At 56.7% G+C, this 56837-nt stretch carries 56 protein-coding genes; 38 read left to right on the top strand and 18 right to left on the bottom strand.

Features of this window, described 5'->3' with window-relative positions:
* Positions 1-8: 8 nt before the first annotated feature.
* From AC5S16_RS14415 to AC5S16_RS14325, 19 genes are all read left to right on the top strand, one after another.
* Positions 9-371 (top strand): hypothetical protein, encoded by a 363-nt coding sequence (locus AC5S16_RS14415; RefSeq protein WP_493930778.1) that lies wholly within the window; start codon positions 9-11, stop codon positions 369-371.
* Positions 372-375: 4 nt separating this feature from the next.
* On the top strand, positions 376-831 hold the full coding sequence (locus tag AC5S16_RS14410) for a hypothetical protein (protein WP_493930777.1): 456 nt from the start codon (positions 376-378) through the stop codon (positions 829-831).
* 175 nt (positions 832-1006) lie between these two features.
* On the top strand, positions 1007-1534 hold the full coding sequence (locus AC5S16_RS14405) for a hypothetical protein (RefSeq protein WP_493930776.1): 528 nt from the start codon (positions 1007-1009) through the stop codon (positions 1532-1534).
* 165 nt (positions 1535-1699) lie between these two features.
* Entirely contained in the window at positions 1700-2242 is a 543-nt protein-coding gene (locus AC5S16_RS14400) for a hypothetical protein (protein ID WP_493930775.1), read from the top strand.
* Positions 2243-2354: 112 nt separating this feature from the next.
* A complete protein-coding gene (locus AC5S16_RS14395; RefSeq protein WP_493930774.1) occupies positions 2355-2654 on the top strand; it encodes a hypothetical protein in 300 nt (99 codons plus the stop codon).
* 19 nt (positions 2655-2673) lie between these two features.
* Positions 2674-2928: a hypothetical protein gene (locus AC5S16_RS14390; protein WP_493930773.1), complete on the top strand. Its 255-nt coding sequence runs from the start codon at positions 2674-2676 to the stop codon at positions 2926-2928.
* Between the two features lie 88 nt (positions 2929-3016).
* Positions 3017-3439, top strand: a complete 423-nt coding sequence (locus tag AC5S16_RS14385; protein ID WP_493930772.1) for a hypothetical protein — start codon at positions 3017-3019, stop codon at positions 3437-3439.
* Positions 3440-3808: 369 nt separating this feature from the next.
* Positions 3809-4165 (top strand): DUF6876 family protein, encoded by a 357-nt coding sequence (locus tag AC5S16_RS14380; RefSeq protein ID WP_493930771.1) that lies wholly within the window; start codon positions 3809-3811, stop codon positions 4163-4165.
* A gap of 158 nt (positions 4166-4323) precedes the next feature.
* Entirely contained in the window at positions 4324-5076 is a 753-nt protein-coding gene (locus tag AC5S16_RS14375) for a hypothetical protein (protein ID WP_493930770.1), read from the top strand.
* Between the two features lie 274 nt (positions 5077-5350).
* On the top strand, positions 5351-6262 hold the full coding sequence (locus tag AC5S16_RS14370) for a hypothetical protein (RefSeq protein ID WP_493930769.1): 912 nt from the start codon (positions 5351-5353) through the stop codon (positions 6260-6262).
* Between the two features lie 127 nt (positions 6263-6389).
* Positions 6390-6824 carry a hypothetical protein gene (locus AC5S16_RS14365; RefSeq protein ID WP_493930768.1) on the top strand — a complete coding sequence of 145 codons (435 nt, stop codon included), beginning with the start codon at positions 6390-6392 and terminating at the stop codon, positions 6822-6824.
* Positions 6825-7058: 234 nt separating this feature from the next.
* Entirely contained in the window at positions 7059-7373 is a 315-nt protein-coding gene (locus tag AC5S16_RS14360) for a hypothetical protein (RefSeq protein WP_493930767.1), read from the top strand.
* Positions 7374-7491: 118 nt separating this feature from the next.
* On the top strand, positions 7492-7731 hold the full coding sequence (locus AC5S16_RS14355) for a hypothetical protein (RefSeq protein WP_493930766.1): 240 nt from the start codon (positions 7492-7494) through the stop codon (positions 7729-7731).
* Positions 7732-7808: 77 nt separating this feature from the next.
* On the top strand, positions 7809-8723 hold the full coding sequence (locus AC5S16_RS14350; protein ID WP_493930765.1) for a hypothetical protein: 915 nt from the start codon (positions 7809-7811) through the stop codon (positions 8721-8723).
* Positions 8720-9265 (top strand): hypothetical protein, encoded by a 546-nt coding sequence (locus AC5S16_RS14345; protein WP_493930764.1) that lies wholly within the window; start codon positions 8720-8722, stop codon positions 9263-9265. The genes AC5S16_RS14350 and AC5S16_RS14345 overlap by 4 nt, the downstream gene beginning before the upstream one ends.
* A 434-nt stretch (positions 9266-9699) precedes the next feature.
* Positions 9700-10038, top strand: coding sequence for a hypothetical protein (locus AC5S16_RS14340; RefSeq protein ID WP_493930763.1), 339 nt, complete (start codon positions 9700-9702; stop codon positions 10036-10038).
* On the top strand, positions 10035-10946 hold the full coding sequence (locus tag AC5S16_RS14335; protein WP_493930762.1) for a hypothetical protein: 912 nt from the start codon (positions 10035-10037) through the stop codon (positions 10944-10946). Before AC5S16_RS14340 ends, AC5S16_RS14335 begins: the two co-directional genes overlap by 4 nt.
* A gap of 233 nt (positions 10947-11179) precedes the next feature.
* A complete protein-coding gene (locus tag AC5S16_RS14330) occupies positions 11180-12067 on the top strand; it encodes a hypothetical protein (RefSeq protein WP_493930761.1) in 888 nt (295 codons plus the stop codon).
* A 115-nt stretch (positions 12068-12182) separates the two neighbouring features.
* Complete coding sequence (locus tag AC5S16_RS14325) at positions 12183-12626, top strand: hypothetical protein (RefSeq protein WP_493930760.1); 444 nt, start codon at positions 12183-12185, stop codon at positions 12624-12626.
* 73 nt (positions 12627-12699) lie between these two features.
* Here AC5S16_RS14325 and AC5S16_RS14320 read toward each other — a convergent pair whose 3' ends face one another.
* Both AC5S16_RS14320 and AC5S16_RS14315 read right to left on the bottom strand, forming a co-directional pair.
* A complete protein-coding gene (locus AC5S16_RS14320; protein ID WP_493930759.1) occupies positions 12700-13023 on the bottom strand; it encodes a helix-turn-helix domain-containing protein in 324 nt (107 codons plus the stop codon).
* 215 nt (positions 13024-13238) lie between these two features.
* Positions 13239-13670 (bottom strand): hypothetical protein, encoded by a 432-nt coding sequence (locus AC5S16_RS14315; RefSeq protein ID WP_493930949.1) that lies wholly within the window; start codon positions 13668-13670, stop codon positions 13239-13241.
* On the opposite strand from AC5S16_RS14315, the gene AC5S16_RS14310 reads away from it, so the two are divergent.
* The 7 genes from AC5S16_RS14310 to AC5S16_RS14280 all read left to right on the top strand — a co-directional run bounded on the left by AC5S16_RS14310 (position 13640) and on the right by AC5S16_RS14280 (position 18656).
* Positions 13640-14044: a nucleotidyltransferase domain-containing protein gene (locus tag AC5S16_RS14310; RefSeq protein WP_493930758.1), complete on the top strand. Its 405-nt coding sequence runs from the start codon at positions 13640-13642 to the stop codon at positions 14042-14044. The genes AC5S16_RS14315 and AC5S16_RS14310 overlap by 31 nt on opposite strands.
* Positions 14045-14301: 257 nt before the next feature.
* Positions 14302-15372 (top strand): AAA family ATPase, encoded by a 1071-nt coding sequence (locus AC5S16_RS14305; RefSeq protein WP_493930757.1) that lies wholly within the window; start codon positions 14302-14304, stop codon positions 15370-15372.
* Between the two features lie 11 nt (positions 15373-15383).
* On the top strand, positions 15384-16580 hold the full coding sequence (locus AC5S16_RS14300) for a vWA domain-containing protein (protein ID WP_493930756.1): 1197 nt from the start codon (positions 15384-15386) through the stop codon (positions 16578-16580).
* Complete coding sequence (locus AC5S16_RS14295; protein WP_493930755.1) at positions 16577-17332, top strand: hypothetical protein; 756 nt, start codon at positions 16577-16579, stop codon at positions 17330-17332. Before AC5S16_RS14300 ends, AC5S16_RS14295 begins: the two co-directional genes overlap by 4 nt.
* A gap of 123 nt (positions 17333-17455) precedes the next feature.
* Positions 17456-17746, top strand: a complete 291-nt coding sequence (locus AC5S16_RS14290) for a nucleotidyltransferase family protein (RefSeq protein WP_493930754.1) — start codon at positions 17456-17458, stop codon at positions 17744-17746.
* Entirely contained in the window at positions 17743-18102 is a 360-nt protein-coding gene (locus AC5S16_RS14285) for a HepT-like ribonuclease domain-containing protein (protein WP_493930753.1), read from the top strand. Before AC5S16_RS14290 ends, AC5S16_RS14285 begins: the two co-directional genes overlap by 4 nt.
* Before the next feature lie 134 nt (positions 18103-18236).
* On the top strand, positions 18237-18656 hold the full coding sequence (locus AC5S16_RS14280; RefSeq protein WP_493930752.1) for a DUF6915 family protein: 420 nt from the start codon (positions 18237-18239) through the stop codon (positions 18654-18656).
* A gap of 706 nt (positions 18657-19362) precedes the next feature.
* Here AC5S16_RS14280 and AC5S16_RS14275 read toward each other — a convergent pair.
* Genes AC5S16_RS14275 through AC5S16_RS14250 form a run of 6 tightly spaced genes read right to left on the bottom strand, consistent with a single transcriptional unit; the run spans position 19363 to position 32651 of the window.
* Positions 19363-21369, bottom strand: a complete 2007-nt coding sequence (locus AC5S16_RS14275; RefSeq protein WP_493930751.1) for a Druantia anti-phage system protein DruA — start codon at positions 21367-21369, stop codon at positions 19363-19365.
* 12 nt (positions 21370-21381) lie between these two features.
* The gene (locus tag AC5S16_RS14270) at positions 21382-22881 is read right to left on the bottom strand and encodes an ATP-binding protein (protein ID WP_493930750.1); all 1500 of its coding nucleotides are present in this window, start codon (positions 22879-22881) and stop codon (positions 21382-21384) included.
* Positions 22868-28330, bottom strand: a complete 5463-nt coding sequence (locus tag AC5S16_RS14265; RefSeq protein ID WP_493930749.1) for a DEAD/DEAH box helicase — start codon at positions 28328-28330, stop codon at positions 22868-22870. The genes AC5S16_RS14270 and AC5S16_RS14265 overlap by 14 nt, the downstream gene beginning before the upstream one ends.
* Positions 28327-29343 (bottom strand): hypothetical protein, encoded by a 1017-nt coding sequence (locus tag AC5S16_RS14260; protein WP_493930748.1) that lies wholly within the window; start codon positions 29341-29343, stop codon positions 28327-28329. The genes AC5S16_RS14265 and AC5S16_RS14260 overlap by 4 nt, the downstream gene beginning before the upstream one ends.
* Positions 29340-31424, bottom strand: a complete 2085-nt coding sequence (locus AC5S16_RS14255) for a hypothetical protein (protein ID WP_493930747.1) — start codon at positions 31422-31424, stop codon at positions 29340-29342. Before AC5S16_RS14255 ends, AC5S16_RS14260 begins: the two co-directional genes overlap by 4 nt.
* Before the next feature lie 24 nt (positions 31425-31448).
* Complete coding sequence (locus AC5S16_RS14250; protein WP_493930746.1) at positions 31449-32651, bottom strand: hypothetical protein; 1203 nt, start codon at positions 32649-32651, stop codon at positions 31449-31451.
* 812 nt (positions 32652-33463) lie between these two features.
* Here AC5S16_RS14250 and AC5S16_RS14245 point away from each other — a divergent pair.
* Complete coding sequence (locus tag AC5S16_RS14245; RefSeq protein WP_493930745.1) at positions 33464-33688, top strand: hypothetical protein; 225 nt, start codon at positions 33464-33466, stop codon at positions 33686-33688.
* 297 nt (positions 33689-33985) lie between these two features.
* Here the strand turns inward: AC5S16_RS14245 and AC5S16_RS14240 are convergent, their stop codons facing one another.
* Together AC5S16_RS14240 and AC5S16_RS14235 are read right to left on the bottom strand one after the other, a co-directional pair.
* Positions 33986-34405: a type II toxin-antitoxin system VapC family toxin gene (locus AC5S16_RS14240; protein WP_493930744.1), complete on the bottom strand. Its 420-nt coding sequence runs from the start codon at positions 34403-34405 to the stop codon at positions 33986-33988.
* Complete coding sequence (locus AC5S16_RS14235; protein WP_493930743.1) at positions 34405-34662, bottom strand: type II toxin-antitoxin system Phd/YefM family antitoxin; 258 nt, start codon at positions 34660-34662, stop codon at positions 34405-34407. The genes AC5S16_RS14240 and AC5S16_RS14235 overlap by 1 nt, the downstream gene beginning before the upstream one ends.
* A gap of 98 nt (positions 34663-34760) precedes the next feature.
* Between AC5S16_RS14235 and AC5S16_RS14230 the strand changes: the two genes are divergently transcribed.
* The 7 genes from AC5S16_RS14230 (at position 34761) to AC5S16_RS14200 (ending at position 41662) form a co-directional block, all read left to right on the top strand.
* The gene (locus AC5S16_RS14230; protein ID WP_493930742.1) at positions 34761-35273 is read left to right on the top strand and encodes a hypothetical protein; all 513 of its coding nucleotides are present in this window, start codon (positions 34761-34763) and stop codon (positions 35271-35273) included.
* 39 nt (positions 35274-35312) lie between these two features.
* Positions 35313-37034: a histidine kinase gene (locus AC5S16_RS14225; RefSeq protein ID WP_493930741.1), complete on the top strand. Its 1722-nt coding sequence runs from the start codon at positions 35313-35315 to the stop codon at positions 37032-37034.
* A 69-nt stretch (positions 37035-37103) separates the two neighbouring features.
* Positions 37104-37259 carry a hypothetical protein gene (locus tag AC5S16_RS14220; RefSeq protein ID WP_493930740.1) on the top strand — a complete coding sequence of 52 codons (156 nt, stop codon included), beginning with the start codon at positions 37104-37106 and terminating at the stop codon, positions 37257-37259.
* A gap of 211 nt (positions 37260-37470) precedes the next feature.
* Positions 37471-37734 carry a hypothetical protein gene (locus tag AC5S16_RS14215; protein WP_493930739.1) on the top strand — a complete coding sequence of 88 codons (264 nt, stop codon included), beginning with the start codon at positions 37471-37473 and terminating at the stop codon, positions 37732-37734.
* A gap of 28 nt (positions 37735-37762) precedes the next feature.
* Entirely contained in the window at positions 37763-38503 is a 741-nt protein-coding gene (locus tag AC5S16_RS14210; protein ID WP_493930738.1) for a hypothetical protein, read from the top strand.
* 162 nt (positions 38504-38665) lie between these two features.
* A complete protein-coding gene (locus AC5S16_RS14205) occupies positions 38666-40312 on the top strand; it encodes a ParB/RepB/Spo0J family partition protein (RefSeq protein ID WP_493930737.1) in 1647 nt (548 codons plus the stop codon).
* A 384-nt stretch (positions 40313-40696) separates the two neighbouring features.
* Positions 40697-41662 carry a tetratricopeptide repeat protein gene (locus tag AC5S16_RS14200; RefSeq protein ID WP_493930736.1) on the top strand — a complete coding sequence of 322 codons (966 nt, stop codon included), beginning with the start codon at positions 40697-40699 and terminating at the stop codon, positions 41660-41662.
* Positions 41663-41696: 34 nt separating this feature from the next.
* On the opposite strand, the gene AC5S16_RS14195 is transcribed toward AC5S16_RS14200, so the two are convergent.
* The 6 genes from AC5S16_RS14195 to AC5S16_RS14170 all read right to left on the bottom strand — a co-directional run bounded on the left by AC5S16_RS14195 (position 41697) and on the right by AC5S16_RS14170 (position 51446).
* Entirely contained in the window at positions 41697-42470 is a 774-nt protein-coding gene (locus AC5S16_RS14195) for a LytR/AlgR family response regulator transcription factor (protein WP_493930735.1), read from the bottom strand.
* Positions 42467-43582 carry a sensor histidine kinase gene (locus AC5S16_RS14190; protein ID WP_493930734.1) on the bottom strand — a complete coding sequence of 372 codons (1116 nt, stop codon included), beginning with the start codon at positions 43580-43582 and terminating at the stop codon, positions 42467-42469. The genes AC5S16_RS14195 and AC5S16_RS14190 overlap by 4 nt, the downstream gene beginning before the upstream one ends.
* Positions 43583-43637: 55 nt before the next feature.
* Positions 43638-46373 (bottom strand): TonB-dependent receptor, encoded by a 2736-nt coding sequence (locus tag AC5S16_RS14185; protein WP_493930733.1) that lies wholly within the window; start codon positions 46371-46373, stop codon positions 43638-43640.
* Between the two features lie 320 nt (positions 46374-46693).
* Positions 46694-47467: a LytR/AlgR family response regulator transcription factor gene (locus tag AC5S16_RS14180; RefSeq protein ID WP_493930732.1), complete on the bottom strand. Its 774-nt coding sequence runs from the start codon at positions 47465-47467 to the stop codon at positions 46694-46696.
* Positions 47464-48603, bottom strand: a complete 1140-nt coding sequence (locus tag AC5S16_RS14175) for a sensor histidine kinase (protein WP_493930731.1) — start codon at positions 48601-48603, stop codon at positions 47464-47466. The genes AC5S16_RS14180 and AC5S16_RS14175 overlap by 4 nt, the downstream gene beginning before the upstream one ends.
* An 80-nt stretch (positions 48604-48683) precedes the next feature.
* Positions 48684-51446, bottom strand: coding sequence for a TonB-dependent receptor (locus AC5S16_RS14170; RefSeq protein WP_493930730.1), 2763 nt, complete (start codon positions 51444-51446; stop codon positions 48684-48686).
* A gap of 710 nt (positions 51447-52156) precedes the next feature.
* On the opposite strand from AC5S16_RS14170, the gene AC5S16_RS14165 reads away from it, so the two are divergent.
* Both AC5S16_RS14165 and AC5S16_RS14160 read left to right on the top strand, forming a co-directional pair.
* On the top strand, positions 52157-53152 hold the full coding sequence (locus AC5S16_RS14165) for a hypothetical protein (RefSeq protein ID WP_493930729.1): 996 nt from the start codon (positions 52157-52159) through the stop codon (positions 53150-53152).
* A 442-nt stretch (positions 53153-53594) separates the two neighbouring features.
* The gene (locus AC5S16_RS14160) at positions 53595-53825 is read left to right on the top strand and encodes a hypothetical protein (RefSeq protein ID WP_493930728.1); all 231 of its coding nucleotides are present in this window, start codon (positions 53595-53597) and stop codon (positions 53823-53825) included.
* Between the two features lie 214 nt (positions 53826-54039).
* Here the strand turns inward: AC5S16_RS14160 and AC5S16_RS14155 are convergent, their stop codons facing one another.
* A complete protein-coding gene (locus AC5S16_RS14155) occupies positions 54040-54252 on the bottom strand; it encodes a hypothetical protein (RefSeq protein ID WP_493930727.1) in 213 nt (70 codons plus the stop codon).
* Between the two features lie 109 nt (positions 54253-54361).
* Between AC5S16_RS14155 and AC5S16_RS14150 the strand changes: the two genes are divergently transcribed.
* Positions 54362-55141, top strand: a complete 780-nt coding sequence (locus tag AC5S16_RS14150) for a hypothetical protein (protein WP_493930726.1) — start codon at positions 54362-54364, stop codon at positions 55139-55141.
* Positions 55138-55695 carry a hypothetical protein gene (locus AC5S16_RS14145; RefSeq protein ID WP_493930725.1) on the top strand — a complete coding sequence of 186 codons (558 nt, stop codon included), beginning with the start codon at positions 55138-55140 and terminating at the stop codon, positions 55693-55695. Before AC5S16_RS14150 ends, AC5S16_RS14145 begins: the two co-directional genes overlap by 4 nt.
* 16 nt (positions 55696-55711) lie before the next feature.
* Here the strand turns inward: AC5S16_RS14145 and AC5S16_RS14140 are convergent, their stop codons facing one another.
* Entirely contained in the window at positions 55712-56464 is a 753-nt protein-coding gene (locus AC5S16_RS14140; protein WP_493930724.1) for a helix-turn-helix domain-containing protein, read from the bottom strand.
* Between the last annotated feature and the right edge of the window lie 373 nt (positions 56465-56837).

The following is a 56837-nucleotide window of genomic DNA, read 5'->3' as shown; positions in this document are numbered from 1 at the left end:
GAAAGCAAATGAAGCAGCAACTCCGTGCAGTTTTACAGACACCAGGATCATCCACGGAATCCCGAGTCAGCAACCTCGTCGGCCTGTTTCGCGGCATGGCGATGCTGGCCGGTTGTCGTGCATGTCTGGACTTGCACTACGGATCGATGACCATCCTGTGGATCGATTCCGGAGGCCAGTTCCTTGATCTCATTGCTTCGGGCGACTTCCCGGCCCGAGGTCCGAAGGATAGCCATAATCGCGAATTTCAGAAGGTCTTCTCCCTCTGCCAGAATATGCGGTTACTCGCACAGCAATGGCGTGAATGCATTGCCGAGGATGGATCGCTCCTCTTTTCGATTCGCGACGGCGGAGACAAGAGGAAGCGATAGACAGATGAGCTACTACGACGAATACATCTCTTGTCCCCAATGCGCAGGCGCGACCACGGCGACCTTTGATAGTCACGGTCATTCCCGTGAGATTTACTGCGCTCACTGCGGGTATTCGGAATATCGCGGTCCCAGCTATGACGAGCACGGCTTCCCTGAGCCAGGATCGCGCGTGCTGGAAACGCATCCCGGATACGGAGCCTTCTGCTTCACCAGTGAACAAACCAAGGGCGTCACGACTATCCGTCAGTTCAAGACCGGGCGGGACATCGAAGACGCGCGGCGTCTTATCGAAGAGCGGCGACGCGATTTCATCTGGCATCGCCTCACAGTTTGGGACAGTGCCCAGTCCAAGGTAGTCGTGCTTGATGAGTCTCTTGTCGATGGCGCGACGATTCCGCGAGAATTCCGCGGGTTGTCCGTTCAAGAGTTGGAAGATGGCGCAGAAACGAAGGACTGATGCCTGTCCGGGTTGCTATAGGGAGGTCCACTCGAAAGGTCATACTTAGGGGATGAACTGCGGCCCGTCGCGTTCTAAGATGGTTGTGTCGAGTCATTCACTCAGCGCCAGATTCACCGTTTATGGTTCAACCGGGCCCACTGAGGGTTGGGTAACGACAGGAGATGGTTCCTCCATGCGATGGAGCTTGCTGACTGCAATTTACTTTGTCCTGGCACTGGCGATCGCAGGCTGCAGCGGGGCAACGCTCGCCACTCTCGGGTACTTTCATCAGTTGATGCGCACAACCGACATTCCCTTGCCGGGTCTGCAGTGGCCGGTCGTGTTTCTGGCAGGATTTGGAATGATCGCCGTCGGTGTTGGTCTTCTCTTGTTGTTCGATACAACGTTGAGATCACACTCGCACTCTTTCGCGCGTCTGGCTATCGCGCTCGTCTTGAGCCTGGCTCTGGCCTACCTGGCTGGCAGGATGATGGCTTTCGTACATGGGCCGGCGAGCAGACTCGCGATCGTTCACGTTAAGCTCGACCCAGAGCTAGACGTGGTGCTCTTCTACCAGACTTCCTTCGGAGACTATGTTGGGATCGGGTTAGATCCGACCACCCATCGGCTCGGACGCATGATGTATGAATTTCCTGGCCCGCTCAAAAACATTCCATATCAGGGAAAGGTTCGCTACATCACCTACGCCCAGGTCAGGTAGTGGCATAGCGAGCCTTTGATCGCGAGCTTATTCAAGCGACTGAGCATCACCAGACGCAAAAGGCTTTTCCCGCAATTTTATTTTCTCCCGCCCAACCAGCAGACATCCATCCCGTCTGCTCTCAGCTCATCCTTCCCCCGAATTCTCAGAGGAGGTTTATGGCTCGTGAATCCGATCCAACGCAATCCCGGATGGTACTGGAATACGAACGATGCTGCCGATCTTGATTTCAATGAGCACGGTCCCGACCGGCCGACGAGTATCCGTTGCTATAACATGCAGGACCATCTCAACCGGGGCGAAACGCGCGACGTACCTGTGGAGGCGCTTACGTTGCTGGCTCCCGGCTTCTTTGGAGAAGCCAGACCGGGCCGTCCGAACGCCCCGATCCGCTGGACCGGAGACAGCCATCGTTATGCGATCTACCGTAACCGTTCCGGCCTGTACAAGAACGGAATCGTCGTGCTCGAAAGGCACGGTGGAGGAATGTTCGGTTATGCCTTTGACAATCTCGTCGCTGGCGAGACCTGGGAGCGCATAACGACAACCTTCACCTCCGAGATGATCTGGAATCTCTGCTACCAGATTGCCACTGCGTACCGTACAGCAAGAGATGTCGAACGACATACCCTCTATCGCGCCTTCCTCGAAGGCCGCATGAAGAAGCGCCGCCGCAACCACACGTTCATCGTCGACCTGATTGCCTGAACGGATTCTTCATCAGGAGACAGGCTCTATCACCATCGTTAAAGTTTCCCGCCGCACCCATGAGTTTGCGAGCGTCGGCCGTAGCGTGGAGACAGGAAGGAACGCTCTCCGAATGGTATATCTGGAACTCTTTCATGGGCGGAGATCTCCCACCGAGAATATGGAAGATTGGGGAGAAGAGGGACCTATCTTCGGCCCTTACCCTTACTTCCACACCACTTATGGTATCGAGATCAAGTTTGCTGACCCAGGACAGGTCCTGTCGATCGACCCAGAGGGTCTCGTGTATTACGACGGAATGTATTACGGGGACTGGAGTGTCTTCTCTGCACACATTCTTGATGGCCGAGATGATCTCAAACGGCGCGTCGTAGGTTTCGACGAAGAGAAAGCCCTTCCGCCTCGCACTTAACTCGTGACACGGAGGTCTGATGGCTTCGAAAGTGCTTTACTGGGGAAACAACGACGCGCATGAATTCTGGGAAAGTGAAGATCACGAACTCCTGATCTTGCGCTGCCATCATGAAAGCTGGTGGAGCGCTCATCGCTCCCAACGTTTCCTCTTCGCCACCTCGTCCGCAGAAGGAGCAGCCAAGCGTTTGAAGGCCGTTCTTTCTTCCGAGAAGGTATGGAAGCAAGCGGGTAGAAACCGATCGTGTTCGTTGTTCGCTCGTAAGGACAAATGATCGCGTCGATAACCTGCATGCTGTGGCATCCTCTGCGTTCCTCCCTGAATTGCTCTTCGACCCCTCCTCAGACTGGAGATGACCTGTCATGCAGAAATCGGAAGCGATTGCGGCGAGCCCACATCCCATCGACTGCTGGCCTCGCAAAATCAGGAACTGGGTATCGAATCGATTTGGCCGAAACTCGCTCTTCGATCAACGGGAGCGTGCGGTCCGCGTTCTCGAAGAGGCCTGCGAGCTTGCGCAGGCGGCAGGGTTGCATCGGAGGGACATCTCGCGGATTGCGACGTATGTCTACCGACGTCCTCCGGGCGAGCTCCGCCAAGAGGCGGCGGGCATCGTGGTCACGCTCTTTGCTTTGGCAACAGCGTATAAGTTTGACCTGATCGCTGAAACCCAGATGGAAATTGACCGTATCCTGCGCGTTCCTGCCACAGTCTCCCGACGGAAGCAGACTCTCAAGGCAATTGCCGGAATCGCACGCATGCCGGACGCTTCATTCCGGCGCTAATAAAAGAATCGGCAACTCGCAGCCTATAACCGGCACGAACGATCTAAGTGAGACTCAGCCCACTACCCCACCTATATGCGTTTCGCTCCCTGTATGCGCATCCTCATAAGATTGTCTGCTCGCCCCCATCCAACGTACCGTCATGCTCGCCTGACCGCGGTGACATCCACTCTGAGTGCGGGCGCAATCCTCTTGTCGCGCTTGTCCACATGCTGACTCAGGCTTTTCTGGACCGCCGCGTCGATTAGGAATTCCTGACAAACGTCCGCATCCTTCGTTCTCTCGCACCGCTCCCACGCGTTCTCGGCCTCAGCCGCGAGTGGAGATGGATTCTTGTGTCCAACGAACTGCCCCTCACAGGAGTTTGTTATGCCTCTCACAGAGTCAGATCTGCGCCAGTTCACCGGCACCGATCACTACTACCGCCATGGCTTCTTTCAAAAGTTCCTCTATAGCGACGGCGTTCGTTACCTGGCGGAAGAGGGAGCTGCGTATTGGCTCCTTGATGCGATTGCGGCAGCACAACTCGGAGAACCGCAGGTGCAACGCGAAGAGTTCCAGACGTGGACGCTGACAGTAGAACCGAACCACCGAGGCCGTCTGACCTGCGATGATGGCAACGGCCGCGTCGTCTATGTCCAGGAACTGAACTTTACGACCTTTCCTCTTCCTACGGTCACGCTCTTCTTCGAGCACGGTGTCCTCTATCTGCCCAGCGAATACTAGCTCACTTCAGGTGCGGCCGGACGTCGGCCTTCTCTGGAATTCGCCCTTTCGTGGCCTGTGCTCATCGTGAAAGCTGCGCCCGCCTGTTTTCTGCTCGGCAGTCTCATGCGAGCATTGCGCGGTCGAATCAGACCTGCGCGCAGAAAGGAACCTGAATCATGCCCTGGATACGAGTGACGGAAGTTGAGAGTTTTCTAAGGGAGAAGGGATTGCTGCGTTCGGCGCAAGCCTGCCCGGATTGCGGGGTCGAGCCCGGACAGATTCACAAGACAGGCTGCGACGTGGAACGCTGCAGCGCTTGTGGCTATCAGCGTCTCATCTGCTCCTGCTCAAACAGCCATCGCCACGATCCCGCGTTTGCGCGTTGGACGGGATACTGGCCTGGTGAGCTTGAAGCAATCTCGCTTGGGGCTGTCGTCCGTTTCGTTCCGGATCCGGCGAACCCCATTCCAGTGGATGCCCTCGGTGAGAGTGTTCCGATGGCGTCGCCTGACCTCATCCCGCACTGCCGGGAGATGTTCTTCATCAAGCCCGGTTCAGAAAGCCAGACTGGAGAAACTGCATCCGTCACCTCCGTAATGCGGCGGACGCGATCAGAGCCGCTTACTTTAGTCGAGCTTCTGCAGATGGCTAATGAAGGATATCCGGAAGGCTTTCTCAGGGCGTATTACAACGGCAAGACCGGGGCGCCAAGACGCGGTCGCGGCGACACGCTTGCCGAATTCATTGTGACGGAACTGCGGGAGACATTTGATGAGGAGGCAAGCTGCGAGGACCAAATTGCAGAAGCGAAGCATGTGCTCAGCAATGCCATCGGATACATCGAGAGTGTCATTGCCGTGCTCGACTTGCATCCGGCAGAGAGGAATAGTCAGGCGGCAACTCCTGAGGATCTTCCGAGCAATTCCTGAGACGGCCAGCATACACCGCGTGAAGACATGCGTAGGCCGGAACGAGCGAGAAGCCGGACACTCCGGCGAAGGTTTAGTGCTGACTCACCAGAGACGGCGTGAGAGTATCCCGCGACCGATTGAACCCAGCTGATAGTTCCTAAAGCAGCCAGCCCCAATTGCTGTTCAGGCCGACAGCGGCAGTCACCGCCCTAACTCCGAAGTTTTCAAGCAGCACATATCTACATCTCACGATGCCGCCCGGAACGGGCGGTTCTCTGTTTTGAGGTCGCTCATGAGTTCCAAGTCTCAGCTATCCCTCTTCGGAGGGGATGAAGACGGTGTTGAGCCGTCTTCCGCGCAGCCCGCCATGCATAGTGCTGTTGCGCCGCCCCTGCGCATTTCGCCCCTGCCTCCTCCGGGGAACTGGATGAAATGCAAAATGGCAGATGATTGCGAATGGGTAGCGTTCCTCAAGAAGCACGGCCGCGTTCCGCAAGTGTCAGACGAAAAGAAGCCTTGGGATTATCCAGGATGGCTCATGTACTATCGCATCCTGCTCGAGGAAAACCTCGAAATTCCTGCGCGCTGGGATTACTGGTTTCGCACGATGATCGCAGGACAACTTCTGGACGAACCAATACCAAAATTGGACTTCACCTGCGGAGGAGAACGCTCGGAAGGATACAAGCAGATCGAGAGCTGGATTCGTCTGATCGATCGCTTCGGTGGTGGTTGGTCCTCGCCAATGACAGTGCTTCTCGATTGGCTTCTCTGGGGATTTGGCCTCAACCCGGAGCAACCTTCTCTCTCCCCGGAACTGCACGAACATCTCTACCGGTCTGTCAATCTGGCGCCGCTGCTCTTAGAGCCTCATGATTACTGGGGAGAATGGATCGCAAACCAGAAAGGCAAATGGAATATTCATGCATTCTTTCCTACGCCCGAGCATGCCGTGGAACTGATGGTACAGATAAATTTCGCGGGCATTGGCTGGAGAGAGGCACGATCATTGACGGTCTGCGATCCATGCATGGGCACCGGAAGAATGCTTCTGTCGAGTGCAGGATATTCGCTGCGACTGTTCGGAATGGACATAGACGCCGAGGTGATCCGCGCGGCCAAGGTCAATGGAATTCTCTACGCACCTTGGCTGGTCAGGCCATTCCCGGAGCATTTTTTCGCCGACCGCGAGACGCCGGAGTAAAGAACGAGCGATGGTTCTCGCTCAGAGTCTATACCCAGTCGTCCTCCCCAGTCAGGCGAATCTCCTCCGCCGCCCAGCGATCCGACAAACACTTGCAGAACACTTCGTCCTCAATAAAGGAGATACTATGCCGTCCAGACCGCCGTCGGGTGTATCCAGCTACGACAATCCTCGGCTCGCCCCTGATTACTTTGATCCCGTCCCGATCTATATTCCCACCAAGCCTTGGATTGATCATCCCTTCCGCATCCTTCCGGGGAGCGCTATCGTCGGTTGTCCGAGACCGGACGACGTACCGCTTACGATGATCTTCTACTATGAGGGAAACCTCTACGGCGACGCTTATTTTTCGCGCTTTGCCCGTCGCTGCCTTCACGCGCATGGCCGGATGGCGCAGAAGTATCCGACCGTTGCTTGCGGCCGGATCGGCATCCGCCACATGATACCCGTCGGCATCTGGCACCCTCGCGAACAGACCGTCGAGGTCACCGACCCCGCTCTGCTTGCCGAGTGGTGTGGCTGGACACTCCCCCTGGATCCGGAGCAACTTACCGCAGAGTAGCGGTTGCCCGTCACCAGGACGTCCCTCCGACGGATTGCGGTCAGCGAGGCCTATGACTTCCTGATTCCTACCGCATTCTTCTGGCCAGTGACAGCTGACGGACGAGAGTACCGCACATCGGTGTGGCAGCTGGCAAGACGAATAGATATCCGTGTTCGCACTATTTCTTGACTGCCGCAACGAAGCAGGCATCCCTTGCCCACCGGCACCACAGTTTTACGGAGGTTGCTTGACATGGATTCTCCTGTCTACCGTCGTGTCTACATCGAGGTTGTCACCCGCGAGGACCTCGCGACCCGCCAGAGCATCGACAATCTCATGTTCGAGTTGTGCGAGGGGTTGGTGGCCCGCACCGCAATTGTTCAGATCCACGTCGTCGACCGCTCCGACGCATTGACGACGATCGCCGCAGGCCGAGATATGATTCCGCCCACTCAAAAGCTGGAATCTCCTTCTCTGCATCCTGCCGGCGATCTTGGCCATAAAGCCAGCCTGCATCTCGCCTGCGCCGCTCTCGACCCCTCAGGGCAATTTCTTGAACCCAGCTGAGACCAGACCAATCGGGCCTGGACTTCTGACACACCTCGTTCCGGAATGCGAAACATCGTCTGGCACGCCACAAAAAGAAGGTTATCTCCAACACTTTTTCGACCGCGGAGGCTCAGCCATGTGCGGACCGAAGCTTTGCCCGGAAGATATTGAGTATTTCAAGGGAAAGATGGTTCCCAACGGCACGCCCGTGCGGTTTCTCTACCACGGGCAATGTCTCAACATACTTACCGGTGAACTGCAGAAAAAGGGTATCAACGTCATCCACCAGAGGCACTACTGGCGCTTCACGAAGGACACTGCGAACGAGATCGTTCAGCATCTCGGAGCGGAAGTGCGCGCGGTCTTCAGCGTGTGATTTCCATCCATCCCTGGAGCGCTCACTCATTCGGAGATGCCATGTCAAGAGCTTTCAAAGAATCCGCGTCCACGGGGATGAAACCGCCTTCCAGAAAGCGCCGCAGCCTGCCAGTACGGCCCCTCTTAACCGATCGTGAAGCGGTACGCGCGGTAATGTCGACAGCGGGATTCGAGAAGATTGAAAAATTGCGCCAGACCTTTGCCTCCGGCGATCAGAATGATGCTTTTTTCTGGCAAGCAGCCCGCGAGCGGATGGTGCAATCCGCGCTTCGGCGCCCGGACAGCGCTGCGCTGCTCATGAAAGCCAAACTCGGAGCGGTGGGAGCCATGCTCGGACTCACGGTCAGACGGATCGACGCATTGCTCGAACAAGTCGACGTTCCTGGTTTCGTGGCTGCTGCTCTCGCGAATCAATCTATTCAGGGATTCCAAGGCGATCCCCGCTTCAGCTCTTTGTGGACGGAGGAGTCGATCCGCGCGAATCCCCAGCTGCGCGTTGAATTCGAGCATGCGATTGTGTTCGGTACGATCAGCGAGGCTGGGGACATTGCCAAAAGCAAATCCTGGGGCGAGCTGATCGCCCTCCGGCCGTTACAGCCGGAGGACGACCTCTATCCGCGAAACATTACCTATCAGCTGAAAGCGACGAGCAAGCTGCGACAGAGATGGGAGTTTCGCGACAATTTTAAGCAGATCCTCGGACCGGAGCGCCGCCTGGTCACCGAAGCGATGCGCTCAACCAAAAGCCGGTTTCTACGTTCCTTGGACAAAAAGGATCTGCGGACGCTCACGCAGCGGCTTGATCTCACGCCGGAGGAATTCTGGCGTACGGTCCGACACGGGGACCGATTGGGCCCGAATGCGATCGACTCGTTTCTTCAGCGATTAGAGGAGCGTACAAAAGGTTATCGACTGCCCTTTCCTCCTTCCGAAGACTCTCTGATGCAGATCCAGCCAGCCCCACCCATCGGAGGAAAGGAAATCGCATGACCATGAAATCGAGCGCTGTCCCTTCCATGAAAACTCACTCGGACCTCGGGGACGCCGAGTGGCATGCCGACCCGGCGCGCCTGAGCTTTCTCGAATTCCGCAGCCGCTGCATCAACGGACGCCGTTCCGTGGACGGCCGCTATCCCGATCTCAACCGGCGTCTCCTGTTGCAGCCATTTTCTTACCAAGTCCGCGAGGAGACGAATCCTTATACGAATGGCGAAGACGCCGATTACGGTCTGTGGTCGAAGGCGCTCGAGACAGGACGCTCTTACCTCGTCGGCGACCAGGTCTCGATGGCGAAGTTCGTGCGGGAGCACACGTCATCCATGACGGACTGGCAGCAAATGGCCTATCGCTGGTGCATGGCCAATCCTTCGCGCGCGCTTGAATTCGAGTCCCAATCCCGGCGCTGGCTCCTTTACAAGATCCGGAAGCGCGGGGAGTACGTCGAAATTGGTTTGCCCTACCACGACTGGGGCGGCGAACGGTACTGGATCACGCGCGACGGGAAGCGCAAGGTCCTTGTCAACGTTGATTGATCTCCGCACGCAGCAAGGGAGGACAGGCAGATCGCCCCGCGTCTGTCGCATGCAGCCATGGTTAGAAAGAAATCCTTTATGAATTACGCATATGGGAATATCTACGTCGCAACTCCAGCACAGTTCTTTGTCGGAGACGAAAATCCTCCAGAGAACTGGCAGGAGTGCAAATGCTGCGGTGCCTATCACCCAGCGAATTATTTCGGCGAATGTCGTGACGACCGTTATCGCTGGCCTTCACGGTTCACTGGAGGCATATAACCAGGCCGTTTGTTTTTACCGTCCCCGATGACGATACCCACGGTCCTGCGCGCAGCGACGGTCTCCATCTGCCTTACCTGTTCTTCCGCGCGCCGCAGCGCGCCAGTTCCGATTTTCTCCAAACAGACGGGTAGTGCCGCCGGACTGCCCTCATAAGAACGAAAGGACTCTGTATGGAAACACCTCTCATTGTTTCCGAGGCCGCGGTGTGCGATTTCTGCAGCGCCGCGCCTGGCGTCAAGAGTTACGAAGCCGCTCCCGTCCGGGTCGAGCTGTCGAAAGCCATCATCCATGTCTTCGATTCGCAGTGGACAGCCTGCTCCGAATGTGCACACTTCATTGAGGAGGGCCTCTGGGACGAACTCACGGAGCGCGCCCTCCATATCTGGCGCGCTAGTGCGGAGAGCACAGGAGCTAAGATCGGAGCAGACGATCTCAGGAACATCCGCGAAGAGATGACTCGCATGCACGGAGGCTTCCGCGAAGCCCATGCGAAGGTGACGCAGCCATGAGCACCCGAGGAGCCGTCGCCGTCGGCACACTTGATCGCTGGCGCGGCGTCTATAACCACTCCGATTCCTGCCCCACGGGCTTGGGTCGGGAGTTATATGAGTATCTGGGCCGGACAATGCTTTTGGGCAAGACGCTGGAAGAGATCGGACGCGACATCCTTCTCTTCGATGATTGGCGAAACTATCTCAAGGGCGGCATCTGCGAGTACTGCGGCAGGATGACCGGACAACCACACTCGATCAGCGGTGCAATGATGATGGGCCGGCGCCGCCGCCGCAAATATCCCGATCCAAAAGCGAAGTATCACAGCCATAACTTGCTCGAGGAACTCGATGCGTTGCAGTATACGCACCGTACTGTTGTCGGCTCCGATCTCGAATGGGTCTATGTCATCGATCCAGCAGCAATGGCTGTTCATGTTCTCCAACTGCGCAGCCTAGAGCAGCATGTCGGGGACCTTCGCTTCGATGTTGTTCCCAACTTTATGGTGCTGGAGTGCGGCGAGCACTTTGAACGCTGCAGCCACTATGCCTGGCACCATTTTCCGGAGATCGATCAGTCTGGACCACAGGCGAGGCTGAGCACGAAGCACTATCTCGGTCTGCTCCCCCTGTGGAACCTGGAAGAAGCTTACGCCTTCGAATGGATGGGCAGGCGTTATCGCCGGGGCGGTTCTGGCGTCGACGGGGCCTACGCCCGAAACTTCGGCATCTTCGTTTCTGACCCGAATGCCTGGTACGAACAGGTGATCGACGAGGAAGGTCGTAAACAGTATATGGCCGTGGCCCGGTACGGCAAGCGCGTGCGCGTCCCGTACAACGGCGTCAGCTGGGTCTTTCCTCCTACCCTGGTCGAACCCAAGGAGACATTTCGTCGAAGCCGGCAGCGAAAGTCTCAGTCCACCTGAGCGCTTTCCCGCAGCTCATTGACCGGCAACTTAGCGCAAACTCGCCGAGATCATCGGTCTGACCACGGTGTCGGAGATCGTCTGGGTTCTGCGCGGTCCGCTTTTCGCCTGATCAACGGACGACTTTTCGCGTCCAATAGCCCCCTTCGATGATGGCCCGGCAATCCGGGCCTTTTCTATTGCGGGACACTTCACTTGGAGGCGCGCCTGACGCAAAAGCTGGAGGGCAAGCGATGGTGAAACAAAAAGCATCCGACGAGACATTGTTATCCGGTCTATTTGCGGCACAAGTGGCCTCCGAAATGGAGGCAGAGGCGGAGGCACGGAGGATTGCTGCAGAAGCAGCGCGGGATCACCTTGCGGAACGGTTAGTGACTGACGGTATTTTCCCGAATCTTTACCAGGTGGAACATGACGGCGCGATCGCCGCATGGAGAACCGACCAGCCATACCCGGCCCCATGGAACCTTCCATCGCGTCTCTTCCGCTTTCCGGCATATACCGAGCGCGGTCCCGATGGAATACGCCGCATTGCAGTCTTGCATCCGCTGCTTTTGGACCATCCGCTCATCGTGAGTATGCTCGCGCGGGGCTATGAACTTTCGAGCGCCGATGCCTGTGTCAATGAGCATGGTGTCTCGATCGCCCGCATCCATCCGGGAACGTGGTGGCATGCCGTCGATCTCATCCACTCCCATCCACGGCAACTGCTTGAGACGCGCCGCTTCACGACCGATGCCGATCTGGCCGCAGCTGTCAGCTATCGCTGCTCCTATCCGCACGAAAAGGGGCCATTGACGAGCCTGCTTCGCGAAGTGCGAGAGGTCATGTCGGCACTCGATGCACCCGAGCCACACGATGATGCGGCCAACGTCCTCGCGCTCTTTGATAAGCCTGTGGCATGTCAGAGCGACGGAAGCGGGAAGAGGACGAGGGAGCGATGGCCCATCAATGCCTCGCGTTGCCATGCCAACCGTGCGCATCTCGCCTGGGGGTACATCCATGGGATCGAGAATGGTTGGTTCGAGAACGAGAATGGTTATCTCCACTGGAGCAAGAAGGGACGAACGTGCTGGACACAAGTGCGTCCTTGCCCAGGTCCGGACGCGTGGCAGGAATGAGGCGCAGGTCCTTCCACCTCGCCGGCTTCCTTCATAAGCGGTCTCTCTTCAATGCCAATTTGGACTCCGCGCTTCGCGGCCAACTTCCCGAAAGCTTCGGGCAAGGAGATAAGCCATGCAATTCATATTTGACGACGGTGGGAGAGCTGTCGCCGGATATCGCGGGCGTGCCGGGGATTGTGTAACCCGCGCGATCGCCATCGCGACGGCGAAGCCCTACCAGGAAGTTCATGATGCCCTGAACCGCCTCACTGTGAAGGAGCGTCTGGGAAGACGCAAACGAACCAAGTCCAACAGCGAATCCGGCGTCTATCGCCGAACATACCAGCGATACCTTGCCATGCTTGGCTGGCAATGGGTTCCAACCATGAAAGTCGGATCGGGCTGCCAAGTGCATCTGCGGGCCTCTGAGCTGCCTCCGGGCCGTCTGATCGTCAAGGTCTCCCGCCACCTCACAGTTGTGATCGATGGCGTCCTGCACGACACCCATGACTGCTCACGCGCCGGAAGTCGATGTGTCTACGGATATTTCCGCAAATTCCCGACTATCGCTCAATAGCCTCACAGACGCGCTGCTCGCGGCCATGCCGCGCCACGAGAACACCGGGCGAACAACATTCGAGTGCATGGTCTCATGACTGGATGTTCATCCGTGTGCGCTTGTCTCCTTCCAATAGCCGCAACGCGCCCTCCAGAGCAGACATCAGGATTTTGTCCGACCGCTGCTGCTCCTCAATCTTTCGGACGGCATGCATGACCGTCGTATGATGCCTTCCGCCAAAATAGCGTCCCAGCTGCGGAAAGGATGCTCCGGTGAGCTGACGCGCGAGATACATGGCAGCCTGCCGGGAGCGCACCACCGGATCCGATCTTCCGTGTCTTCTGAGCTGTTCCACCGTCACGCCGAACTGAAGCGCAACCGCGCGCTGCACGGCTTCGATGGTGGTTCTACCCATGGAGCTCTTCAAAGCGTATATCAGCTGACTCCTCGATCGAACTGCTTCTTCCTCTCCGATGATTCTGCCAGAAGTTACTCGATGTCTGAAAATGACGCGGCTGCGCATCGGAAAGCCGCACACCTCGAAAGATTCCCGTCTCAGTCCATCAGACCGGGGCTCACTGCCCCGCGACATCCGGAGGAGATACTATGAACACTCCTGCATTCAAGCATCTAGGTTCCCTGATTACAGTCGAGCAAGACGGGCAGGAGACCCTGCTTGGCTATCTCTTCGATGCCCCCGGTCATGGCATCTACGATGCCCAATTCGGGAGGATCGACATTACCTCCCAGCATGCGAAAACCCATAATCAGCTTCTGGATCGGGCTCTCATCCGAGGCCTGGAAGAGAACTGCCCTGTCGGTTTCGGTGGCATCTTCTATTGTTCCAGGAATGCCGGCAAGACGGAAGTCAGGACCTGGCTTGGAACCGTCGTCTCCGAGCGTGCCGTGCTCCGCGGAAATGTTCTGACATTTCACCGCAACGGCATGACGTTTCGCGGCAGGATCCGAAAGAACGATGACTGTTTTCGCTTCCGGCGCGTAGCGTGAGAATCGGCGGGCGAGGAAAACGAATGTACTCGTGTGATCATCCGGATCTGGCATGGATAAGGAGTGAACTCCGCAACAACCTCAGTGCGCGATATCGAGGTCCCATCCTGGACGCCTTCATTGTGGGTTCTGAGGCGAGAGGCAATGCCCATGCGGGCTCTGATCTCGACATCGCTGTCGTTATTCCCAAACGACGACGATTCACTTCGCTTCAGTTTTCGGAACGCTGGCACGCGCTACAAACATGGCCGATTCGGTGGAATGGCCGTACCGTCGACGTTCAATTCTTCTACGCCGACGACCCAGAATTAGAGACCTACGCGAAGATCGAAGTTTCTAAAGATCGCAAGCGTGTTCGACGCACAACTGCATCTGAGGAAACCGCAGAAACGAAACGACCCGGACCTTCGGAACCGCGCATTCGCTAAAACGCGGCATTCCTTGCAGCCGCTGCTCAAACGGATTCCCACAGCTCCAGCACCGTCTCCTCGCCGAACGACCGCGCGGTCTAAAACGCTTTTTGTTCTCAGTCTGCCCTCTCGGCAAGCACATCTGCGACAACGTCTCCTTGCGGAGATGGAGCAGGTCTCTTCGGGGATCCGCCATAACCGCTTGCTTGAGCGAGGTACGGCGTATACCGCCAGTTACTCCAATCCCATCCAGAACCGACCCTAAGGAAAATCGAATGCTCAATATCCTTCCCAGCAGTCCACGGGAGATCGCCAGCTTTCTGCCTATGGCGTACAAACTGCGCCTTCCTGTCTTTCTCTGGGGCAAGCCCGGCGTGGGCAAATCTGAAGTCATTCGTGATTTTGCCCGCGGCGCCGGAATGGACTTGATCGACCTTCGCCTCACGACTCTTGAATCGTGCGATCTTCGCGGACTTCCGCGCATCAACCACCGCACGGGCCAGGTGGAGTGGGTACGTCCTGAATTCCTGCCGGAGATCGATGCCCCGGTGGTCATCTTTCTTGACGAGCTCACCGCGTCCGAGCCACGTCTGCAGGCCTCGGCCTACCAACTCATCCAGGATCGTTGCGTGGGCAAGCACCGTTTACCGCCGAAGGCATGGGTGGCGGGAGCGGGCAATGCGCCCGAGGACGGCGCAATCAGTTATGGGATGGGCTCGGCCCTCTCGGACCGATTCCTTCACCTCAATGCCGTCGCCAGCCTCGAAGACTGGATTGCCTGGGCTCTGACCCATGACATCGCGCCCGAAGTCATCACTTTTCTCCGCATACGACCGGACATGCTGGACAGCTGTGGCGGACAGGAAGGTACTGACCAGTTGGTCCGGCCTTCGCCCCGCTCCTGGGCCAGGGTTTCCAGCATCCTCCGTTGCACGAAGGAACTTCGGCAGCGCACGATGGGCGTGAACGGATATGTGGGAGAAGCAGTCGCGGTGCAGTTCTTCCATACGCTCGAGGAGCTGAGTCATTTACCACCGATCGACCAACTGTTGAGGCAAACTCCGAAACATGCCGCTGGCCTGATCCCTGCGACGCTCCCCAGTCTCTATGGCCTGACCTATTCGCTGGTCCGCTATGCGGAGAAGAGCAAACACTTCGAACAATCGATTGAGCTGCTCGATGCAGTGGCTGGTATTGGCGATGCGTTGCCACGCCGCGAGATTCAGACGCTGGGCATGGAACTGCTGCTCGCAAAAGCGCATCAGACGGGTCTCTTTGCAACTGTCATCAAATCGGAGGCCTACTCCCGTCTTTACAGCGGAAAAGCCCGCGAGCTGGCGCAGTGAGGAAGGCGACGATGACAGCGGATGAAATCCTCTCACGCAACCTGCGCCGCGCGGTCAGCAAGGATATCGGTCTGGCCAGCATTCTTCTCTACGTCCCCGCGGTCGTCGTCCACGCCCCCAATCGCGTGGCCTGGACGGACGGTAGCCAAATGTATTTTGCCGACCCCTACTTCGCCTACGAGCCGGAACATCAGGTAGCGATCACCATTCACGAGGCGCTGCATGTCGCCCTGCGCCATGTTCCGCGCGGGCAGGCCCTCGCTGTCGAAGAGGGCCCTCGGTTCGATGCGTTGGTGTGGAACCGTGCTTGCGATGCGGTGGTCAACCAGGCGATCCGCTCTTGCAAGTGGTGCCGTCTTCCGCAGGACACCTGGATGCCGGAGGACTTGCTCACGGAATCAGAACTCACGGCACGTCCGGCGCAGCTATGGACGGCGGAAGAAATCTATCGCGCAATGCGAAGGCGCGTCGCCCAGGAAGCAAACTCGCCTGTACTTCGCGCCGATGCTTTGGAGGGCGATCTCGATCCTGCGACTTCTCCAGTCCGTCCGCTTTCAGGCACAGGAATGGAACAGCTCGACTCAGGCATCTGGCGGGCACGTCTCATCCGGGCGCAGGCCGGCTCTGCGCCCGGATCGGTCCTGCGGCGACTCTCGGCCGACCTTCCCCGGCAGCACGTGCGCTGGGAAGCGGTGCTGCGGGAGTTTCTCACCGCGCGGCTCATGCCTCGAACAGAGACTTCCTGGAGCCGTGTGAGCCGGCGAACCCTCGCGCTTGGGAGCAAGGCTTGCTGGATCGAACCTGGTATCGACCGTCAGCGCGGGCTGCGGAGAGCAGGTGTCGTGATCGACACGTCGGGATCGATCAGTAGCCAGTTGCTTCATACCTTTCTTTCGGAGATCAATGGATTGCTGGTGCGCACGGGATGCGAAGCGGTACTGGTTGACTGTGACGCTGAGGTCCAGCAAGTCAGTCTGCATCGCCAGCCCATCCGTGACTATACGGCCCGCGGCGGCGGGGGCACAGACTTTCGGCCAGCGATCGATCTGTTGCGGCGGATGGAGATCGATGTTGCTGTTTACTTCACGGATCTGGCAGGTACTTTCCCGGAAAAGAACCCAGGCTTTCCTCTTCTCTGGGCAGTCACACAGGATCTTCCCGTTCCTTTCGGCCAGAAACTTCTATTGCCATGGCAAGGAGGCGCATGAATTCTCTTCGCGGAAAAATGCCCACGGGGATCGCATCGTACCGAATCACTATTGATACCGGCGAATACAATTCCGATCCTTTTGTCTTTTGTTTCTCAACGAACGGGACCGGAACCTGTATCGACCAAGACAATCCGGAGGATCCGATCGCATTCACCTGGGACCCTTCTCTCATTGAGGATCTGAACGACGACGCGCGCGAAAGCGTCCTCGAGGAGCATGCACACTCTCTCTTCTGGGATGAGATCAACGATCAGCTTGGAGACGAACGCGTGCTGCGAGCCGAGGACTTTCTCGGCGCAGAGCTGTCCTTTGAAAGCGGCAGCCAGGAAGAACTCGAGGCGCACATTCGCAGAGTGCTGTATCTCTTCCCGGCGATCTGGGATGAGGAACGCGAGGACCTCGACGTCATCATCCATGCTGGCACCGAAAGCGACGAACCTGAAGTCTCCGAATACTGCGAGTTGATGCAAGACGGAGACATCAATGAACAGGACCAGCAGAAGATCGTTTCCCTGATCCGTCTTGGTTTCGAATGGAACGATCCTGTGGGATGGACCCTCGAATACAATGACGGCGCTTCAGGCCGGGCGTCGGGCTATTACGAAGAACCATACTCGATCGACTACTCCATTCCGCGGCCGAGCTTTCATGAGCTGGCCTCAGCGAGGGAGGCGTTGCTGCGCGCCCTCAGCGAACACAACACAGGCCTCGAAGTCCGGGCCTTGGAAATCCTCGGGGATGGGTCCTGACGGGCGGCGCTCCTGCGCAACAAACTCCAGACTCAGTGTCTTGTCTGTTCCCTCAGGAGATCCTGTTCGACCCGTCTTGGGTTTGGGTCTATAGTTGGGCATAATAACGAAAGGGAGGATTCCATGAAGCCGTCGGAGGCACTACGCCAACACCGGGTCGAAATTCACCGCATCATCGAATCCGCTCACGGCCGCAATCCCCGTGTCTTCGGCTCGGTCCTTCACGGCAAGGATACGGAAAGCAGCGACCTCGATATTCTCATCGATCCCACGTCCGAAACTACCCTGTTCGATATCGGGACCATTCGCTACCAGCTGAGAGATCTGCTGGGCATTCCCGTGGATGTACTCACTCCGAAGGCGCTGGATGAGAGGATGCGGGACGCGGTTCTGTCCGAGGCACAGCCTATATGACAAGCCGCACGCCGGTACCTGACCTTCGCGATTATCTCAAACACATCCTCGAAGCCATCGACCGTATCCAACGGTACACGGAGGGATTGACCTACCCTGCGTTCGTTCAGAATACGCTGGCGCAGGATGCTGTCATCCGAAACCTTGAGGTGATTGGCGAAGCGAGCCGCAACCTGGAACGGCGGTTCCCAGACTTCGTGGCCGCACATCCGCAACTGCCCGTGCGCGCGGCCTCTGACATGCGGAACGCGCTCTCCCATGGATATTTCGGCGTGGACCTTGAAATCGTTTGGCGGACCATCCAAACGAATCTGCCGCCTTTGAAGCAGGCTGTCCTGCCGCTGCTGACCACCTAACCTCTTTCGATCAGAATTCTCTGCGCCTCAAGCAGCCGCACCTGCAGCCCTTCTGCCTCCTGCACAAAATACCGGTTCGCGCTCCATCCTCCCCTTCCCCATCCATCCATCGATTCTTCAGGAGGGTCTTCGTCATGGGAAATGTACAGTTTCACAGCGAATCCTCGGCACGCCGCTTTGGCGGAGTGGCCGAGGATTACGTTTCTCTTCATAAGTTTCTGGACCAGTCGAAGCTTTACCTGGCTGACTGGCGCCATCGCGCTCTGCTGCACACCACGTTTGGTGTCGCCCTGTGCGAGCAGTTCTTCGGCGACCTCTATCGGCGCCCATCTGACGGCAAGCAGGTGGCGACGCGCACCCTTGCCGAAGTCCACATCCTCGAAGACATGAAGGCCATCCTGACGCCGGCGGATTTCCTTCGCGAGATGCCGATCCGGAGTTGGATGAATGGCCTGACAACGGCGCAGCGCCGCTCCGTTCAAAGCTTTTGCATTCCCGAAGGCGCAACAACTTCGCAGGATGAACCTCTCGCACAGGAGGAGAAATGTATGTGATCTAAAGCATATTTTGGCAGGGCATAAAGCATATTTTGGCCGCGCCAGAATGAAGCGTCGGTCGAATCGCCTGCGAGCCTCTGGATTTCCACGTGGGCAGAGGCGGAATTAGTCTTGCTGAGCGATTTGGCGATTTATCACGCATCGAGAAGACGAGCATAAAGCTTGCTCATCTACAGTGAAGATATCGAGCACATCGCGCTTATAGGGAGTAGCGTGGTTAGCGCCGCCGGTCGCTAGCTGCGGCAAGTTGAGTGATCGCGTAATGCGGACCGCTGCCCGACCGCGATGTCCGCCGGGTTGTTTACCCACTTAACGAGGCATCGGATTTGTTGTTCGTAGCGAGTTATCTCCTCCGGATGGTTGCGTACGGTTAGGGAACTCCGCGCTGACATCCGGCCGATATGAGAATGGATAACGAAGAGCCTGAAAGGAAGGTCGAAGATATGGAAAAAAGAGAACTAAAGCGGTTCTACCTGTGCGTTGTGGACTCCGACAATAAGGTGTTCTCCGTTGAGGGCCCAATGACGGACGACGAAAGCTGGAACGAAGCGGCATGCGAAGCACAATCTGCGGGGCGATCCGTTCATTGTTTCAGCGTGCATGATCAACCTGATCGAAAAGCAATCGAGAAATCCTATGCAACTCAGACGTCTTTCACTGTAAAGCACCCTGGGAGCGTGATAGCCCTTCATCATCTCCTGGATTAGCTGTTCCCGACTTCCGGCAATGTCACTTGGGCTCCGTGCCTAATGGGATAGACGGTCGTGTGCTTCGTGACTTCATCGAGGATGCCAGGCTTCTCCAAGCGATTGACGAGCCAGCGTTGGCGCCAGAAGTCGGCGAGCAATTCCGTTCTCTGTTTGTCTCGCGTTCGGGGTATGTTGTACTGTGCAGAGTCGGTAAAGCCGAGCAGGACATCATGAAAGTTTCTGGCAAGTGCAACACCGTACACGACGCGTTTGTTTCCGTGGTTCATTAACACGTCGGAGGGAAGGCCCAGCAGTTCCATGCCCTCGCGAATCTTCCTCATCAGCGGGTTGACTCCTTCGCCGAAGATGGAGTTCACCTTGCGTGCTTCCTTCGAGCGGCCGATGAGTGTCCCCATCAGGCCGAGTGTCTCCTGGCTGATGTGAAACGAGCCGAAGCCCTCGCTGAGACCGATGGGGCGATATTCAAGTTTCTCGTGCGGCTTGCCGCCAACCGCTTCGGTAGGTACTTTGACCCGGCTGTACTGGCTCAGAGCAGAACCGTACAAACTCGTTGTGCAGAGCAAGACGAGTTGTGCTTTCCTGTGGACCGGGGCGCCACGCATGCTGGAGGCAATGAGACTTGTTTGATTTTCATAGCGGTGCTGGTATCCGTTGACGATCTCGGGACTGCATAGGAGAAGGCAGACGAGTTTGCCGCCAAGCAAGAGGTTGTAAGGCGCGACCGCGCCGCAGACGGTGATGTCCATCATGTTGACGCCTACCCGCTCGCCCTTCAGCATTCGAACAATCTGGCCGACTGCTTGCCGAAACCGGGCGTTTTCGAACGCTTGAATCCAAGCCGCCTTCGTTACGTCGTTGCCGATCTTCTGCTCCTGGAATGCCGATCGCACAGAGAGCAGAGCTGCAAGTTGTTTGGACCGCTTGCTGCGGAAAAGACTCGTCTCCGCCCGCTCGCGCCACTCCGCGACAGACCCCGTGGTGACGTGCTTGTGCCGCGCGGCGTTGGGATAGCGCCGGTGATGTTTGATGGCGCGCTCGGAATCCTTCAGGAGTTTCTCGATGATCTGGGGCGTCGGCTTCCGCAAGTCGGGCCGAGCGACGAGACTGCTATCGAGCAGGTCCTTGAGGTAGATGCTCTTGATGAAGCGGTCAACCTCCCCGAGAAGCCATGCGGCGTCCCGCTTCGGATTCGTCGAAGTCCGGAAGTGCTCGATGGCGCTTTCCGAGTCCCAACCTATCCACTTGTCCCGCGAGGACTGCTGGACTACAGAGCTGGCAAGGCAGGCAATTCCGACCACTGGATGGTTCGCCACCGCCGCATCGCGGATCAGGATCATCATGGAACGGCCTGGAACACTCTTGTAAGAGTTCACCCAGGTATGCCGGAAGTAACGCCAGATGTCCATCAGGCGTAGTCCGGTATGCTCGCAATAGGCGTCCCGCTCGACGAACTGAATGTACGGCTTGATTGCGCTGCGAAGTTGGTCGAGCTTCGATTGCAAGTCAGGCGCGCTCCGAACCGCGGACAGGTCTCGGGCAAGGCTTTCGCCATCCCGCATGACCGAATAGATGGAGTGCCACCCCTTCTTGGTCAGGCGCTTCTTTTCCATCCCTTTGATGAAGGCCCGCGTGGCCGGCTGACGCAGTTGGTCGTCTCGGTCGATCAAATGAACGTGCCGAATGCGTTCCTTCTCCGCCTCCGGCGAGAATCCGTTCGTGAATTCGATCACCACGGCCGGGGAGGTGGTGATAATGCGCCATCCCTGGGCAATGAGGTCGATGGCGACGCTCAACGACGCAAGCAATTCTAGCTGTTCCTCGGCCTGCGCCTTGGTTGGCTTGGTCAGGGGCGCAAGGACGCTGGATCGAAGTTGTTGGATCAGTTCTGCGGAGACGGCTTCACGGCAGTTGCGAACCATCCTGCGCATGCACGCGCATCTCTCGCGAAAGAGCGGCATGAGCACAGTGAGATTCGGATTGAGGGTGACTGTTTGGCCCATCGTGATTGCGTCCTAATCCAGGAAAGCCGTAAGAGCATTACTCCACGTCTCCCTCAACCGTCGGACAGCAATCTTCTCCTCCACCGATCTCAGCGCGCATTCGGCGCGTCCCACAGCAAGGAGCATGAGTTGTAGCTGGTTCAAGACTCTTGCAGATTCGACCTGCCGAGTTGCCGCCAAGGGCTGATAAATCTTTTGATAGAAGTTGTGATCCCGATTCAGTGTTAGCGTGAGTCGCTCCTGCGCCAGCGACGGACGATAAAAACTGACCTCTTCCAATACCTGTTCATCGATTCTGTAGCCCAGTTGAGTAATCCTTCCCCGAGTGCGCGGGGCGTTCTGCGCGCTCCGGCCGCGGGAGACGACCGGAACCATCAGGGAATCCCTATGCTCTGCGACAACCGTACTCTTCAATTCTACTGACTCTTCACGGACGGCAAGGTAGCGGCGCCTAACAAGGCTGTTCAGTTCTCTCGCAATGCGTTCCAGGTCCGGAGTCAGGATGCTTTCGAGCATCTCGGTTGGATAGACCTTCTGCTTCGTGTGGGTAACACCGAACAACTCGTCGAGTTCCGGGGAGAAGGAGATTTCGCAGCGCCACCAGTCGTCATAGTTCTCCTTCCTCTTGGAACCCATGAAGTACCAGCCACAGTCAATCTCACGGCCACCACGCACAATGGAGACACCGGCGCCCTTCGAGATCCCGTGCGCATTCTTCTCCTCGTTGGAGAGAGAGCACCACTGTTCGATCGGCAGCACGGCAAACCGTACCGAGATTCTCGAAGCTTTGCCACCCGGTGAGGCTACGTCGTAGTAGAGGGTTGGCCCATAGGGCTCCGCTCCGGTCAGGTTGTTGCCGTTGCGGTGAAACAGGGGATCGATCGGTTTGACCCACTCTCCATTGATCAACAGCTTCTTGCCACTGTATAGCTGGTGGCGAAAGGTGCGGCCGAATTCCAGATGGAGGTACTTTGCCTGGGTCTTCTGCGTGCGAAAATCGAGCCGGTCGCACTTGGTCAGTGCGACCACGGTCCCTGTAGGCGATGACGGAGCGTCATCAGGAGTTCCCGGTCTAATCCGGCTTGGCGCCGGAACGGCAGAGATCCCGCCAGAGGCGATTTCATCGACATCGAGATAGCTGGCCCAGATTTTTCCCGGGTCTGTCCAACTGTACACATCCACGCGGCGGGCCTGACTCAAGGAACCGTTCGGCAGACCCATACCATAGCGCCCCGTGCCCATCCGGGAGTTGAACCGCGTGCTGCCGCCGAACTGCAACGCCAGTTGCATGGTCTGGGGAGACATCCCGGTTCCATCATCCGTCACAGTAATGCACTTGCCGTCCGAATCTTCGGACAAGCAGACCGACACTGTGCTCGCCTCGGCTTCGAAGGAGTTATCGACGAGTTCGGAAAGAGCTGCGGCTGTGCTCTTGTAGCCGGAATCCCGTGTGGCTTCAATGAAGGTTTGGATCGCGACTAGGGGATATTCTCCAGTCCTATACTTTGACATGCTTCACTACCTCCTGATAGGCGGATGGCAGGTCCCGCTCCACCAGGTAGTCGGGCAGCAGAATGCAAGTTCCTCCCGGGCCGTGCGTCAGGGGGTGACGTTTTTCTGCTTCTGCCTTGGAAAGAAGAGCGGAATAGGTGCCGATCGCAACAGATTTGGTTCCGCCAACAGGGGTAGCGAGCAGGGCCGCATCGGCCCACGCAAGCGTCCACCCCTCCAGTTGGAGAAATCTCGCCAGCGGTTCCAGAGTGGCCCGCTGCTCCCCAGCGGACGGGATTGCCGGCAGTTCGCTCAGTCTCGCGTATCGAAGGAGTTGCAGGCCCAGCCGACGATCCAGCCGCGGGTGGAGGAAGCGGTTCCCGTAATGTCGCAGACACTTTGTGCAGGAACGCTCACAGTGTGCGGGGCAGACTGTCAGCAGGTCCTCAATGCGAGGCAACATCGCCTGCAGGTTCCTCCCCACTTCGTATGCGTAACCGGCGCCGCCCGACGCGGTATCAAATAGGTATATCTCGGCGGTTCCGATGCCTCCATGTGTCGCAGGGACGAAGCGATAGCCGGAACTGAGTTCACCAGGATCGATAGAGAGTCCAAGACTCGCCCCCAGCGCTACAGCCTCCGAGCAGGTTGCGAGTGCGTCGTTGACCCACGGTCGCTCAGGATTGAAGTCCATCGTGGCGTCGAATTCGAACCGCAGAAGAAGAATATCCGTGCGGAACTGGTGTCCGAGGTAAAGGCCCTTCCGGACGTGACCGCTGCAATGCTTGGGCGGCTGCTCCCTCTTACGGACATACTCGGGCAGCAGAAAGGGCCGCGAGTGCTCTTTCTCAGACTCGGGGTCGTCAGAGAGCCAGGCAGCGCCGCAGGTTTCGCACACGCCAAAGCCTGTACCGTTCTTGCCTTTGTTGGTAACGATCAGCTTAACCCCTTCCCGATAGGCAAAGGAGATCTGCGACCCGGTGAGGCTATCCCATTGAAAATCCCGATCAACCAATTCGGGAAGCTGGGCGCTGGAAGCGTAGGTAATGTCCTGATCTCTGTCCTCGTCCCTCAGGCGCCTGCCTGCCTCCGGAGAAAACGCGGGCGGATCCAGCAATTCGTTCGCCTGCAGTTCTCCGTGGCAGACGGGGCATTCCTGCTGGGAGGGCGGACTCGCGACGTCGGCGGTCTGTTCCAGTCGCACGAAGGAGCATCGCGGACACCCGATGTAGCGTTCCCGAGGTCCATCAAACCGTCCTTCCGCTGGACTAGCGGTTGCCAAACCATCGAAGAAGATTCCTCCTACGCGATAGGTCTGTTTATTGACGACGAGGATTCTTCCTGGCGCGTATTCACTGAGAGCCTGCGTCTTTCCGAGTTGCGGACGCTCCCGTTCGATGACCTTGCCAAAGTCCGCGTACTCCTGGATCACAAAACTGCAAAGATCGGTTGGAAACGCATAAGAAGGCAGCAAGCCTTTATCGAACAGAAGATCGAGTAAGGTGAGCGGTTCAGCTGTTTCCTCAGGAGCAGTTGGTTCTTCGGCACCGCGGGCTTCATTTGCTTCGAGTTCCTCTTGAATCGCCTTGAGTTCCTCGGTCAGTTCGGCAGTGATCGCCTTAACAAAGGCGGATTTCTTGGCTTCACGATTGCTCGGATCAGGAAACAACTCATCGGGAAGCCATGACACGATACGGTCGTGGACTCGCTTTGAGTCCGGTCCCTTCGCCCACTGCTCGAAAGCTGCGAAAGTGAACTGGTCGTCGCCGTGGAAGAATGCCGTGGCGAGTCCGAAGGCACTCATTAGGTCGGGCTTGGATGCGGCGAGGGTGCTCTGCTGAGCCTCCGGTAACTGGTCCATCTGTTCATGAAAGAAAGTCTGGAGAAGGAATGAGTAGATGTGCCGCTTGGCGAGGCGCTGGTTGTCCGACTTGATGCGCGGCTCGCGCGCCTGGCCACTGATCATCACCTCAGGATGTTCGAAGTGAAAGGCATCGTGCGGTCCTCCCTGAGCGAAGGTGAGTACACTCGACACCGATGTTCCTCTGCGCCCTGCGCGACCGGCTCGCTGCTGATAGTTCTCCCTCAGCGGCGGAACAGTCCGGAGACCAACTGCGGTCAACGATCCGATGTCGATGCCCACTTCCATCGTGGTGGTACAACTCAGGACGTCGACGGCGGGTTTGTCTTTCCCCAAAGGCACGTCCTGGAAGCGCAGTTCAAACTCCTCGGTTGTCGCATAAACGACTCCAGTGTCTCGCTGGGATAGCTGCGCTGTGTGTTCTTCCGCGGTGATATGGACAGGGCGCTGTCCCTTCAGCACCGCGCGCAGGGGTTCGCGGAAGAAGTCCTTCCTCGCCCGCATGTAGGGGTGGTCTGGAGGGCGCGGCTCCAATTGCTTTTGCCCACACTCGGCGCATGAGCCGAGGAACGGCTTGAGTTGCACATAGCCACAGAAGAGGCACTGAGACCAAACTTCGTCAATCGCTGTCTTGATCGTGAGCGCGTCGCTTATCAGCAAACGTCCTGAATCGTCCGTGCTGACCGCCGTACGCGTGAATAGGTCGAAAAGCTCGGTACGCAACTGATCGACCGAGTCCGCGTCCAGTTGTGCTCGTTTTGCAACTTTTGCAAAGAAGGTCTTGAGACCGTCTGCACGAATCGGCTCGAAGTATGGGAACTCCTGATAGCGCGCCGTCAAAGAGAGGTTCGGATCGAAGGCGTCGTGATACAGCATCTCGTGAATCCACGCCTCTGCAATCTCGGTCAGTGTCTCCGCGGGGATGGCCGTCACGCGGCGTTCGAGTAATTTGAGTTTCGTCTGGCGTGGTTGCACCACAACGGCGCAAGCGGCGATCAACGAGTAGTAGGGGTCGCTGATCTGACGTAACAGAGCTTGCCGAAAGCGTATTGGCGGCGCCGCTTTCCATCCATCCTGAAGGGCGAGGTCAAGATCGAGGTCGTAGTCCTTTTCCAGCCGATGGCAGTCCTCGAGTAGCGCCTTCTGGTCCTGCCCATCAAAGAAGTGCAGGTGGTGGCGCGCGCAGACCAGGACAAATGCGGCATAGAGGGTTTCGTCCGGGACAGGTGGCTTTCCGATGTCGGCGAGTTCCTTGAGTGCAGCAATGAGCGCCTCACGGAGAGAATCGCGCTCCACTTCGCGCGGAAGGTCACGCGCTAGCCGAGCTGCCTTCTGCCGCCCGTCGCTGAAGAGCAGAGCTTTACGACCCTCATTCGGGTGGCGCTCGTCGAGGGGTTTGGTCGCGACCTGATTAACGAACTGCTCGCGGATGAGGTTCGCGAATGGCTGCTCACCCTTCGTCGCCAGATCCATGATCTTGAGTGATCCGCCAGTGTTGGTTCGGCGCGTGCAGACCGGACAATTTGTGAATGTGGATAGGCCTTCTTCCTCGTCTGCTTCCGTTGGCCGATATACCAGCCTGAATCCGGCCGTTTCGGACGGTTGCCGTTCCTGCAGTCGGCCAGTGGCAATGTCAAGCCATACCGGCTCCACGCTGCGAATCTGGTCCGGGTGGGGCTCCTCAAGGAGAAAGTGGATTTCGTGGAGAGGGGCGCCAAACTGCGACAGCGTTCCGCCATGCTCGTTCCATAGAAAATCTGCCCTGCGCCCGACACCGAACGCGCGCATGAAGGATGTGCCGCAATCCCGATGCGTGAATATCTCGAAGACGCGGGCACCACATGGGCAGTTGGTCCGCGGCTCCGTATAGAAACGGCCGAGCACCGACTTTCCATCCGCTGAGTACCTGCGTTGCGTACATTCCTCATTCAGGCAGGCGTGAACCGATGGGAGGCCACGGAAGAACATGTGGACTCGTGTCGGGAGTAGGGGCTGCTCTTGTCGGCCACTCTCATGGCGCCGGGCGAAAGAGCCCAATGCGAGAAGACCATCTGTTGCCGCCTCGGCCTCTTGCTGAGGAACTGTCGGGAAGAGCTGGCGTGCAAGTGACTCAAATGCCGTCCCGTTGCCGGCGCATATCTCGATCAACAATTCCAGCGGGCCGGTACCGGCGAGTTGCTTGCTGACGTACTGTGGCCGGTCCCCGTTTGGCGTTTCCCAGCCAAGGGACGCTGCGATCGAGGCAAGAGCCTGTTCGATGGCTGCTTTATCGATTCCGGCAAATACCGCGGGATCGACGGCTGCAAATGCAACTGCCTCCGCCATCGTTCCAGGAGATGACTTTGGCCTCGCCTCTTTGGTGCCGCGGATGACCGTAAAGCCGCCGCTCTTCCGCTTGCCGGTCAATGCCTCTCCAAACAGTTTTCCTGCCGCCTCTGCGGCCGGGCCATCCCCAAGGCTCGCGCTGGTCAGGATGCAACGCATTTGGTCGCGTGAGATTCCAAGCCTCGATTGCAGGCGGCGAATCAGAAGGCCGACTTCCGCGCCTGAGACACCGCGGTACATGTGGGCCTCGTCGAGAATCAACAGAAACTGGTTGCGGGGGTCGCTTGCGAGCCAGTCGTGTGTCTTGCGGAAGATGGAGCGTTCAATCGGCCGCAGCAGCATATACTCGAGCATCGAGTAGTTGGTCACGAGCAGGTCGGGCGGATTCTTCTGGATCTCATGCCGAGTGAGCAGTTCACGATCGCCGGGCTGCGTAATCAGACGGTGATCCCAATGTCTGGATCGATAGGTCTTTCCGGTGTTCTTCCCTGACTTATAGGTCTTAACCTCTTCTTCGTCTGGAGCGAAAAATCCGATAAGGTCTTTCGCCGGCCAGCGGCCTCGGTTTTTCAGTTCCTTAACGAGGTCTTGTTTCTCTGCATCCCCGGATTCCTCAAGTTCGACAAAGTATTCTAGCAACGGCGCGATATTGCGTCCGTCCTTGTCGTTGCTTCGTATTCCGGGATACGGTGTGCGGCTTGTATACATGCCAAAGCGCGGGCGTCGTCCCCAGCGTGTTTCGAATAACCCAGCCATGCGCTCATCTCCGAAGAGCCTCCGTAGTCGAGACGTTTGGTCGCTGACCAGCGCATTCATCGGATAGAGCAGGAGGACGCGAACTCCAGGCATGGCGAACGATGCGGCACGTTCCGTCGCTTCGATGGCGAGCGAGCCAATCGCGGAGTATAGAAATGTTTCTGTTTTTCCCGAACCGGTTCCCGTAGCAACGATCAAGTCGTCGGCACTTTTCCCGAAGAATGCTTCGAGCGCATCCGCCTGGTGTCTGTAGGGTGGGTAGACGCCGATCGCAGGCCGAAGCGCGCCCAACTCTGTGAGGAGACCGCTGACGGTCCTCGGAATCTTCAACGAATTGAAGCTCTGTTCGACGGCGTAAGAAGGCGTGACTTCAACGAAAGGGCGCTGGGCGATCGAGCCTGGTTCGAGGAGCAGGCGATGACGTTCCCCAATGAGCGCCGGATCCTTGATGTGGTACTGGGCCTCAAGGTAGCGCTGAAGCCGGTTATGAATCCTCTCTGCAACCTGCTTGATTCCGATGTCGGTCATCTGTGCGTCCTTACAAACGTGCTGACGCCCAACGTAGCCAGCCGCTTCTTGATCTCTACAGCGTGCTCTTGATGAAATGTCCAGGTCTGCGGATAGTACTTGTCTTCGGGCACGGATAACTGTCCCAGCGCAGCGAAGAGTCTTTGCTCCGCCTGCGGCAGGACGCTCTTGAGAACGAATGACGTATTGGCGAGACGCGAAATCTCCTCGACCGTAACCGCCTTCTCCGCCAGCAGATCGAGTCCATACAGCAGCCTCCGAACGTCGAAGGGCGGCATGGTCCGAATCCCGATGATCTGGCCCTTCGCGATCTTTACGGCGTAGTGCCTCTTACCGCCGAAGGGGAGTTCCTCGCGGCACAGATAAATACCCGAGAGCTTATCGGTGCGGTCTACCCAGCGAAACATCTGAGGCGTCGAGACCGAAAACAGTTCAGGAGCATAGACTTCGATAGACCGGCCGGTAGGACGGTGGCGCTCGTAGCTGCCCTCCAGGACCGATTGCGTCCATTCGCGCAGATCGTTCGGAGCGAGTCCCATCCACGCCTCCAGACTCTGCTGTGGCAATTCGAACTCTTTCGAGAGCACGGCGCCCTTTATTCTTCTGTAGGGGCCAAGGTGCTCTATCTGGGCAGCATGCTCGACAGGCAGCAACGATGTTGGGAATCCCCCTACGAGCAGCCGCATATCATCGGCAGTGCCCAGGCGCACCTCCCGCGTCGGCGCGGGCAGCCACTGGCCGGTGGACATCTCCACCATATCCCCGCATTCGGATAGCTCCTGAACGGCCTCTTTCAACTTCCCTCGGGATGCGTCGCCGGCGAAATGCAGGGTTGACGCGAGATTCAGCAGCCGCAGAACGTGTACGGGATGAACGCCATCCGTGAGTGCCCATGCGCAACTCCGCAGCAAAGCGCAGTCTTCGGCTATCTGATCGCAGGCTTCGCTTCCCGTAAGTTGGCGCGCAAGGATGGCGTGCGCCTCCACTTCGGTGATGGCTTGCAGTTGCGTCATGCGATCGACCGCCTTGCGAGACTCACCCATTCGCCGAGTTCGCCGTCGAGGGTCTTCTCGAGTCGCGCAGTCTCCGCAGCACGCTCATCGTCGTTCGCCAGCGAGGAAAGATACGGAACCACGATTGACTTCGTGATTGCCGCTTGTTGTGCTGCTTGATCCGAAATCACCGCTGCCAGTGGACCGGCGAATCGCCTTGCGTTGCCGTGGAGCCGGGGAAATTCTTCCGAGATCCATTCCAACGGATCGCGTGTTGGAGAAACGTCCAGGAGTCCGCTCGATCCGTCCACCTCTGATACATCACCGAGTTCTGCACGCTCTGTGAATTCACCATCCGCATCCGCCACTGCCAGGATGCTGTCCTTCCAGACAGCGGGGGCAACCGGAAGAGTTGTGGGGCCTTCGATCACTGTGGCTGCAAGGAGTAGATTCGCCGGCCACTGCACTCGGGTTTCGGATCGATACGGGTCGGATGGGTCGATCGCGTATGGATGAAACAGCGGAATCGCGGCCGCGCGATTTCGGAGCAGCCTGAGCAGCGGCAGAAGATAGGATTCCGTAGCTCCGCGGTTGATCCCGTCGAGTACGACCAGAAATGGCCCTTCATGCTCGCGCGCTGCGCGGATGACGTCGAGCAGGCCTGCCGGGTGAGGGACAAAGCTACCATGCTCCAATTTGCCGAACAAGTCTTGCGGATCAGCTGTCGCCGATGTCACCTCGACGATGAGTTTGCGGCCAGCACAGATCACATGCGCATAGGCTTCGAGGGCCTCAAGGGCTCGCGCCCCGCTCACGACGGGCACGAAGCCAGAGGCGAATGCGGCGTGAATGGGCTGGTAGCTTGTCGTCACAACTCCGAGCGCCCGTAGAGCAGGAATCATTCGTGACCGCAGTTCCTTAATGTCTGCGATCTTGAACTTTGCGACGGGCCAATCGGGCGTCCAGCCGGCTCGATGACCAGGCTGCGAAGCCCTCCCTTCGAGGAAGGGTCGCAGAAGAGCGACGTCTGCAAGCAGTGCCGGCACATTCCCGAGCACCTGGTCGATCCTGCCTGCGAGGGCGGCCTCAAGACTGGATGCCTGCTCCTTGAGCCTTGCCTCGGCATCTTCGAGTTGACCGCGGGCGGACTTGACGGCGTCCTCTATATCTTGGCGCTCCTTGCGGAGTTGTGTCACAGCGGCCTGTTCGGCTTCGTATTCGCTCTCAATTCTCCTGCGGATCTCGTCCCGCTGCCCCTCGTAGAACTTCTGGATTTCCTGAACGACTGACGGGTGATCCCGGAGCCCAGTGAATATCTCTACGGCGAGGGAAACAATCTGCTGCGTATCGGCAGCAAGTTGTCTGGCCCGGGTGAGACGGTAGAGTTCCAATCTCGCGTTGGCGTCGGCTCCGTACTGTGTCAGTTGTGTGGTCGCATCGTCGATTACTTGTCTCGGCAGGTTCGTGCCATTTCCTTTTAGGCGTGCGGCCGCTTCGATGGCTCGACGCATCACTAACTTGTCGTCGTCCCAATCGACGTAACTGAAGGGACTTGGAGGGAGGTTTCCCGCCAATATGGTGCGAGTTCCGTTGTCGAACGTGATGTCGAGGAAAGCATCGTTCCCGAGTTGGTAGCAGGCGATGCGGGCGCGATTGTTCTTCTCGAGAACGGCCCTCCCAGAGCCCTCCGAAACCAAGCTGACTGGGCCCACGACCAGGTCGCCAGCGCAGCGAATCATGTATTTCGGAGAGGCGAGATGCGGAAGTTCAATTCCGTGCGTGAGCGCGAGACGTACCTGTTCACAATCGCCTACCCAGCGCAGATCGAGAGTTTCAATGGCAAGCTGCGAGTCAACAGCCATGTATTCGTCAGGGCCGCCGTTCTTGACGTCATTCTTTGCGTGGAAACGGACAAGGGCGTGCTCCCTGGCTCCCGCAGCACGTGGCCAGAAGATCGAGCCACGGCTGGGAAATTCGTCCTGTGGTGCCAGAACGGCTTCCCAGGTATCGTTGGTCGCCTGGGCTAAGGGGCGGATCCACGCGATCTGGTCCTCATACTTGTCCCGTCTGGTGCCCGTAATAACGCCAATCAGTGTTCGCACGCCGAGTATCCCGATCCATTAAATTCACTTCTGCAGCCGCTTCACCTCATTCACCATCAACGGAAGCCATCTCCTGGAGCCGTTGCTCGCTCTTGCTTGGAGGGAAGCGCCCCTCGCCGCAAGGTTGCGACGCAGCCAATTACTGGTGCTGGCATCTGTTCGGCCTCCGGCAAGAGCCGCCCAACTCATAGCTCGGCTCACGGAGACCGCGTCTTGAGGACGCTTCGCCCGCAGGAAGCCTAGACGGATGCGACCGAAGGCTCCGGCCGAGATCTCGAAATAAGCGTCCTGACCCCATGCTGCGGACAAGCGTTCTTGAACCTTCGCTGCGGTGAGGCCATAAGCATACTGAGCGCCCTCTTGAGCAGTCCATTCCACATCGAACTGGAGCGCTTCATAGTTGGGGAAGATCGTGATCCGTGGAGGAACGGCTTCGTTCGCAACTGGGCGTAAGGCGACGGATTCCTGCCATGCCGATATCGTCGTGTCGCCGATGACGATCTCGAAGCGCGGTGTAGCTCTCAGCTTGCTGCGAATCTCGCTGAGCGTGGGAGCAACGGCCGTCTCGATAGCCTCGGTGGTCCGGCGATCATAGTTTGCCGTGAGCGTCGTCGTACCCGAATCGTGGGTCCCGAATACCATGTACGCCGGAGACGACTGCGTCGGCCATGTCGAGGTTGATTCGCTTCCGAGCGGCGTTCCCAAGGACAAGACTGCTGAAGACTGGCCCGCAGCCCACTCGATCCTCGCGATGAAGGAATGACCTGTCGTGAAGACAGGACCGTTGGAGTCGGAACCTTGTGGTGCGCCCAGTACCACGACCTTGTCCGCTGGAGACGCAAGATTCACGTTGATCGCTTCGGCCCATCGATCAAGTGAAGCTGAGATCGCGTCCGGCAGAAACACACGCCACACTCGCCACTCAAGCTTGCTGTGAGCCTTCGCTGCCAATACCTCTACCGAGCACGCCGGAGGGGGCGGGTTTCTTACGTCGGCAACGATCCTGATTTCGCTACCGAGTTCAAGTTTGCCACCGTCTCTGAGCCGCTCCCACTCGCCCTTTCGCAGGACGAACGGAGTGCCGCGAGGATTCAGCCCTTCGCAGGTGCCGCTCCATCTGCCGGAGGAAAGATCGGGAGGCCATTGTCCTGCCGGCGAAGCCTCATACGGGCTCATGCTCGGCGGCACCACCAGGCGGCCACTTCCGACTCCGGGCCGCAGATCCATTAGCGCAATACTCGCAGAGGAACTGCCCGTCACAACACTGACCGTCCCAGCCGTCAAGGACCGGAGGCGGGCGTTGCCAAGATCCGAGATCTCGGGAAATCGCAGGAACAGCGACCAACTCCCCTTATCGTTGAGCGGGTCATCCAAGCACAAGTCGATCTCGCTGACTGGTTCAGGCTCCGGAGCCTCTCCCCACGAGCCACCACTCTCCGTACTGAACGAGGGATGATAGAGGTGGCAATCCTGTCGTGCTACATGTGCGTTGTGGGCGAACCCTGGCGCGGGGCTTTGGCCCATCGCACGCCGATAGTGGACTTCGCCTTTGCAGACCGGGCATTCGTAGGCACGGTTTAGCTCCGTCCGCCGAACCTGGTCGGCTTGGACGACGCGCTTCGTTCGCCGGTCGATCGCATACTGCATTAGGTAGAAACAGGATACATCTCGACCGGACAGAACCCTGCATTTTCTTTGACTTACTGGAACCAACTTCAAACTGGACAGTTCTCAAATATTGACTTCAGGGCAACGCACTCATCCGGCCCACCTCGATTAGTGTGTACCGTAGCAGTACGCGTCTGGCTATTCGATCTGAATCAATCTTCAAGGCGTTCTTCTTAGGCGCGACGATCTACGCCCTGGGATAAAGGATATTTCGCCTTCACAGTGCTATCGGAAGCGAAATGAGAAGCGCATTTAGCGGGGTGATTTTGGCGTTATGAGGAGCACTTTGCCGATGCTCTCGGTTTCAACCAAGGTTCTTGAAGTTTATCGGTAGTCGCAATCTGCGATCCATCTTAAGAAGGAGTACTACTTTGTCCATCCGCTCCCGCAGCATGCAAATCCTCCCGGACTCCGCCAGAGGGAAGACTCTCCAAGCGATCAAGGTATATCAGGATGAACAAGGTCTCTACCTTGATATCAGCCTGGAGAACGGCCTTGCGGTCGAACTTTCCTTCGCCGCTACTTACCACCATAGAGTCACGCTTGTTCAGTGGGAGCATGGAAATTCGCGGGTGGTCGAGTCCGCAGAAGGGTGACGCGTCGAAGATCTATGAAGAATATGGCGATTCGCAGTAAGGAATCCTGTAAACGACTGAGTCCTATTTTGAATTCGCGCAATTGCCTATGATCTCGCCGTGAAGATTCTCAGCGATACGCCTGCTGGCGGTATTAGTCTGGCTAATTTCTCATAGCGTTGATTGGAGAAGAACACGGATCGTTCTCTGCGATAGGCTCGGAGTAGCTCGGGCTTCAGCGGTTACAGGCTTTACGCCCAAGCGCAAGCTCATCGTTACGGCTCTATTTACAACTTAGAAAGTGAGTATTGCCATGCATCATGGCAACCACGGGTTCAGCAGTTCGATGCCTGTGGAGCGAAAATCCTCGACGTTCCGAGTGACCAGAGTCATTCCATGAACAAAAGCTGTCGCCGCAATCAGCGCGTCGCGCTCGGAGCACGGATTCGGAACATGGAGAGCCGCACAGCGTAAGGCCACTGCTGTATCCACTGCCAAAATCCGGTCCGCGAAGGCGGGAAGAACATGCTCCTCCATCCAGGAGCGCAATACGAGGCCTTGTGCCCGGTCGCGCCTCTCGATCAATAGGATTCCGATTTCCAGTTCCAGGATCGAAATCGCGGACAAATACAGCGCCCCGGCATCCAACCGCTTCGCCCATTCGCGGACATGGCGGTCGATCCTGCCCGATTTCGCCTTCCTCAGTTCGGAGATGACATTGGTATCGAGCAGGTACATCAGGAGAGGTTTGCCTCCCGATACAGTTTCCCGGCAAGCTTCGGCGGTTCGAACTCGACGTCTGCGGCCTCTGGCATCGCCAGCAAATCGAGGATACTGCCGCGTTTCTTTGTGATCCGCTGATATTCCTCGATGGTGAGCAGCACATGTGCCGGACGTCCCCGGTCCGTAATAAAGACCGGCCCCCTGCGGGCTGCCTTCTTCGCCTTACTGGCGTCCTGGTTGAATTCTCGGCTCGACAAAGTGGTGATGGCCATGGCTGTCTCCTCCGTGTAGGCACGTACCTACATTATATGCCGATGCGCCCTCTTTACCCGCACTTTCCTCCGTCTGCAAATACTCAAGGAGCTTCTTTATGGAAGGAAAACCCGTTACGAAAGCGGAGCTGCCGATGCGTTTCTCAAAGTATCGTGTGCAGCCCGTCGTTGAAACCACGGCGCCGGATGGATTCGAAAGGAGCTATCAGGCATTTGCGACCCTTGCCGAAGCCGAAGCGGAGATGCGGTCCTTCGAAGAGAGACCCATAGTCGATGGAGCAGAGGGGCAACAGCTTCTCTGGTCAATTTACGGAGTTCGGCAGGACCGGGTGGAGCACATCGCCGATCGCAGCTCCGAAGCCGAGGCGTTTGCGCTTCTCCATGCCGTGACCGGGATACATGATGTGCCGGGACAAACGGAATATGCCGTCCCTGCCTTATGGATTGCCGTCTACAAACAGCGTTTCCAGACCCTTGCCTGGCTCGTCAGCCATCCCACCGAACCCTCAGAAAGCGACATCCTGCGCTCTCTTGCCATCGATCTTGTTCGCGACGAGGAGGATCTTACGGTGATTCCCGTAAGGAGCATTCGTGAATTGGAGCCGGAATAGAGAATCCACGGCCCAAACCAGCTACATACAGGGGGAACCATGTCTACGGAACCGGAGCTGATCTATGCACAGGTCAGCCAGAAATTTATTCACAAGGCAGACCGCATCTTTCGCAACGACGACAGCGGCCTGTTCACCGAATTGCTGCAGAACGCGCGCCGCGCCGGAGCCACGCTCGTCGATGTCGAGATTGAAGAACTCCCTGGAGACGCCCAGACCTCGCGCATCTCCGTGCATGACAATGGCTCAGGCATCCGTGACTTTACGAAATTTCTGATGCTGGGGGAGTCCGGATGGAGCGAGGAAACTCGGAATGACGAGGATCCTGCTGGCATGGGTCTCTATTCGCTGTGCCATTCCGAAGTCATCGTAGAAAGCGGAACCCACAGGGCACGTTTGACGCCGGAGGCGTTTCTCGGCAAGGAGCCGATGCTTCTGTTCTCCGGCGAGACGCCTGTCCATGGAACACGGGTTGAGTTCACACGACCCAGCCGCTCCAGGACCTTGATCGTAGCTTTGGAGACTGCGGCCGAATTCTTCCCGCTTGCAGTCCTGGTCAACGGAAGCGAGATTTCGCGTCATGACTTTCTAGCCGGTGCGCTCCATCGCGAGCAGATCGATGGGATCGAAGTCGGCTTCGCTCTGCGCTTCGAGCACCGCGATTTCTGGGACGGCCCAAACTGGAATTTCCACGGTCTCACGCTGCGGCGCGCGTACGATTCCATCGACGGTCTTGTCGTCGAGGGCGCAGACGCGCCGAAAAAATGGAAACTCCATCTGCGTTTCAATGTTCTCAAGACCCAGGTGGTTCGGCTTCAATTGCCGGAACGCCGCGCCCTCATCGAAGGCGAGATGCTGAACGCATTCCTGCGCAAGGCAAAGGCCGCCGCCTATCGTTTCATCCAGACCCTAGGTCGTCATGTGTTGTCATTTCAAGCCTGGAAAGAAGCAAAAGACCTTGGAGTGCTCCTGCCAGAAGCCAGCCCGCTGCTTCGGACCTGGCATGCTGCCCCTGCCGATGAATACACGGAAGACTTCTTTCGGAGCTCCGCTAAGAAGGTACTGTCCTCGACGGAAACCGCATTCCTGGTCAGCGATGAGATTGCGTACCCGCACACTCTGGAAGCAGCCTTCCAACGCGCCGAGGTTCTGTACGACCGGCTATACATGGAGGACCATGCCTTTTGCGGTTACAGCTGGTACGACGCGCTCCCGCGCCTGGAAGATGCCACCGTTTTCGCCGACGGCATTCCTTTCCACGAATGGCAACGGACCCAAACCGGCCGTCCTCAGACAATGATGATCCAAGCGACGACGAAATGCGCCCAGCGTAGCTTCTTGCTGCGCCTTCCCGTAGACATTCACGTCGAAAGCGACGACGGACTGACCTTCTGCGCGGTGGACAACAGCCCGTGGGACAACGACGGCCTGGACGGCTCCTTCGATGTCGTCGAGTTTCTTCTATGGGCCAGCTTTGAGTATGGCGATGATTATGGCAGCGATAGCCGGGATACCCAGTTGTCGGAGTACCGCGAAGATGTCGAGTGCCGGGTCAATGAATACTTTCGGGGACCGCGCGCGGCGCTGCTCGATCTGCTCGGCGAGGCCGTCTCGTGGCAGGCGCGGCAGTACGTGAAAGAGCTTCGCGTCTGGGAGATTCGCTTTCTCCGGAAGCAGGAAGACGCCTGCTCTTGGGACATCGTGCTTGTCACAAAAGACGAGACCCACGCTCAAAATGGCGACGACGTATCCCAGCCGTAGCCCTCGTCAACGAGATCCTCTTCGCACTCTCCACCACGGTTGAACCAGAAAACCTCACGGAGGCCCGTGATGGTTCGCCCTGTTTATCGCGTCTATATCGAGGTCGTCACCACAGAAGAACTCGCCACCACCCAACGTGTCGAGAATCGACTGCTCCATCTCAGCGGCGGCATCCGGCATAAGAGCTCTGTCGTTCAGCAACGGCGGGCGGCGCAGGAAACATAACTGACTGTTCCGACGCAAGAACTCGGGCTGAGCGTTCCACCATGGCATTCCGATCAAGCCCGCCGGAAGCGACCTATATGTCGGCTCCACAGCGCAGGCGAGTTACTGTCTTCGTCCGGCTGCTGCGATCAGCATCGGGCCGCGATTCGAGATGCCTGCAAGCTTGGCTTCTCGCGCCTACACGGAACCCCTAGTCACGAGCGAGGAAACAATGACCATTCCCAATCAGCGCAACATTCGGACCGACGTCCAAAGCCTAAACGCCATGATGGGGGGCACCCGTTATGAGTCCTTCAGTGATGCCGAACTGGCCTTGCTCAATGAAGGCTTACGCGACCTGTTACAGACCAAACGGGAGGCCCTGGAAATAGCTAATGCCGACCTTGGGAGCAATCCCAAACATCCGTTCACCGAATGGGACTTCGGCATTCCCGAGATTGAACGGATGCTGGTCGAACTCGAACAAGAGCTGTGAGCAACACCTACCGAGAAAGGAGCCTATTGTGAAAATCGACAAAGACGTTCTCGCCGCGCTCAGCGAGGCGGCGATATCAGAGAAAGGCCTGGTGTTGCGCCGGCATCTCGACCGCAGCTTATATGTACGGACGCAGAAAGTGCTCGAAGCTGCGGGAGCAAGATGGAGTCGGCGAGAGCAGGCTCACATCTTCCAGACAGATCCCACAGATTTGCTTGAACAGCTATTGCTCACAGGTGAGATCAGCATACCCAAGGATTTTGGCTTCTTCCCAACCCCGGCACCGCTGGTCGCGCGCCTGATCGAACTAGCAAGGCTCGAACCGTGGATGCTTATCCTCGAACCCAGTGCAGGCCAGGGCGCGATCGCGCGCGAGCTTGCCCGCTTGGCGACCGTCGAATGTTTCGAGATTCTGCCCGAGAACGTTGCCGTACTACGATGCGACGGTTATGCCAGAACAATCTTTGCGCAGGACTTCCTCCTCGCCGAGCCGATATCGCGGTATGACCGCGTGGTGATGAACCCGCCCTTCGCGCACCGGGCGGATGTCCAGCATGTCCTTCATGCACTCCGTTTCCTGAAGCGGGATGGGCTTTTGGTCTCGGTGATGTCGGCGGGGCTTCTCTTCCGCCGCGACACGCTCAGCCGCCAGTTCCGTCACCTGATCGAGCACCGCGGCGGCCTGATCGAATCGAACCCTCCAGAATCCTTCCGTATTGCGGGCACCCTCGTTGAGACCGTCAACGTTGTCATTCCGGCAGACCGCTAGGTCCGCTGCGAATTGTAACTTACCCTTTTCGCTTTAGCTGCCGCGCGCCACCTCCCACCGTCATCTCGCCGCCAGGTTCCTCTCCCGGTCTTATCCACGCGAGCGGAGAACCTCCGCCGCTCGCACTCCCAAAACCCCTAACCAAAGGAGTGAATGAATCCTATGTCCTCTCAAACCCTTGCTGTCGCAAGCGAATATCGCGATTTGCCTGTAGCCCTGCTGCAGGAATCGCCCACCAACCCGCGTCGCCGGTTCGAGGCGCGCGGCCTTGAAGAACTGGCGGCCAGCATCCGCGCTCAGGGTATCCTGCAACCGCTGCTGGTCCGCTCCGTCGACGATGAGAAGTATGAAGTTGTCGCCGGTGCGCGCCGCCTACGCGCCGCCCGCATGGCCGAAAAGCAGTTCGTGCCCACGCGTGTCGTCGCCCTCTCCGATGCCGAAGCCATCGAAGCCCAGGCCATCGAAAACCTCCAGCGCGAAGAGATCCATCCTCTTGAAGAAGCGCTGGCCTACAAAAATATGTTGGAGCTAGAAGGAGGCATCTACACGGTCGCAAGCATTGCCGAGAGGGTGGGGAAATCAGCCACTTATATCGCACAGCGCCTGCGCCTCACCGAGCTGATCGAACCGGTGGCTCAGGCTTTCCTCGACGATCGCCTCGGGGTGGGTCACGCTCTTGAGATCGCCAAGCTCCAACCCTACGAGCAGGAACGGGCCTTTGAAGCCGCATTCAAGACGACCTGGACCGGTGGGAGCACTGCTCAACTATTGGTCCCGGTCCGGGACTTAGCGGCCTGGATCCAGCAGAACATCCTGCTCGAACTCGATTCCGTACCCTTCGACAAAGACGACCCGGCGCTGCTTCCGGCGGCGGGCAGCTGTACGAATTGTCTGAAGCGCACTGGATTCAACACCCTGCTCTTCAGCGACGCCACCAAGGACAGCTGTAGCGATGCGGCTTGCTTCAACAGCAAGATCAGCAGCTACATCGCGCAGCAGGTCGAGGCCAAGCCGAAACTGGTGCAGATCTCGACCGCCTGGAATGCTCCGCAAAGCACCGCGGTGCTGGGGCGCGGCCGGTATGTTGCGCTGCAGCTGGCGAAGAAATCCGCCAAGCGCAAGGAAGTGCTGGCTTTGTTCGAAAAGCCATGCACGCACATGACCGAGGCGATTGTCGCGGAAGGATCGGAGAGGGGGCGTACCGTCAAGGTCTGCGCAGACCCGACCTGCACCATCCACTTCGCAGACCGTCTGCAACCCGATCCGAAAGAGATCGAGAAGCAGAAGGAGCAGCGTCGCAAGGAGCTGCTCAAGCGAAAGGTCGAAGCCACCGTACGGCATCGCACGCTGGCGGAGATTCTCAAGAAGGTCGGGGCTCCTCTCGATCGCGCCGATCTCGTGATGGTCCTTGAGATTCTCCTCGATCGCTCCGACCCGGTTCGGCGCGAAACACTGGCGCGGCGCTACAAGATCGCGCCGTCGCAGTTGGGCACATCCGACAAGGTGAGGAAGGAACTCACCTATCTGATGCGGAAGATGGACGAGACCGGCCTATCGAAGCTCTTAATCGAATGGGTCCTGCTCCCGGACGTTGAAAATGTTTCGAGTCTCGGAACGGAATATCTCTCTCAGGCTGCGAAGCATCATCGCATCGACATGATCAGAGTCCGGAAAGCAGTAGAGGAGGAGCTTTCCGCGAAACAGGTCAAATCAGCTGCAAAACAGAAGAAGGCCACCGAAGCAACCACGGCAAGCAAGAAGAAACAGAGTCCGCCCCGAAAGGTGGCGACTCCGAAGAAAGCGGCCTGATCCAACGCAACTCACTCTGTGGCGGCGCCTCTTCTGGGCCGCCCGCTCTTTGTATGGAGAAGATCACGGAGGGTAGACCAAGAGAGAAATGAGGTTGTTGAAGCTGTCCAGAGTCCAAAGGATTTTGGGAGGAAGCCCGATATGATGACCGCGGAGGGGTGCTGGATTGTCAGATCTCTGGGATCACTCCATAACGAACGGTGCGAAGACCGAATGACTCTCTAGCCTGTATTTCTCCAACTTCAATGGCGACAACAGGATCGATTTGCCTGAGTATTCATCCTAAGAAACCAGTTATTCTTCGCCTCAAACGCGCCTTCGCTGCAAAACATTGGAATGTCGCTGTCGTCTCTGGGAAGTTTGCAGCAGGAGACGAAGCGGCGCATGAGACACCTGCTGATAGTCCTAACTCTCATCGTGACGATGCCATCGGCGCTGATGGCGTCGGAAGTGCAGACCGCGGCACTAGAGGCTGCGATGGAGGCGGAACGCGCAAACCATCCGGAAGAGGCAATTCGCAAAGTTGAAACGTTGTTGGCCGGCCACACCCTTGGCAGCAGTGACATTGTTACAGCGTGGGACATCCTCGGGCTGTCCTATGCGGACGAGGGGCGATTGGATGAGGCCCGTGGAGCCTATGAGAAAGCCATTGCTAGTTTCAACGCCATTCCCGAAGCATCTTCCAGACCCAACGACCTTGGAGACCTGTTATCCAATTTGGGAGATCTGTACAGCCAGATGGACCGGTTTGACACAGCACTGCACCTCCACTTGAAAGCTCTATCCTTGTATCAACAAGCCAATAATTTCGCCGGGATTGCAAGATCCTATGCCTGTCTAACCGGAATAGAGTTGAGTCAGAAGCACACTCGGAAAGCGAAGAAATACATGGCGGGCGGCTATGCCGTTTTGCCCAGGGCAGTGGGTATGGACAGCGACGACCGCGCGACGTTTTATATGGTTCGCGGATGGGAACTCGAGAAAGAAAAGGACTATCGAGGAGAACTTTCGTCGTACACGATTGCCTTGGATCTTTGGCGAGACCGGCACGGAGACGATTATGGCATGTCAGGGTGGGCTCATATGCTCCTGGGTAAAGCCTACGTCGATATGAACGAGATCTCCAAAGCTGAAAATGAAATGCAAAGGGAGCTCCCAATCGTGAAGAATGCTTTCGGAGAACACAGCGTGCGGTATCTCACCGCAGAACTGGCATATTCTCGTGTGCTTGCTCGGAAGGGGTCACGGGAAGCGGCAGATAGCCTCAGGCATACTGCCGAGACAGAGATCAGCACACTGTTCAGCAAACAATGCTCTGCGTGTGTCATTAGTGCGGATGCCCTGCGATGATCTTCTTATGCTGTTAGAGCGTCAAGGCAATTCGCTAAGCCTTTCCAAGTTCAACAAGCTTTTGCCGACCCGCCTTACTCATTCTCAATCTCTGTCCATCTTTAAGCACAATAGAGCTGTCCGCGTGGCCTTCTCGGTATATCTCACGCACCTGATCAAGATTGACAATTGAGGATCGGTGAATGCGGATGAATTGCCGGGGATCGAGCTTCCCGCTAAGATCACCAATTGACTCGCGCAACATATACCTGCGTCCATTGACATGCAAGCAGGTGTAATAGTCGGCGGCCTCGATCCAGTCAATATTCTCGGCCGATACCAGAATCTCCTTCTCACCGTCCCGCACAAGGAAGCGCGATGCGTAAGGTTTCGACTCCGAAACTGAACCGCGCAGCCCATTGAGCACGGCTGTGAGTTGCTCCTGCGTCAGCAGGGCGATCCTGGCCATAATCTTTTCCCGAACACGCTTGAGCGCTGTTGCCAGCCTCTCGGCGTCCACGGGTTTTGTCAGATAGTCCACCGCATGAACGTCGAACGCACGCACCGCGTGCTCCTGATATGCAGTCACGAAAACAGTAGGGGGAAGATGTTGCAATCCCACTCGCTCCAGAACATCGAAACCGTCGATATTGGGCATCTGCACATCGAGAAACAGCAGGTCCGCAGATGTGGACTGCAAGCAGGAAATGGCCTCTCGACCGTTCTGGCATTTCGCAATGATCTGAATGTCCTCGTGCTCGGCGAGCAGCGCAACGAGGAGATCACGCGCCAGAGGCTCATCATCGACAATGACGGTCCGAAGTGTCATACCATGGCTCGCTCATAGGGAATTTGTACGGTCACCTCGTAGCCTCCGCTATCAGGGGCAACCGCATGAAATTCGAAGGCATTCGGGTAGAAATAAGCGAGCCGCTCTCGTATGTTCTGCATGCCGATGCCTTGTCCCTGCGTACCGGAACCAATCGGACCGCGACCGTTATCCTTGACTTCCATCCAGAGCATGTCTCCTACTCGTTTGACATGAGTTTCTATTGAGCCGCCCGCCTCCAAAGGCGCTATCCCATGCGTAATGGCGTTTTCAACCAGAGGTTGCAGCACGAAGCATGGCACAAGCCCGTCCAATGCCTCGGGGGTAATATCGATTTTCACGTCCAAACGTCCCGCAAACCGAACCTGCTGAATCGCTAAATAGCATTCAACGATTCGCAGCTCTTCCCCAAAAGGTACTTTCTCCGGAGATTTGCGCTGAAGCGTAGTTCGTAGAATGGTGTTGAGATCGGTCATGGTCTTGATCGCTTCTTTATTTCTTCCCTGAACCATCAGACTCGTAATCGCATTCAGCGTATTGAAGAGGAAGTGAGGTTCCATCTGCATTTGCAGTCTCTGGAGTTGTGCATGTGTAAGTTGTCTTTCGATTTCCAGCTTCTGAACGATCGCCTGTTGTGTTTGCATACGGGAATGGAGGAACGCACATACGCAGCTTATAAATCCGTAGAGGACAAGTTCCACCCCGAAGCGTTCCAGGTTCTCCACGGAGAACCTGGCCATTCGAAGGCCCCATACAGACCAATACGACGAGGCAAACCAGACGATGTGCTGAAGTAGAGCTAAATGCGCAAACGCAAGAATACACGAGGCTCCAAGATGAGCCATCACGGTCAGTCCAGAAGGCTTGAACGCCACTGCCCATCGGTCCGCGAGTGTCCACAGAACCAACGTCACAACAACCCACCATACCCAATACACGCCGCCATAGAGAAGAGAGGGAGCGAAGGGGGCATGCAAATGGTGAAACTCCAGATTGCGATTGCAATCTCTTGCAATTACAACTGCCAGAATTCCGGCAATCAGTGAGACTGCGGCGAGTCCGACACCTGGCCGTATGGGAAGGATTCTTGCGTTGGCCATTCCTTCGCTCATCGCTTTTCCTTTCTAACTATGGCAAGATTCTAATCTTGCCTTGTGCCCGGTGTATTCAGAACGCAAACCGCATCCCCAGTTCAACGCGCCGCGCTGTCTGAGCAGCAACAGACTGGCCTACCGTTGACGAAGACAAAACTGTATTTACGGAAGTGACATTCGTATGATTCAGCAGATTGGCGCTGCGTGCGTTGAAGGTTAACGTTCGGGGATGTTCCTTGTTTTTCGGATTGAGCGTGAAAACTTGGCTCAGATTTATATCGAGATGAACCACGCCCGGCATTGTTCCAAGATTGGCCGGAATGTTCCCGTTGACTGTGTTCGTTGTCAACAGACCGAACCGAGTGCTGTAAACACCGGACCCGGGAGCAGACGCATATGAGGGGCGATCCGTGAAATTCCCGTCACCGTTGTTATCGGTGCCCGTAGTGATGTTATAAGGTAGGCCACTGCCAGCATCAAATTGGGTTGTCGCTACGATTCGGTAAGGAAGGTTGAGATTGCCGAAAAGAGTGAAACTATTCTTTCTCTCCCAATAAATTCGCGCAGACTCGCCTTTGTTGGAATAACTGGACTGTGGAGTCAAATTCGCCAGAGTGTCGGTCTTGAGATTCATGTGCGTATAGCTCGCTGATAAGCCAAACCACTTGTAACTGTGCTGATCGAGGCTGAACGAAACCACATTACCTGCCCCATGACCGGAATTTTGATACTCAATCAAATTCTCGTCAGGGGCAATCGGACGCGGTGCAAGTAGAGCCGCCGTGGGATCTGGAGCAACACCAACATTGCTGGCGACCAGAGGAGCATTGATGTTCACCGTGCGGACCATACTCCAGTACGAAGCCCAATAAAAATTGGCTCTGGCATGCCAGTGATGAGCGAATTCATGCTCAGCGTTGACATAGACTCTAAATGTCATATCTTGAACAGGCCTTGGCGGAAATAGGTTGATTGTAGCTACCTGAACGGATCCCGGAACCGGGGTAAGGGGAGCGCTATAACCTGGTGAATACACGGTGGTTTGCCTCTGCAATATCCCATTCAGTCGATGGATATCAGTTGCGTAGCTTTGGTCAAAAGTTCCATTGAAGAGTCCTGCACGGGCGTGAAACACCCACGTTTCCTTTTTGTCGGGTGACCATGCCAGACCCATCCTTGGATTAAAGTTGGCAAAGATTCCCGGTGTCGTCTGTAGCTGGTAGCGAAATCCAGTTGTGAGAGACAAGTGCCCGGTGAGCTTAAAGGTGTCATCCGCCCAAAGAGCGACTTGCCATATTGTCAGTGGAACCAGCGGCGTTCCTGTGGTGACCTGATAGGTCGTCGGTGACCCTCCGAAGATATTGAGTAGGGCTCGCCGGTACTGCTCAAGAGCACTGATGGTCGTTGTCTGGCCGGTTGGATTGTTGTTGGCGTCGAGCAAAGGAGCGCTCCCCCCGCCGAACACGTATGCGCCATTGAATGTGTTGGGGTCATAGTCATGTACGAAGATGCCGAGCGACTGTACACCGAACGCTACCGTGTGCTTCCCATGCGCAATGGTCGTATCATCGTCAGCTTCGAGATCGCGTTCCCGGTTGTTCAGGTTTTGGCTCGTGGCGCCTCCTCCCAGGAAATATCCGGCGACCTGCACGGAAGGAGCATTTGACAGAGGTGTTTGCGCTGTTCGTTTCCAGCTATATCCGATGCGAGTTTCGTGCAGGATATTCGGGCTGATTGTCCGCGTGTTATGGAATCGCAGGTCGTATTCGCTGACCAGGCTCGAATATCCGGCATTAGCGAGTGTGAGGCCACCGACGCCTTGATTGCCTGCATTGTTTACATTCGCCGAGAACGAAAGACTGGCGACATTACTCGGCGTCACCTGCCAGTCTGCGCGCGTCGACGCAATCCAGAGCCTCTGCGGAGCCGAAACCGTCTGCTGGCTCGGAATGCCGTTTCCATTTGGCCCCAGGCCACCGTTTGCATCGAGCGTGACTGCATTCACCACATTGAATTCGTCGATGTTTCGTTTTTCGAGTGCCAGCGCAAAGCCGCTCTTCTTTGAAATGATAGGGCCACTCAGTTCAAAGCCGTATCGTTGCCTACCTGCAGGCGTGGCGGTAACGGAAAACGGGTTGGTGGCATTGAAGATACCATCGCTATCCGTGAAGAAGACTGCACCGTGGAATGCGTCGGCTCCCGGCTTTGTTGTAATTTCGATGACCCCACCTCCGAAAGGAGGCCGCCGATACTTGGCCGAGAAGAGATCGGGGTTGATACGAATCGATGCGATCGAACTCTTCGGAGGAAGGGCGCTTGGGCTCTGGAAACCATCCACCATAATGATCGCCTGAGTTGGATCGCCGCCAGCTTGGACAGCGAGCGTTTGAAGCTGACGGAGGAAATCATCGGGGTCATCGGCAAGCGTCTGCACAGCCTTTGTGTTCAGGGTCGTTGTGTCACCGCCACTGTCGACGTCTGAATCTCCGTTCACCTGAACATCTGACTGAACGGCTGCAAGGGCGAGTTGCAAATTGACATGAACGGTCCCTCCCTGGTGAGCACGTGCCGAGACTGTTCCTGTCGCAAACCCATCAGCTTGTACCGTGAGAGTGGTTGAGGTAGCGGAAATGCACGGTAGTAGGTAGTGACCTGTTGCGTCCGTGGTTGCCGTTTCTCTATCGCTGGTACGCACTTGCGCTCCGGGAATCACAGCTCCCGTCGGGTCGGTGATGGTCCCATCAATGCGAATGCCATCGAGACAACTCTGCTGGGCATGCGCCAGGGACGCAACTAGCCCACTCGTCAAGATCAGTCTGCATGTCCAAGTCCTGCCCATGAACCGATTCGTCTCCTGGTCTCAAAATTCCAGAGGCCAGAGCGAAGCGCGATGTTTTTGCAGGATAGGTGCGTTTCTATCCGAGAATGTTCATTATTTTCCATCGAGTAATACGTCGGGGGAGTTAGATGAGGCCAGAAGAGCACAATGATAAGCGGGCAAATCTTGTGGAGGCTTATGCCTTTTTCTCCTGATCCCTTGTGTCGACGCTTGACAGTCTTAGGTGTTGGCTGGCTGCGCCTCTCGATAAAGCATCGGAAATCACAACATACGACGCCGTTTCCACCGAGCTAGGAATGGATACTCTCGTTCAACTTCTGGCGGCCAGCCCTGCTCATTCTCAGCCGTTGCCCATCGACGAGAAAAACTGTTCCTTCGTCCGGACCCTCGCGGTGGATCTCGCGGACGTAATTGAGATTCACGATTGCAGAACGATGGACGCGTACAAAGGTCGTCGGATCGAGCTTCCGTCCGAGTTCCGAAATGGTTTCTCGCAGCATGAAGGTGCGGCCCTTCACATGCAGGCTGCTGTAGTAGTCAGCCGCCTCAATCCATTCGATCGACTCCGCAGGCACCAGCACGTCCTTTACGCCATTCCTGACCAGAAAGCGTGAGACGTAAGCGTCGGGCCGCTTCGCGGAGTCTTGCAGTCCGGTCAGGGCCGCCGCAAACTGTGCCTGGGTCAACAGTGCTGTTTTTGCCGCAAGTTTTTCTCGGACCCTCGCCATGGCTATCTTGAGGCGTTCTGGGTGAACAGGCTTCGTCAGATAATCAATGGCCTGAACCTCGAAAGCGCGGACCGCATGCTCTTGATACGCCGTCACGAAGACTGTGGGAGGAAGATGAAGCATGCCAACCTCCTGCACAATCTCGAGCCCGTTCATCTCAGGCATCTGAATATCAAGAAAGAGCAGGTCGACGGGTTGCGATTGAAGGTAGGCCACAGCCTCTACACCGTTCCCGCACTCTGCGACGATCTGCACGTCTTCTTCATCGGCCAGCAGCAGCTTCAACCGCTCACTGGCCAAAGGTTCATCCTCGGCAATTACGGTACGCAGGGTCATACACCGGCCTTCTCGAATGGAATCTCAATGGTGACTACATAGCCCCCGGCCTCCGGAGCGACCGCTGAGAACTTGTGCATCTCCGGATAGAAATAGGCCAACCGTTCGCGGGTATTGCGTATGCCGATGCCGTGTCCGTTGCTGGCGTGGCCCGGGCCGGCGCCGTTGTCTCGCACCTGCATCCAGAGTCGATTGCCGATTCGCTTGACTGATGTTTCGACTGTACCGCCTCGCCCCATGGGAGCAATTCCATGATGGATCGCGTTTTCGACCAGAGGCTGCAGCAGGAAACACGGCACAAGACCCTCCAGGGCCTCCGGTGTCGCCTCGATCTTGAGTTGAAGCCGGTGAGCGAAGCGCACCTTCTGGATCGCGAGATAGCTTTCAACCGTGCGCAACTCGTCGACGAACGGAATCTTAACGGGAGTTCTGTGCCGCAAGGTGCTCCGAAGAATGGTGTCGAGATGCCCAAGAGCCTCGGAAGCTTCCTTGTTCCGGCCAAGGTCGACTAGGGAATTAATCGCGTTCAAAGTATTGAAGAGGAAATGAGGCTCCATCTGCGTCTGAAGAGCCTTCAGCTGCGCTTCGGATAGTTGTTTTTCAAGCTCCAGTTTGAGCAGCGCATCCCTCTGTCGTTGCTCCTGAAGATGCAGGAAGCCGGAAAAGCCAAAGAGAAAGCCATAAATGATCAGGTCTTCTCCAAAGCTGCTCAGGGTGATGTAACCGGTGATCGGATGCGTGAGTACCCACTGGCTCCAATGCAGCCCGCCGCGCCACGTGGCCTGCACAATAAGCAGATGGACAAAACTGACTCCGCTGCCGATCAACAGCTGTAGAAGTATCGACAGCGGGGAAAACTTTAGGAAATTCGGCGCTTTCTGCGCGACGACCCGCATTCCAAAGGCAACGAGGCCCCACCATAGCCATTTGGTCAGGCCATAGGCGATGGAAGAGGCGGACGGCACCAGCGGCATAGACACACCGTTAGCGGTGAGGAAGATGTGGCAGCCGTAGGAAGAAATTGTTGCCAAGACCATCGAAACCAGCAGCATGGCAATAGCTCCACGGGCATGCAGGCCAGAGGAGCCTCGCTTCCGTCCGGTATGTTCACCAATCAGCGAGTCGGTAGGTTTCATAGATTCATCGCCTCTAGCTGTCTGATACGTCTGCCGGTATTGGTCCTTCCTCTTTGACGATAGTTTAGAGCCGCTGCTACTCAAAAATTGAAGCGTACCCCCAGTTCGACGCGGCGGGCTGCCTCGGCCGACAGGCGCTGCCCCAATGTTCCCGACGACAGAACCGTGTTTACTGCGGTGACATCGGTGTGGTTGAGCAGGTTCGCACTACGCGCATTGAAGTCCAGTGTGCGCGGATGATTCTTATCTTTCGGATTGAGAGCGAAGGAACGCTTTAGATTCATATCCAGATGCACGATCGCAGGCATAGTTCCCAGATTGCGCGGAACATTGCCGTTGACCGTGTTGATGGACAGCAAGCCGAATCGGGTGCTGTAGACGCCCTGGCCAATAACAGAAGCGTTGGTGGGCCGGTCATTAAAGCTGCCGTCACCGTTGTTGTCGGTCCCTGAGGTGATGTTATAGGGATGACCGGCAGCCGCATCGAACTGACCTGAAAGCTCGAGCGCAAATGGGAGATTGAGGTTTCCAATTGCGCCGACGCGGTGCGGACTCAGCCAGTCGGCGCGTGCAGACTCTCCTTGATCGCTGTAGCTCGATTGAGGGCTCGGAACGCCATTGCCTCCATCCGACTTGAAGTGGTAATGCACATACCAGGCGGAAAAGCCAAAACGTTTGTAACTATGCTGGCTCATTGAAAACCACATGGACTGGCCACCGAGATGCCCTGAATTCTGATATTGCAGGATGTTCTCATCGGGTGTGATAGGCCGTGGGGCGCGCAGCGCCGAGGTCGGATCGACAGAGCATTCCATGCAGTTCGTAATCATAGGAGCATTAATATTCCGGATGCGAACGGTGTTCGAATCCTGGCCCCAGTAAAAACCCAGCGCCGCATGCCAGTGATGGTCGAAATCGTGGTCCACGCTGGCGTTTGCGGCAAAGGTCAACACCTGCATGAGTGAAGAGCGCGGGAATTGATTCACGGTGTTGATCTCGACCGAGCCGGCGACAGGGCTAAGGGGACTGTCGTAGTCGGGGGAGTAGACAGTCGTCTGTCGCTGCCGGATGCCATTCAGTCGATAGACCTCGGTCGCATAGCTTGGACTGAGCACATGACTGAACAGTCCGGCCCGCAAATGAAAAACCCATGTCTCCTTCTTATCGGCAGCCCATCCGAGACCGACACGAGGCCCAAAATTGGCAAAGTTGCTAGGCGTTGTCTGGAAGGAATAGCGTAGTCCGGCAGAAAGGGTCAGCCGCGGCGCCAGCTTTACCTCGTCCTGTGCGTACCATCCCAATTGCCACTGGGTGAGAGGAACCACCGGCGTTCCGCTAGTAACTTGGTAGGTTGTCGGTGTGCCGCCCGGCAGATGCAGCAACGCGCGACGATACTGGTTGATGGGAGTAAGGGTTTCCGTCTCGCCGGTCGGGTTGTTGTTTACATCGAGGACAGGTCCACTCCCCCCGCCGAACACGTAAGCGCCATTGAAGGTGTTGGGATCATAGTCGTGGATGAAGATGCCCAGCGCCTGTAGGCCGACCTTCAATTCGTGCTTGCCGTGGGTAAACGTCAGATCGTCATCGATTTCAAGGTCGCGTTCCCGGCTGTTCAGGTAACCCGCCGTTGAACCGCCGCCCGTGAAAAAGCCTGCGACTTGAAGCGACGGAGTGGTTGATTGAGGGGTCTGTTCCGTGCGTTTCCATGTATATCCGATGCGAGTCTGATGGAGAGCATTGGCACTCAGCGTCTGCGTATTGGTCAGCCGCAGATCGTACTCACTCACCAGGCTGGAATAGCCTGCTTCGGCAAGCGTAAGACCGCCCACTCCCTGGCCTGAGAGGTTGTTGACATTGGAGGAAAATGAAAGCGCTGCGACATCCTTTGGCGTGACCTGCCAATCCACACGCCCAGACGCGATCCAAAGTCTCTGCGGAGCGGGAATGGATTGCTGCAGGGGCGTGAGATTGCCGTTGGCATCGAGAGTCTTCGCGTTAACGACGTTGAATTCATCGATGTCCCTCTTTTCAAGTGCCAGGGCAAAGCCGCTCTTCTTCGAGAGGATGGGACCTGTAAGTTCGAATCCGTATCGCTGCTTGCCGGCAGGAGTTGCCGTTACCGAAAATGGATCGTTCGCGTTGAAGATGCTGTTGCTATCGGTGAAGAACAGCGCGCCATGCAGGTTGTCTGCCCCGGGTTTCGTCAGGATCTCGATTTGGGCCCCACCGAAAGGAGGAAATTGATATTCGGCTGAAAACAGATCGGGTGCAACGCGAATCGAGGCAATAGAACCCTTGGGAGGGAGTGCGCTCCCGTTTTGAAATCCATCGACCCGGATCATGGCGGAACCCGGATCTCCACCGGAAATCGAAGCCAAAGCCTGCAATTCCCGGAGGAAGTCATCCGGATCGTCCGCGAGTTGCTGCACCTGTTGAGTGTTCAAGGCGATTGTTCCCATTCCGTGTCCGCCATCTACAGCAGTCGCATCCTCTTGTGCCTGCACATCTGTTTCGACGGATGCAACCGCCAGTTGCAGATTGATCTGGGCAATTCCACCCAATGGACGTTCGAGGGGAGCTGAGCCGGGGGCAAAACCATCTGCCTGTGCGGTGATCGTAGTTGATGTTGCCCGAACGCATGGCAGCACGTAATGTCCGTTAGCATCTGTCATGGAACTCTCACCGCCGTTCTCCCGCACTCGAACGCCGGGAATGACGGCACCTGTGGGATCGGTGATAGTCCCTTCAATACGGATACCGTTGGCGCACTGGCCCTGCGCCAACGATAAGGTCATATTCAGCATTCCTCCGACAACCGCCAGAACCTGCAACTTTGCCCACATGCGTAGTTTCGACCTCCAACTAAGGGCAACTTTCTCAGAAGAAGAGGCATGAGCGTGTTTCCTTGCAGCCGTTAGACGCAAAATGCAGAGAATCGACCTGAGGTTCAGGGAGAGATGGGCATCCCTATGGACATCTGATGGACGGCTAGACGGCGGCTTGACTGCTGAGGGGTAACCTGCAAACCGCGTTTCCAGCCGATTCGCGAACGCTTCGCAAGCAAAACAGATAGGCATTTCCCGACAACAATTGAGCGATGAGCAAACTTCGGTCCGCGCATTGGCACCTATTCCGATTGGCATAACAGCCCGTTTCTTATCTTCGGCTGCCATCCTCCTGGGTGCCTGCGAATCAACGCGTTAGGGTCGAAATCTGTGGTTCGTAATCGGAAACCAAGGATGCTCAGTTGTCATTGCGCGCTTTGACAGCGAAAGCTCGCAAGAAATGGTGTTGCGTAAAAGCATCAAATGGTCGACAGCCTTTCCGCAACAGGCAATACGCCGCGAGCAACCCCCTGCTAAGTCCTAATGATTTCAATCATCTCCATCATTTTCTCGGAGGAGGTTTCCGTCGTCAGAAACCAAACATGAGAAACTCTGGACTTCTCAGGCACATAGGGATAAATAATTCGCACCGGGCAATCAGCAAATCGATGCGCGACTTTCCAGGGTATTGCAAGCGAGGCGACTGCCGGTTTCGAAAGCAATTCATCATGACGCATGAAGAAGAACTCGCCAGAATCCACGCCCCAGTCCTCAGCATCGGTCGATACATCTTTGAAACCCGTCGGCTCCCAAGAGTCGGGCAATCATGGAAAGTAGATGCCGAAGTCGTCGTTCCAGGTGGTTCTCAGGGCACAGCACCATCCCTGCTTGAGTTTTCCTTTGATGTCGTCATTGACTCCAGACTGCTAACAACTGCCAACGCCCTTGCACGCAGTATGCAGTCCACAGGCGTGCCCACATGGCTTCGAAGTGTCGGTTCGATTGCAATCGGCATCAAAGGATCTGCCCCGCAGACGTTCCGAACAAATATCGACGATCTTCGGATGCTGGTCAAACGTCTGGATCATATGTTCGACGAGGGCCGTTCGAAGCCTGACGAGAAGTGGGTGCTCGCTTATCTCAGCCTTTATTGGGCTCCCCTCCTTCCAGCAAAAAAATCCAAGGACTATTACTTAGGGGAGGTACATGGGCTGCGCATAGCGCTGGACTTCTTCGATACGAGGTATCCCAAGCTCAGCGATGGAGATGAACGCATCCTTATGGGAATCGTTTTTATCGCATTGGCCGGAGTCGGCGCTGAGCGCTACCTCGACCATACCCCGCGACTGGGTAATGATCGATTCGCAGAAATATCGTCAACGATTCCAAGCAGCATCTGCAGCCATCGGCCGATGCCTTTTGAAATTGATACCGAGGAAGTCGCAAGCCTGGCAGAGATCGACAGAACGGATTCCGATAGCGAAGGCGAGGATTCTATCGCCACTCGCTCGGAATTTGAGAAAGCGGTCGGCTACTACATTGGACCAGATCAGAGCCCTGACTTTTACGATGGTCTTCTCCATGGCTTGTATCTAAGCCTGCAGGTCGTAATGGTGTTTCACGACACCATTCTCTCCAATCCCGATTCCACGATGCAAATTTGGGAGGAGACTCTTCTCCGCTTCTGCGGCATCGCGGCAAGGCACAGATTGTCTTGTTCCTAAATGGACAAGTATCGGATCGCGCGAACTTAGCTGTGAGAGGCCGTGGCTTTCTGCAGAGATCCGGCAAGCTAGTCGCGCCACCGGTGCCGCAGCGCGCTCACAAGCGCATCCTCATCTATGACGGCATGCCGGTTCTCCCAACATACGAGACTCTGAATTCCTCTGGCACTCGTAAACGCCACGATGAGTTGCTGGAAATCTTGCCCCGGCTGAGCGGACGTTTTCTCTGTTCTTCTGAGAAAACCGATCTACCTGCCTCATTCTGTTCTGTAATATCGAGCAGCTGAGCCTTCCCTCAAAATCACCCAGGAACCTCCCTTTGCCCTTCCCCGGCGTTCCGGTTGGAAAACGCGGGCGCTGGAGTTTTTGCCGCGAGAAAGGGATTGTGACAACCTGCCTTACCGGGAAGACGTTGAACCAACCCTTTCCCTTGAAACCGGCCGTGAGATGGTTGGAGCGTATCTCGCAGTTCTCGCATGAGTACATCGCATACAAGATCGCCAAATTTGTCCGGCACACCTTTAAGGTCGAAACCATTCAGGAATTTGGAATCAATCATCCTGCGCCGATTGTTCGTGAATTGCGCCAGCAAGCTTCCAAGAAGAAGTCCGACAGCGATTCCACCACTTATTCGGACAGCCCCTTTTCCGGATCAGACAACGATCTCGTGTGAATTCTCGTTCCAGCACAAACTTCTTAAACAATCAAGAATCATGGCATTTTTGTTGCGTATTCGCACCGAACTCATGAAAAAGCTAGGCAAATCTTTGATTTTGCCCAGTAATCGTGAAGGCCTTACAAATACAAGACTTTTGCAACCGAAAGGTGCATTTGCTGCGGATACGCAACAGCACTTTCGAATCGGTCAGACTTTGCGTCTTCGATCTCTAGTCTCCGGCCAGCGCGGACTCGCGCTGCAAAGGAGAATTCGCAATGTCGAAGATCGTTCGCAATTTTGCTCTCACCCTCACCTTGGCAGTCCTTGCATTCCCGGTCGGCCAAGCCGTAGCACAATCCAGCACCCCATCGCCCTCTACGGGCTCGTCCACAAGCAGCAGCGGCTCCTCGACCGATCCAGGATCCGGGGTCGTAACTGGCACCGATCCTGAACCTGATTACATCGGGATCGTTCTTGCTCTAATTGGTTTGGCATAGAATCAATCCATGTCAGCGCATTAAAGGGCGAGGCCGCCCGCCGGAGGGCAACCGGTGACTCCAACTCAACTCGAGCTTGTCCTCTGGCTGGCCGGCTTCCTCGGCCACTCCACATTGTTGTTTGTGCTTGTCAGACGGCGGCGGGTCAAAATGTTTCCGCTGTTCACCGCGCTCATCATCTTCAACTTGATCAAATCAGCCATCTTGTTCTTTGTGCATCGCCATACGAACAAAGATCAGTATCTTGTTGTGTATTTCTGGTTTGCACAGGTCGATTACCTGCTGCAGCTCGCTGTGGTTTCCGAAATCGCCTGGCACGTCTTTTGTCCCACGGGGACGTGGGCGCCTGATACGCGAAAGGGAGCCTTTGCGCTTGTCATTGCGAGCTTTGTCTTTGCCAGCGTGCTGGCTGTCACGCCGATTCCGCCCGAGCAGAAATTTCTCAAATTTCTGCTCGATCGCGAAAACGTGTTTTCTTCAGCCGTGGTGTGCGAATTGTTCGTAGGTATGATCGTGCTTTCGGTCACAGCGAATCTGCCTTGGAAGACCCATGCGGCCAGAATCGCGCAAGGCCTCGGTTTCTATTCCCTGATCGGCTTATTGACCGAATCGGGTCACAACGTCACCGGGATGAAACGCAGCGCCGCGCTGTCTCACGAACTGACCATGCTTCGGGAAATTACCTACCTGATCTGCTTAGGATATTGGATTGTCACACTATGGGCCAACGCTCCTGCTCCGCTTGAACTCTCCCCAGAAATGCGACAGTTGCTCTTTACGGTCCAGAGAATTCTGGACTACGATCTTCGAAGGCGTCGGCTGCTCAGGAAATGATCACAATTCGCGTTCTGTATTTTTTTATCGCGCTTGCTGTCTTGCTTGTGGTTCTATTCGTGACCGGAGGAATCTACTATCTCCGCGCGCGTCGTCGAAAAAAGTATCCATACGGCCGCTGGGAAGACATTCTGAAACGGCTGACCATCGTCGACCACGACTGTATCGAGCTCATCGCTCGCGACTTCGAAGACAACTCCGCAGAGAGAGAAGCTGGTCTCGACCGTTCAGAAATTTGCGAGATGCTGGATGGAATGAAAGGTCTGGAGGAACTGGAAAGGAACTGCGACGTGCTCGTCGATCTTGTGTTCTATGTTCAGCAGTGGTATCCAGAAGCTTTAGTCATCACCGAACAGATGCGCCAGAGCGCGCGCGAAATTCGATGGCATATAGAGGAGCTGAAGGGAGCACAGAAAACAGGCCGGTTCGACGAATGGTTCCCCGATTATGCGCAGAGGATCGTCGCCAAATACTATCGAATGACCAAGCAGGTGCTCACCTTATATGAGCAAGGCGGTTTTCCAGGAGCTGCCGAACTGCAACGGGCCCTTTAGGTTCTTGTGTATCCCTTCAGGCACAGAGGCTACGTCGGGTGATGGTCCACGAAACGGTTCCAAGGACCTCAACATCCTTCCGGTATCTCCAGCGTCTTTCTCCTTCCTCCTGAGAAACAGGAGAGAGCATATGTGGGACTAGCCGCAGCCATTCCTCTCGTCTGTCCAGCTCACAGAATCCGCAATGATACCCACGCCGCGTGAACAGAAAATAGATGGGACGATCAAACTGGTTCGTCCACTGTTTTCTCTTGGCGATGGCTCTGCGTTGCGTATCGATAAGAACACTCGACCCAGGATGAATCATCGGCTCCATCGTGTGATCCTTGAGACCGATGACTCCCCGTCGAAAATGCGGCGGCAGAATTCCCTGGTCATGAGGCAGCAATATGGTCTCATCAGGAGTTGGATCGGTGGCAAGTTTATCCGGAAGCCAGATCTTCGCATGCTCTTCCATTGGGCCCTGAGCCAGAAGCATCGTTACGTTTGAACTGGCGACTTGTTCAAAATAGGCTGCGCTTTCACTGGTTCCGGGACAGAGAGCAAGCATCTGTTCGATGCTGAGATTGTAGATATAAGCAAGAACGATCAGCTTCGTTGCCGACAATCCGCGGTTCTCATTTTCAATTCGATCCAGCCAACTGTGGGATATCCTGTAGCCGGAGTGGCCCCACTGTTCCGCGAGCTTGTAGCTTCGCTCTTCCACCTGCCGGAGTGTCAGCCCCATACGATTTCGAGCTACACGAAGTTGCTCACCGATACCCACCATGCCTGTCCTCCTCGATGCTTGCGAAGCCCTGTAAAGAACCTTCTCCGCTCTCCACAGACTCGACGCTCTTCGAGTCTTAACCAGCCGCAGAGATTGCCAAGACCGGTCGAGCGCAGCAACCAGGCAAAAACCCGTACAGCTTGCTGCTAGCGGCCGAAATCGAACCGGAGTCGCCAAACTCTATATATCGTTCTGGACGTGGCATCGGAACAGCTATTTTCGGCTGATACTGTCTCGGAGACAGAAATGACGGTCGCACACAGCATGACACCTGCCAGACGGCAGGACAATAGAAAGAGAGACGCAAAAGGCGACATAAGAAGCCCCGCAACCCTATGTAGGAAGGAAGGATAACGACTTCGAGTGAAGCAGC

This window comes from Acidobacterium sp. FHG110202_01, from assembly GCF_059115305.1.
The sequence above is the reverse complement of the archived record's forward strand: the minus strand, read 5'-3'. Positions and strand labels throughout refer to the sequence as shown.

Excerpts from the sequence above, each read along its gene's own strand:
- AC5S16_RS14205 (WP_493930737.1), top strand. The coding sequence starts at position 38,666 with ATGTCCTCTCAAACCCTTGCTGTCGCAAGCGAATATCGCGATTTGCCT.
- AC5S16_RS14340 (WP_493930763.1), top strand. The coding sequence starts at position 9,700 with ATGGAAACACCTCTCATTGTTTCCGAGGCCGCGGTGTGCGATTTCTGC.
- AC5S16_RS14405 (WP_493930776.1), top strand. The coding sequence starts at position 1,007 with ATGCGATGGAGCTTGCTGACTGCAATTTACTTTGTCCTGGCACTGGCG.
- AC5S16_RS14370 (WP_493930769.1), top strand. The coding sequence starts at position 5,351 with ATGAGTTCCAAGTCTCAGCTATCCCTCTTCGGAGGGGATGAAGACGGT.
- AC5S16_RS14325 (WP_493930760.1), top strand. The coding sequence starts at position 12,183 with ATGCAATTCATATTTGACGACGGTGGGAGAGCTGTCGCCGGATATCGC.
- AC5S16_RS14280 (WP_493930752.1), top strand. The coding sequence starts at position 18,237 with ATGGGAAATGTACAGTTTCACAGCGAATCCTCGGCACGCCGCTTTGGC.
- AC5S16_RS14260 (WP_493930748.1), bottom strand. The coding sequence starts at position 29,343 with ATGACGCAACTGCAAGCCATCACCGAAGTGGAGGCGCACGCCATCCTT.
- AC5S16_RS14365 (WP_493930768.1), top strand. The coding sequence starts at position 6,390 with ATGCCGTCCAGACCGCCGTCGGGTGTATCCAGCTACGACAATCCTCGG.
- AC5S16_RS14375 (WP_493930770.1), top strand. The coding sequence starts at position 4,324 with ATGCCCTGGATACGAGTGACGGAAGTTGAGAGTTTTCTAAGGGAGAAG.
- AC5S16_RS14310 (WP_493930758.1), top strand. The coding sequence starts at position 13,640 with ATGTACTCGTGTGATCATCCGGATCTGGCATGGATAAGGAGTGAACTC.
- AC5S16_RS14315 (WP_493930949.1), bottom strand. The coding sequence starts at position 13,670 with ATGCCAGATCCGGATGATCACACGAGTACATTCGTTTTCCTCGCCCGC.
- AC5S16_RS14290 (WP_493930754.1), top strand. The coding sequence starts at position 17,456 with ATGAAGCCGTCGGAGGCACTACGCCAACACCGGGTCGAAATTCACCGC.
- AC5S16_RS14200 (WP_493930736.1), top strand. The coding sequence starts at position 40,697 with ATGAGACACCTGCTGATAGTCCTAACTCTCATCGTGACGATGCCATCG.
- AC5S16_RS14390 (WP_493930773.1), top strand. The coding sequence starts at position 2,674 with ATGGCTTCGAAAGTGCTTTACTGGGGAAACAACGACGCGCATGAATTC.
- AC5S16_RS14305 (WP_493930757.1), top strand. The coding sequence starts at position 14,302 with ATGCTCAATATCCTTCCCAGCAGTCCACGGGAGATCGCCAGCTTTCTG.
- AC5S16_RS14250 (WP_493930746.1), bottom strand. The coding sequence starts at position 32,651 with ATGGATCTGCGGCCCGGAGTCGGAAGTGGCCGCCTGGTGGTGCCGCCG.
- AC5S16_RS14265 (WP_493930749.1), bottom strand. The coding sequence starts at position 28,330 with ATGACCGACATCGGAATCAAGCAGGTTGCAGAGAGGATTCATAACCGG.
- AC5S16_RS14230 (WP_493930742.1), top strand. The coding sequence starts at position 34,761 with ATGGAAGGAAAACCCGTTACGAAAGCGGAGCTGCCGATGCGTTTCTCA.
- AC5S16_RS14360 (WP_493930767.1), top strand. The coding sequence starts at position 7,059 with ATGGATTCTCCTGTCTACCGTCGTGTCTACATCGAGGTTGTCACCCGC.
- AC5S16_RS14320 (WP_493930759.1), bottom strand. The coding sequence starts at position 13,023 with ATGGGTAGAACCACCATCGAAGCCGTGCAGCGCGCGGTTGCGCTTCAG.
- AC5S16_RS14410 (WP_493930777.1), top strand. The coding sequence starts at position 376 with ATGAGCTACTACGACGAATACATCTCTTGTCCCCAATGCGCAGGCGCG.
- AC5S16_RS14385 (WP_493930772.1), top strand. The coding sequence starts at position 3,017 with ATGCAGAAATCGGAAGCGATTGCGGCGAGCCCACATCCCATCGACTGC.
- AC5S16_RS14235 (WP_493930743.1), bottom strand. The coding sequence starts at position 34,662 with ATGGCCATCACCACTTTGTCGAGCCGAGAATTCAACCAGGACGCCAGT.
- AC5S16_RS14380 (WP_493930771.1), top strand. The coding sequence starts at position 3,809 with ATGCCTCTCACAGAGTCAGATCTGCGCCAGTTCACCGGCACCGATCAC.
- AC5S16_RS14145 (WP_493930725.1), top strand. The coding sequence starts at position 55,138 with ATGATCACAATTCGCGTTCTGTATTTTTTTATCGCGCTTGCTGTCTTG.
- AC5S16_RS14350 (WP_493930765.1), top strand. The coding sequence starts at position 7,809 with ATGAAACCGCCTTCCAGAAAGCGCCGCAGCCTGCCAGTACGGCCCCTC.
- AC5S16_RS14170 (WP_493930730.1), bottom strand. The coding sequence starts at position 51,446 with ATGTGGGCAAAGTTGCAGGTTCTGGCGGTTGTCGGAGGAATGCTGAAT.
- AC5S16_RS14195 (WP_493930735.1), bottom strand. The coding sequence starts at position 42,470 with ATGACACTTCGGACCGTCATTGTCGATGATGAGCCTCTGGCGCGTGAT.
- AC5S16_RS14190 (WP_493930734.1), bottom strand. The coding sequence starts at position 43,582 with ATGAGCGAAGGAATGGCCAACGCAAGAATCCTTCCCATACGGCCAGGT.
- AC5S16_RS14240 (WP_493930744.1), bottom strand. The coding sequence starts at position 34,405 with ATGTACCTGCTCGATACCAATGTCATCTCCGAACTGAGGAAGGCGAAA.
- AC5S16_RS14180 (WP_493930732.1), bottom strand. The coding sequence starts at position 47,467 with ATGACCCTGCGTACCGTAATTGCCGAGGATGAACCTTTGGCCAGTGAG.
- AC5S16_RS14330 (WP_493930761.1), top strand. The coding sequence starts at position 11,180 with ATGGTGAAACAAAAAGCATCCGACGAGACATTGTTATCCGGTCTATTT.
- AC5S16_RS14175 (WP_493930731.1), bottom strand. The coding sequence starts at position 48,603 with ATGAAACCTACCGACTCGCTGATTGGTGAACATACCGGACGGAAGCGA.
- AC5S16_RS14345 (WP_493930764.1), top strand. The coding sequence starts at position 8,720 with ATGACCATGAAATCGAGCGCTGTCCCTTCCATGAAAACTCACTCGGAC.
- AC5S16_RS14165 (WP_493930729.1), top strand. The coding sequence starts at position 52,157 with ATGACGCATGAAGAAGAACTCGCCAGAATCCACGCCCCAGTCCTCAGC.
- AC5S16_RS14215 (WP_493930739.1), top strand. The coding sequence starts at position 37,471 with ATGACCATTCCCAATCAGCGCAACATTCGGACCGACGTCCAAAGCCTA.
- AC5S16_RS14335 (WP_493930762.1), top strand. The coding sequence starts at position 10,035 with ATGAGCACCCGAGGAGCCGTCGCCGTCGGCACACTTGATCGCTGGCGC.
- AC5S16_RS14140 (WP_493930724.1), bottom strand. The coding sequence starts at position 56,464 with ATGGTGGGTATCGGTGAGCAACTTCGTGTAGCTCGAAATCGTATGGGG.
- AC5S16_RS14270 (WP_493930750.1), bottom strand. The coding sequence starts at position 22,881 with ATGTCAAAGTATAGGACTGGAGAATATCCCCTAGTCGCGATCCAAACC.
- AC5S16_RS14295 (WP_493930755.1), top strand. The coding sequence starts at position 16,577 with ATGAATTCTCTTCGCGGAAAAATGCCCACGGGGATCGCATCGTACCGA.
- AC5S16_RS14275 (WP_493930751.1), bottom strand. The coding sequence starts at position 21,369 with ATGGGCCAAACAGTCACCCTCAATCCGAATCTCACTGTGCTCATGCCG.
- AC5S16_RS14300 (WP_493930756.1), top strand. The coding sequence starts at position 15,384 with ATGACAGCGGATGAAATCCTCTCACGCAACCTGCGCCGCGCGGTCAGC.
- AC5S16_RS14285 (WP_493930753.1), top strand. The coding sequence starts at position 17,743 with ATGACAAGCCGCACGCCGGTACCTGACCTTCGCGATTATCTCAAACAC.
- AC5S16_RS14225 (WP_493930741.1), top strand. The coding sequence starts at position 35,313 with ATGTCTACGGAACCGGAGCTGATCTATGCACAGGTCAGCCAGAAATTT.
- AC5S16_RS14355 (WP_493930766.1), top strand. The coding sequence starts at position 7,492 with ATGTGCGGACCGAAGCTTTGCCCGGAAGATATTGAGTATTTCAAGGGA.
- AC5S16_RS14220 (WP_493930740.1), top strand. The coding sequence starts at position 37,104 with ATGGTTCGCCCTGTTTATCGCGTCTATATCGAGGTCGTCACCACAGAA.
- AC5S16_RS14395 (WP_493930774.1), top strand. The coding sequence starts at position 2,355 with ATGGTATATCTGGAACTCTTTCATGGGCGGAGATCTCCCACCGAGAAT.
- AC5S16_RS14415 (WP_493930778.1), top strand. The coding sequence starts at position 9 with ATGAAGCAGCAACTCCGTGCAGTTTTACAGACACCAGGATCATCCACG.